Source organism: Methylobacterium sp. J-048 (genome assembly GCF_022829515.1).
Taxonomy (GTDB): domain Bacteria; phylum Pseudomonadota; class Alphaproteobacteria; order Rhizobiales; family Beijerinckiaceae; genus Methylobacterium.
In genome coordinates this window covers 1-51872 of sequence record NZ_JAKSYL010000066.1, presented here as the reverse complement: position 1 = coordinate 51872, position 51872 = coordinate 1, and the positions used below count along the sequence as shown (strand labels likewise).

Below are 51872 nucleotides of genomic sequence, written 5' to 3'. Positions count from 1 at the left end.
ACCGCGTCCGACCGCATTCGTCGCTGGGCTATCGGCCGCCCGCGCCCGTCAGCTACCCGGATCTGGCCTTCCGGCTACCCATGGCTGCCACCATGCAGTAGCCTCTCAATCGGCTCGGTCCAAAATACCGGTCAGGTCAGGTCATCCAAGGAGCCGCGGACGTTCCTCCATAGCGGACATCGCGCGTGCGGATCCGGATGGCCCTGCACCGTGCTGAGGAGACCGGTCAGGCTGTAGGTCAGCGGCTCGACGCGCACGCCGATGTCGTGGAAGCGTTGGATGAAGGGGATCTGGTCCTCGCTGACGAAGGCGTTCTGCCATGGTTGGGCGGAACCCCTTCCACGCCGAGCATGTGAAATTGGCCCCCGTCAGCCCGCTAGCCCCCATGAGTTCGAGCCTCCCGCAGCCACTGGAAGTAAGGACGAGGCTGTCCGAGACGAGAAGGCCGGAATTGATGTGAGATGCGGCCACGAAGCTCTCTGGATTTGGCTGACGGCGATGCGTGAGCGCCCAACCGCGGCAGTCTTGGATGCCCGAACGTATCGCGACGATCCCCCGCGATCAGACGATCTTCACTTGGCGGGCGCACGCCACGGTCACGATGCTGGCTCCGAGAACCATGTCCACCTCGGGTCCGAGCACACGCGTCAGATCTAACCCGTTCGGTCACGGTCGGACGATCGTGCTCGACCACGCCTATGCGTTATGACGATGGAACCGTCGGGCACCAAAGCACCCCGGCGTCGCCATCGCAGGTAGAGCTGCCCGAGGATCAGGATTGCGCAAGCACTTCGCTCTGATGAAGCTCTCGTCAGGGCGTCGCGAGCAATCAGCCTAACTTCGGCCTCTCAAGGAAGGGCCAGGGGTGCGCCTGCTCGTATGCGCGCGCAGCCCGGAGCACGATGTCCTCCCGAAGATAAGGACCAACGATCTGCAGTCCGACGGGCCGGCCATCACTGGTGAACCCGCAGGGTACCGATGCCGCGGGGTGCAGACTGAGGTTGAACGGGTAGGTGTAAGGTGCCCAGTTTAGCCAATCGTCGCCGTATGCCCCGCCCGGCGGTGTGTTATGCCCGGCCGCGAAAGCCGGAACGGCAACGGTTGGGGTGAGCAGCAGATCATACCGCTCGTTGAACCGGGCCATGGCGGCGTGCAGAGATGCTCGCGCACCGAAGGCTGTCGCGTAATCGGCACCGGAGACACCTTGCCCCTTTTTGGCCAGAGCAAGGAGGTTGGGATCGAGTTCGCTCCACTGTGCCTCAGGAATTGGTCGGACTGCCGACCACGCGATCGTCAGCCAGATCGGTTCGAGGATCGGCATCGGATTGGGGAACCCCGGATCCGCGTGCTCCACACTGGCACCAAGCTGCGCAAACGCTTCAGCGGCCCGTCCGACGATGGCCTCGACCTCTGGATCGAGCCGCTCGACGTAACCGAGTCTTGGACTCCACGCGATACGCAGACCTTTGACGCCCCAGTCGAGCGACTCGACCAGATCCGGCATCGGTCCGTGCGACGAAGTCATGTCGCGGGGGTCAGGACCGCTGAGCACCTGCAGCGCGACAGCGGCATCGCGAACCGTGCGGCTCACAGGCCCGAGGTGCAGCGTTGGGGCGGCCGGTACAGCAGGGATCCGGCCGAGGCTGGGCTTGATCCCGAAGACGCCGCAGAACGAGCTCGGGATTCGGATGGAGCCTGCGCCATCGGTGCCGAAATGCACGACGCCGAGGTTGAGCGCCGCCGCAGCGGATCCCCCGGCTGTCGACCCTCCCGTGGTCAGCAGCGTGTTCCACGGATTGCGCGTCAGCCCAGTCAGCGGGCTGTCGCCGACCCCCTTCCAGCCGAATTCCGGCATGCAGGTCTTGCCGATGACAACCGCGCCGGCGCGCAACAGGCGCTCCGCCAAAGGCGAGTTCTGGAGGGTCGCTGCATCCGAGCCGGCCCGGCTACCTTTACGGGTGGGGTGACCAGCCCAGGGGATGTTGTCCTTGAGCGTCACGGGGACGCCGTCCAGCGGGCCCAGCGACTTGCCGTCCCGCCAGCGGGCCGCTGATGCCTCAGCGGCACTGAGGGCTCCCTCCCGATCCAGAACGATGAAAGCGTTGACGGCTGGGTCCAGCGCTTCGGCACGCTTGAAGACCGAGGTCACGACCTCCGTCGGTAAGCAGGACCGATCGCGGTATGCCGCCTGAAGCTTTGCGCCGTCGAGGAGGGAGGGATCACGCCTACTTTCCTCCGCTGAGGCGCTGCGGTGGAAGGGGGCGAGCGCGAGGGCACCTGCGATCGCTCGCCGGGTCAAACCTCCAGAGGCGGCTCCCCAGTCACGGTCTGAAAAGTCCGCCTCGTTGCGCTCACTGTCGGTACTGCCGGTCATCCTCGTGCTCCCCGTGCGTCAGCGTGCCAGGCCCGCATTCGACGACGCGCAGGTTGTCGGTGACGTTGGCATCACCTTCCTCTGCAGAGCCAGGCCGACGCCAGTCAGCGTCAGGACAAAGGCGAGCATCTGTCGAGATCCGATCGTCTCATGGAGTGCGACTGCAGCGGCGACCGTTCCGATGATCGGCACCAACAGCATGCCCGTGGTCGCCATGCCTGTCGGCAGCCGGCGTAGGGCGGCCTGCCAACTGAGATAGCAGAGCGCGAGTGGGCCAATCGCCATGTAGCTGATGCCGGCCAGGCTCGACAGGCTCAGGCCCTTGATTTCGGAGGCCTCGGTGAGAAGGCTGATCAGCGTCATCGCCAGGCAGCCGAGCCCGACCTGCCACGCGGTGAGGGCGATCGGTGGCAAGCCGATCGGCCTTCGCTCAAGGATCGTTCCCAGCGCGAACAGGACGGCAGCGGCCAGAGCGAAGGCGATACCGGGCGCCTTGTGGAGGATCAGACCGGTCCCCGTGCCATCGACGAGAACGCAGATACCCAGGATGCCGAGTGCGAGGGCCGCGAACCCGCGCAGATCCGGACGCTCACCGCGCATTATCCAGGCGAGAAGCACGGCCCAAACTGGCATCGAGTACGCCAGCAGCGCCCCCTCCGGTACGGTGAGCCATCTCAGGGACAGACCGGTGAAACCCATCCAGGCGAAGACGTTGATCGCGGCGGCGAGACCGAGCCGTCCGAAAAGTGCGCGCGGCACCGTCAGGCGCTCACCGCGCCCGTAGGCGAGAAGGCCCAGTCCAGAGGCCGCAATGAGACCGGCGACGCCCCGCGCAAACAGAGGCGGCCAGTCCTGAAGGACCAGCTTGAGCACCGGCCAGTTCAGGCCCCAGCCCGTCGCCGTGGCGAGGAGGAAGAGCCGTCCGGCCTGTGTGCGTGTCAGATGAGGGAGTCGCACGAGGTCCGGGCTCCCTTATTTCTCGACGAAGGCCTTCTCGATCACGTAGTGGGCCGCCTCGCCGTGGTTGCCCTCCTCGTAACCGCGGGAGGTCAGGAGTTCCCGGGTGTCGCGGATCATGTCGGGGCTGCCGCAGAGCATAAACCGGTCGGCCGCGATCGCCATTTCCGGCAGGCCGATATCGGAGAAGAGCTTGCCCAAGACCATCAGGTCGGTGATCCGGCCGCGGTTGCGGAACGGCTCGCGGGTCACGGTTGGGTAGTAGATCAGCTGGTTCGAGATCATCTCGCCCAAGAACTCGTGGCGGGGCAGCGTCTCGGTGATGGTCTCGCCGTAGGCGAGTTCCTGCACCTGCCGGCAGCCATGGACCAGCACGACCTTCTCGAACCGGTCGTAGGTCTCCGGATCCTTGATGATCGACAGGAACGGCGCCAGCCCCGTGCCGGTGCCGAGCAGGTAGAGGTGCCGGCCGGGCAGCAGGTTGTCGAGCACCAGCGTGCCGGTGGGTTTCTTGCCGACGATGATCGGGTCGCCGATCTTGAGGTGCTGGAGCTTGGAGGTCAGCGGCCCGTCCTGGACCTTGATCGAGAAGAACTCCAGCTCCTCCTCGTAGTTGGCTGAGACCACCGAGTAGGCACGCAGCAGTGGCCGGCCCTCGACCTCGAGGCCGATCATGGTGAACTCGCCGTTGCGGAAGCGGAACGCCGGATCCCGGGTCGTGCGGAACGAGAACAGGTTGTCGGTCCAGTGGTGGACCGACAGGACGCGCTCCTCGTGGAACTTGCTCATCGCTCTTTCTTCCTCACTCAGGCGACCGCCGGATCCGCATTTCCGAACGCTTCGAGTAGCTTGCCGTCGCGGCCGTCCCACGCCGCCGCGTCGCCGGCCGGCTCGGTCTTCTCGGAGATGTTGGGCCAGAGGTCGGCGTACTTGGCGTTGAAGGCCTTCCAGCCTGCCGTTCCCGGCTCAGTATCGGCCTTGATGGCATCGGCCGGGCACTCCGGCTCGCACACACCACAGTCGATGCATTCGTCCGGATTGATCACCAGCATGGTGTCACCGACGTAGAAGCAGTCGACCGGACAGACCTCGACGCAGTCGGTGTACTTGCAGCGGATGCAGTTCTCGGTGACGACATAGGTCATGGCTTCACCCGTTGACGCGGAGCTCAGAGTAGCGCGGCGAGATCCTGGCCCTCGACATCGATGGCTAGGCCCTTCATCGCCTCGGCGCTGACCTCCCCGCCCATCGCGCGGATGCTCTCCTCGCGGATCAGCGACATGAGCCCCCGGCGCAGGCCCAGGAACTCGGAGGACAGGGTCAGGGCTGGCTGCCGCGGTCGGGGCAGCGGCACCACGATCTCGGCCTTGATGCTCCCGGGACGGGCGGTCATCACGTAGACGCGGTCGGAGAGGAAGATCGCCTCGTCGATGTCGTGGGTCACGAACAGCACCGAGATCTTCAGGCGCTGCCACATGTTGGTGAGGATTTGCTGCATGATCAGCCGGGTCTGCGCGTCGAGGGCGCCGAACGGCTCGTCGAGCAGGAGGATGCGCGGACCGGTGGCCAGCGCACGCACGATGCCGACACGCTGCTTCATCCCGCCTGACAGCCGGTCTGGGTAGTGGTTCTCGAACGGCGTGAGACCGGCGAGGCCTAGGAGCGTGCGCGCCTGTCGCTCGCGTTCGCCGCGCCGGACTCCCTTCATCTTCAGGCCGAACTCGACGTTTTCGCGCACCGTCTTCCACGGGAAGAGTGAGTACTGCTGGAAGATCATACCGCGGTCTGCGCTCGGCCCCGAGATCGCCTCACCGTCGACGGTCACCCGTCCCGACGATGGTTTGAGAAAACCGGCCAGTGCGTTGAGCAGCGTCGACTTCCCGCAACCGGATGGGCCAATGATCGATACGAACTCGCCGGGCTGCACCGTGAGCGACGTATTCGAGACGGCCTCCACGGCGCCTTCCATCGTCTCGTACCGCAGGCAGAAGTCGCGGACCTCGATCAGGCCCCGGCTCGGCTCGGGCATGGCAGGCTCCTCGATTGATGGGGGGCGGGCATCCGCCGCGTGGGGCGGCGCACCACGGAGGGAGGCGCGGTCGTCGGGCTGGTCGGGTGTCCTACCGGGCGGAGGCCCAGGGCATGACGAGGCGGCCCACGAGCCGGATCGCGAAGCTCGAGCCGAGCCCGAGCAGCCCAATCGTGATCATGCCGAGCGCGATGTCCGGGTACTGAACCAGGGAGTAGGCCTCCCAGGTGAAGTAGCCGATGCCGAACTGGCCGGAGATCATCTCGGCGGCGATCAGCGAGACCCAGGCCACGCCCATGCCGACCGTCAGCCCGGTGAAGATCTGCGGCAACGAGGCTGGCAGGTAGACCTCGCGGAACACAGCTACTTCCCTGGCTCCGAGGCACCGGGCGGCACGCACCAGCACTGGGTCAACCTGCACCATGCCCTGGAGGGTGTTGATTAGGATCGGGAAGAACGAGCCGAGGAAGGTGATGAAGACGATCGAGCCCTCGTTCGTCGGCCAGAGCATGATCGCCATCGGAACCCAGGCGATGGCCGGGATCGGCCGCAGCACCTCGCAGATCGGGAAGGCGATCTCGCGCAGGAGGTGATAGCGGCCCATGAGGAGGCCGAGCGGGACGGCGACACCGCCGGCCAGCAGGAAGCCGAACAGGATCCGGCGGCAGGAGATGAGTACGTGATCGCCGAAGACGGGACTGTGCAGGGCGATCACCGCACGGCCCACGACGTCCATCGGCGTGGGTATGTTCAGGAACCGCACGTAGAGGGTGACGCGGTTGGCAGTCATATACTGCCAGAGGGCGACAAACAGGATGAGTGACGCGAGCCCGATCAGTGCGGCGCGGAACTCACCGCGGTGCAGGCGAAGCCAGCGGCGGGTGCGGCCGGTCGTGGGTTGGGCAGACGCGGGCGGTGGCGCGAGGGTCACCGTTCGCGGCGGCTCGGACTCGGCGGTGGACCGGAGGGCGACAGCTTCCATGAGGGTCTAGCCTCCCGTCACAGCGGCCCTGAGGGCCTCGTCGTAGGGCATCACCTTGCCGCCGCCCTGGGCCGCGGCCTCGGCATCCTGTTTCAGGAGGAAGGGCGCGATGCCGCCCTTGTCGTCGACCACGTAGAAGGCCTCGCGGGCGAACAGCTTGATGCCGCGGGCCGTGTCGAAGACGTAGGCGACGTCGACGGCCTGACCCTTGGTCTTCATCTCGTTCAGCGCGCCGAGCGTGCAGGCGGCGCTGGAATAGGGCTGGATCGCGCCGCCTTTCACCCAGATCTCGCCGGCCTTGCGCGGCTCGGTGATCGGCTTCTTGCAGAACGTGTCCTGACCGCTGACCTCATAGTTGGCGGTGCTCGCGCGCTGCTGGTCGTACTCGAGACCGCGCTCGGCGAAGACCTTGCGAAGATACGCGTCGTCGACCCAAGGGCCGACGTCGAACTCCTTGATCCGGTCGAGCTTCTGCAAGACCTTCACGTCCTCGCGTGCGGCGTCGATCAGTTGCGGCTTGATCGTGGGATCGATGGTCATGATCCCGCCGGGACCGAGGAAGATATAGACCACCTCCTTGTCGGTACCGGTCCACGTCGCAATCTGCTCAGCGGCGCGCTTCGGGTCAGACTTGACCCAGGCGTCTGCGTCGAGCACCGCCTTCACGTAGGCCTCGACGATCTCGGGGTACTGCTTGGCGAAATCGGTGCGCACGACAACGCCGTGCCAGGTCGGCAGCTTGGTCTCGACGCCGTCGAACACCTTGCGGGCGGAGCCGCGGAACGGTAGCAGCTCGGCGAAGGGGACGAAATCGGCGTGCGCGTCGATCTTCTTCTCCTGAAGGTTGGTCGAACCGACCTCCGGGCTCTGGCTAACGAGACGGAAGTAGGTGGCCGGGTAGCCCTTGTCCTGCAACGCCTTCAGGATCATGCCGTGGGCGGCCGAACCGAAGGGCACGCTGACGACCTTTCCCTTCAGGTCCTCGAAGGAGAAGTACTCGGAGTCCTTGTTGACGACGATGCCGTTGCCGGAACCGTAGAGGTTGTACGCCGCGACCGCGATGAGCTTCGATTTGCTCTCGGGATTGTTCTGGAAGGTGGCGCCGTTGACGACCAAGGGGTAATCGCCCATCGCGCCGAACTGGAGCTTGCCGGCCATCATGCCGTTCGTGACCGGCGGTCCGGACGTAAAGTTCTGCCAGTCGAGCTGGATGGTTTTGTCGGCGTACTTGCCGGTCTTGGGCAGGTACTTCTCGAGCAGCTTGAGCTGTCGGATAACCACCCCTACAGTGGCGGTGTTGGTTGTTGTGTCCTGCGTGCCGATGCCGACAGTCAGGGTCTCGGCGCGGGCCGGCGTACCGATCCCGGTGCCGGTAAGTGCGAGAAGCGCGAGAGCGGATACCGATCCGAGCCCGGGGAACCGTCTTGCCATCGCCCGCTCCGTCATGTCGGTCCGATGCCGCAGCGACATCGGAGGCATGATCGGACTTGGCGACGAGTTCGATCAAACATTGAGAGAGCGCGCGGGTCGATTAGTTGCGCAAAAAGGTTGTGTCAGCCCGGATGTGCTGTCGATTTGAGCGGGAAGCTTCGGATTTAGGCGCATTCCTCGCCGCCACGCATCTGCGCTAGGATCTCAGAGCGCAACACAACGATCTGCGTGCGCCGTGTCGCGACGACCCCTTGCTCCGAAAGGCGCTTCAGGCTGATCGTTACCCATTGCCGGGTGGCGCCGACCATGTGGGCGAGGTCGGCGTGGGTAAAGGTCGCCGCGATCACGGTCCCGTCCTCCTCCGGCACGCCGTAGAGATCGCACAGATGCAGGAGGAGGTGGGCGAGTCGCTCGGTGATCGAGCGGGTTCCGAGCATCTGGGCCAGGGTCGAGTAGCAGCGGCCCTTGAAGGTCAAGCCGTCAATGACCCCGATTGCCAGCGCCGGAATCTGCGTCACGAGCTGTCGAAGGGCCTTGCCCGGCAGGTGCAGCACGCTGGAATTGCTCGCCGCCATGCCCGACCACTTGTGAAGGCCGGTGCCAAATACGTCGGGACCGCCGACGAAGTTGCCGGGGTACCAGTAGGCCAGCGTGATCTCGCGACCGGAGGGCGCCGCGTAGAAGACCCGGATGCGGCCGCTTTCGACGATCCAGATCCCGTCGTTCGGCGTCTCCTGCATGAACAGGGTCGCGCCGCGATAGAGTACACGGCGTCGACCCTTCTCCATGACAAGGGCAAGCTCGCGTTCGGTTAATCCGTCGAGCAGCGGGCGCTGGCCGGTGCCGGCCCTTAGTGCAGCCTCGGACAGCAGAAGGGCGTTCGCCTGAGTTTGCAGCCCCGCCGGGGCCTGAGATGGGCGTATCGGCGCCGTGGTCTGCATCGCCATCTCCTGCGTCTTGCAGGGAATGGCGCAGCAAACCCTGTACCAGCTCTAAACTGTCCCTAGTCGCATGTGGCATCCGGCTGCCGGCGAGCCGTCTGTAGACGCGATGCGGCGCCCCACCCGGATGGGAGAGGCGCCGCATCGAACGTCGTCAGTTGGATCAGTCAGGGGCGTCCCTGGCAGCGCCCGATCGCCCATTGGATGAGCTTGCGGACGTCGGGATCCGGATCGTTGGAGGACGCCTCAAGGGCAGCGAGACCGCGCCGGTCGGCGATCTCGCCGAGGGCCGCGGCAGCCTCCTTGCGCAGATTACTCACCTCCGAAGTCAGTGCGTGCCCCAGAACGTCGACGGCGGCCGAGGCTTTGATCCGGCCGAGAGCGTTGGCAGCCTTGATGCGGACCTGCCAGACGGGATCGTCCATTGCCGCGATAAGGGGGGGCGTCGCCTCCGGCAGCCTGATCTTGGCACATGAGACAGCCGTTTCCTCCCGTACCTGCCAGTTGTCGTCAGACAAGCCAGCGATCAACGTGGAGATGCCGGGGCCGCCGGGGCGCAGGAAGACCAGGGCCGCCATCGTCGCGCGCCGGACGGTCGGGTCGGGATCGCCCGCGGTGGCGATCAGCGCGGGCAGCGCCTCCTCAGCCTTGAGATAGCCGATGACGCCGAGGCCCTCGCGGCGAACCTCGGGCGCCGAACTCTGTAGCGCCTTCAATGCGGCCGACAGGGCATCCGGCAGGACGAGCTCGCGCAGCGCCCGCAGGGCGGACGCCTGTACGAAGGGGTCGGCGTGCTCGGCGCGCTCGATCAGCAGCGGGCCGCAGGTCGGCTCCTTCTTCTCGGCGAGGGTGTCGGCGGCGGTGCGCCGCACGGCCTCGTCGGCGTCCTCGAGGGAGCGCACCAGGCCCTCGACGACGTCCGCGCCGTCGTGCTCATCCAGGGCCTTGGCGGCGGCCGCACGAACGGTGGCGTCCGAGTCGCCGAGACCCTTCAGAAGTAGGACCTTCGCCTCGGGGCCGACAGCCTCGGCGAGCTCCATCATCGCGACGCGCCGGACGCCCGCATCGGCGCTGGCGCAGCGCTCGGCTACGTCGTCGAGGTCGTCGTCGAAGGTATCGAATACGGGGCTCATGGTCGGCCTCAGCGCAGCAGGTACGGGATGTTGACCTTGACTGCGTTCGTCGGGCAGTCGACCTCGCACGGCATGCAGTACCAGCACTCGTCGTACTTCATGTAGGCCTTCTGCCGCGTCTCATCGATCGCGAGGATGTCGAGCGGGCAGACGTCGACGCAGACGCGGCAGCCCTTCTCGGCGATGCACTTCTCGTCGTCGATGACGACCGCGGCACTGCTGGCCTGATTGATGATCGGCATGGATCGATCTCCGGTTCGTGGGAGGGCTACTCGGCTGCGGCCGGCGTCTTGATGCGGAGCTGGTGGTAAGCGCTCATCTCCTCGGCGGCGACCGGCACGATGAACGGGTCTACCGCCCGCTTGGCGTGAGCCATCCGGCCCTGGGCGTCCTTGAACAGCATGGTGTGGCAGTTCCAGTTTGCGTCGTCGGTCTCGGGGTGGTCGACGCGCAGGTGGTAGAAGCCCCAGCGGCTCTCGGTGCGGTAGAGCGAGGCAGCGGCAGCCATGTCGGCGCAGTCTAGGATCGTCTGCATCTCCAGGGCGCGCAGCAGCTCGTGCGGGTCGCGGGCGCAGAGCAGGTCGAGGTCCTCGCGGATCTCCGCGAAGCGGCGCTGTCCGAGCTCCATCTTGGCCGTCACCTTCGGCGGCTCCAGATAGTCGTTGACCAGGCGGCGGGTCTTGAACTCCATCTCGTGCGGGGTGAAGCCGTCGTCGCGCCGGGTCGGCGCCAGGACCCGCACACGCTCTGCGGCGATGTCGGCCTCGTCGTGGTCCGCCAGCGCGTTGGCCGAGCAGTAGGCGGCGGCGTCGGCGCCGGCGATGCCACCGTTCACAAAGGCACCGAGCATGTAGTTGTGCGGCACGCTCGCCATGTCGCCGACGGCGTAGAGGCCTGGGACCGTGGTGCGGGCAAACTCGTCGACGAACACGCCCGAGGCCGAGTGGCCGGAGCAGAAGCCGATTTCCGAGATGTGCATCTCGACCGGTCGGCGGCGATAGTTGGTGCCGCGCCGTTCGTGGAAGCGCCCGCGCGAGGGCCGCTCGTTCGAGTGCAGGATGGTCTCGATCTCGGAGATCGTCTCCTCGCGTAGGTGGTCCATCTTGAGGAAGACCGGGCCGTTACCGCCCTGCAGCTCGCGCCAGAACTCCAGCATCATCTGGCCCGACCAGTAATCGCACTCGATGAAGCGCTGGCCCTTGTTATTGGCCGTGTATCCGCCGAACGGGCCGGTGACGTAGGCGCAGGACGGCCCGTTGTAGTCCTTGATCAGCGGGTTGATCTGGTAACATTCAAGGTTCGCGAGCTGCGCGCCGGCGTGATAGGCCATTGCGTAGCCGTCGCCGCAATTGGCCGCGTTCTCGTAGGTGCCGAACAGGTAGCCCGAGGCCGGCAGGCCCAGGCGCCCAGCGGCGCCGCAGGCTAGGATCACCGCCTTGGCCTTCACCACCAGGAACTCGCTGGTGCGGGTGTTGACGCCGATGGCGCCGGAGATACGACCGTCCGCGCCCTTGAGCAGCCGGGTCGCCATGTAGCGGTTGGTGACGCCGACCTGCAGACGGCGGAGCTGCCGATAGAGGACCTTCTTGACGTTGTGCCCCTCGGGCATCGGCAGCACGTAGGTTCCCATATGGTGGACCTTGCGCATATTGTACTCGCCCGACCCGTCCTTCTCGAACTTGACCCCGAGCCGGTCGAGGTACTGGATCATCGGGAAGGAGCCCTGCGCGTAGGCCATCACGGCGCGCTGGTTGACGATGCCGTCGTTGGCGACGGTGATCTCCTTCACGTATTGCTCGGGGGTCGCGTAGCCCGGCACGACGGCGTTGTTCAGCCCGTCCATGCCCATGCTAATCGCGCCCGAGCGCTTCACGTTGGCCTTCTCCATCAGGACGACGCGGAGCTTCGGGTTGGCCTCCTTGGCCTTGATGGCGGCCATCGGGCCGCCGGTGCCGCCGCCGATCACCAGGATGTCGGTCTCAATGATCTCTGTCTTCGTCGTGGATTCGAAGGCGCTCATGGGAAGGTCTCGCGTCAACGGAATGGCGGCGCTCGTGCCGTCATGGGGCGGTCGGATCGGGGGTCAGGCAGCTTTACGCGGCGCAGCTTGGAGCGCGACGGGTGGCGCCTCGGCCGCGAGGGCGCGCAAATACGACCAGGGGAAGATTCCGCGGGCGTGGCCGTCGCTAAAGGCGATATGCACGGCATAGCCGCCCATCGGCTCGACCTTTGTGACGGTGATGCCGCCGAAGGCTTCGGGGAAACGGTTCTCGACGCGGTCGCGAGTGCACCACGCGCAGCGGCAGCGCAGTCGCAGACGCTCGGCAGGCAGCGTCGCGACGAGGCCGTCACTCCATTGCAGGCGCAAGGAAAGTCCGCCGCGCGAAAGTGTGGCGCCCTCGGGGATAGCCCCCGGGTCGAACGGAGGCGGATTCGGAAGCCCGGTCGCGTGGTCGGCCATACGCTCCTCCTCTGATGGCATCGTGAGAGAAGCCGAGGCGCGATCGATCGGACAGCAATTAGTTGCTCGGAATTTCAATCAGGTCCGTCGCCAAGAAACCTCGCCTGATGCGCACGATCTTTTGGCGCCACTGCGGTCGAGGCTGGCCTCAGCGGCGCTGGCGCAGAGCTTCATCGCGGCGGGTGGATCCGATGTGCTGAGCAGCGGGCTCCTTACGAGTCGTACGTGACTAAGCCTGTGACGGTTAGAAATTGTCCGCTTCTCTAACAGTTGGCTTCCAATGCTGACCGGCCGCTTTCGGCCAGACTACGCCATGCCGGATCACAAATGGGCGCAAAACCGACCGTTCGGCTCTGCGCCTATTTCAGACATTCAGTGATTGCACTGCGCTTCTCCGAACCGGAACATCAAGTGGTTCGCGTCGCGGTCCACGTTGCCTCATAAGCCAATTATCGACTTGAATTACCTTCGTTGGCCGAGCGTCCTCTCACGTGCGCCGGCTCAGAGGAACCCGATTGAGAAACAGGGGATCAGGATGATCACAACGAGGTCGACCAGTAAGGCCAGGATGACTTCCGCTGCCCGGGCCCGGAGATAAGATGCGACGGATCCTGGTACATCGGAGGGCGGATAGACCCAGACATGCAGGCTACGGACTCATGCTGGCGTCCGAAATAGCGCTGCTGCTATGATCGCCGACGAATTCGTAAAAAACACAGAAAATCTTGCCCCGCCCTTTCGGAACAAGGGCTAACGCTTTCATTGGTTTTCTGCACATTTTGTGATAGTACTTAGCTCCTGCTCCACTCGTCTGGCGCAAGTAGAATTTAGCGTGGTTTAGTCGAGAGCGCCTGCGCAATATTCGTTCGAGCGAAGGCCAGGCCTACCAGTCGGTTTCGTCCTTGTCGGGCTGCGTCGCCGCAGACGGCTGGAACAGCGACCGGTTCTCCCGCACGATGTCCTGGAGAAACGCGACGATCGCCTTCGCGCGGGCCGGCGCCCGCACGTCGACATGGGTGACGAGCCAGTAGGAACGGGTGAAGCGAATACGCTCCGGTATGACTCGCCGCAGCGCCCTGTGCTGAGCAGCCATGAAGCAAGGCAGGATGCACAGACCGTAGCCGCTAAGCGTAGCGCTGAGCTGAGTGATGATGTTCGAGATCTGTAGGTCCGCCCGCCGCCCCCGAATCAGCTCCGACAGGTAGTCGTGGGCGGGCGTAGGGATCATGTCATGGATGTAGCCGATAAGGCGGACGCCGTCGTAGTCGAGGTCGCCCTTGCCCGTGCCGTGTTCCCGCAAGAACTGCTCACTGCCGTAGAGTCCGTACTCGTAGTTCATAAGCTTCTGGGCCCGGAGCGGCCCCGCATCTGGCCTCTCCATGGTGACGGCAATGTCGGCTTCCCGCCGGGCGAGGCTGACGACGCCTGGATCGGCGATCAGTTCGAGGGTGACCTCCGGGTGGCGCCCAGCCAGGGTCTGCAGGTGTTGGGCGAGGAAGTAGGTGCCGAATCCTTCCGGCGTTGCGACCCGGACCGGCCCGGACATCTGCACCTTGGCTTCCATCAGGTCCGAGGAAATGCGGATAGCGACCGCCTCGATCCGCTCGGCCTCGCCGACGAGGCCACGGCCGGCCTCGGTGAGGACGTAGCCGGTGAGCAGACGGTCGAAGAGCCGGACCTGGAGAGCGTTCTCTAGAGACGTGATCCGGCGGCTCAGTGTCGAGTGGTCGACTCCGAGCTGCTGGGCGGCGACGGTTAGGCGCCCAGCTCGCACCACCGCCAGGAACGAGCGCAGGTCGTTCCAGTCGAAGTCAGGTCCTTTGGAATTCACGCACATCGAGCTTGCTCCAATTCACATTTTCCTGCCGGACGTGCGCCGGTACAACCCCGCAACACGAGACAAAATTCATAGAAGGGGGCCGTTGTCGCCCCTCAACGGAGCAACGCCATGTCCATGTACGCCAAGCTCAAGCGGCGCGCGGCGGAGGGCCGTCCGGCCCGCGTTGGTCTGATCGGCGCCGGGAAGTTCGGCTCAATGTTTCTGTCGCAGGCGTGGCGGACCCCTGGCATTCACCTCGTGGGCGTCTCCGACCTCTCGCCTGTCAATGCCAAGGCGTCGATGCACCGGGTCGGCTGGCCCGACGAGCGCTCCCAGACCGCATCCCTGGAAGAGGCGTCCCGGTCGCAGAAAACCTTCGTGACGGACGACACGGCGGCGATGATCGCCAGCCCCTTCATCGACATCGTCATCGACGCCACCGGCAGCCCCGCCGCCGGCATCCGCCACGTGATCGCTGCGTGCGCGCACCGCAAGCACATCATCATGGTCAACGTCGAGGCGGATGCGCTGGCCGGCCCGCTGCTGGCCCGCCGGGCCGCCGAGGCAGGGATCGTCTACTCCATGGCGTCGGGCGACCAGCCCGCCCTGATTGCCGAGTTGGTGGACTGGGCGCGCTGCGTCGGGCTCGACGTCGTCTGCGCCGGCAAGGGCACCAAGTACCTGCCGGTCTACCACCAGTCGACGCCCGACACGGTGTGGGGGCATTACGGCTTCAGCGAGGAGCAGGTCGCCGGCGGCGATTTCAACCCGCAGATGTTCAATTCCTTCCTCGACGGCACCAAGTCCGCCCTGGAGATGGCGGCGGTGGCCAACGGCTGCGACCTCAGCCCGCCGGACGACGGCCTCGCCTTCCCGGCCTGCGGCGTGGACGACCTGCCGAGCGTGCTCCGGCCGGTCTCGGACGGAGGCATCCTGCCCAAGAAGGGCACCGTGGAGGTGGTCTCGTCCATCGAGCGCGACGGGCGCCCAGTGTTCCGGGACCTGCGCTGGGGCGTCTACGCGGTGTTCGAGGCGCCAACGCAGTACGTGAAGGACTGCTTCAACCAGTACGGCCTGCAGACCGACGAGTCCGGCCGCTACGCCGCGATGTACAAGCCCTACCACCTAATCGGGCTCGAACTGGGCACTTCCGTGGCGAGCATCGCCACGCGGGGCGAGCCCACCGGCTCGACGAACGATTGGCGCGGCGACGTCATTGCCGTCTCCAAGCGGGCCTTAAAGGAGGGCGAGATTCTCGACGGCGAGGGCGGCTACACGGTCTACGGCAAGGTCGTGCCGGCCGAGACGTCCCTGCGGGTCGGCGCCGTACCAATCGGCCTCGCCCACGGCCTCAAGCTGAAGAACTCGGTGGCCGCCGGCCAGCCAGTCCGCTGGTCGAACGTCAGCTACGACGGCGCCAACCAGGCAATCGCCTTCCGGCAGGAGATGGAATCGATCTTCCGCGCGGAGAAGGGCCTTGAGCGCGCGTAAACTTTGCCACCACGACAACAGAGCCACACCGTAGCACGGGTCCAGGTTCCTAGAGGGCGAAAAGCCCCTGGCCCGACTTGCCGCGAGATCAGGCCGCTTTTTGGGAGACACGCCGTATGATCCTTTCGCGACGCATCCTGCTCAAGACGGCCCTCGCCTCGACGGCGGTGGCGAGCCCCTTCGTGACCCGAGCCTGGGCCCAAGCGCCTGAATTTACTTATAAGTTCGCCAACAACGCCCCGGCGACGCACCCGATCAACGTCCGCGCGCAGGAAGCCTCGCAGAAGATCCTGGCCGAGACCAACGGCAGGTTCGAACTTAAGGTCTTCCCGAACAACCAGCTCGGCGGCGACCAGGATGTGCTCGGCCAGCTGCGGTCCGGGGCGGTGGAGTTCTTCGTCCTCTCTCCGCTCATTCTCTCGACCTTGATCCCCAGTGCCTCGATCAGCGGCGTCGGCTTCGCCTTCGCTGACTACCCGGCAGTGTGGCGGGCGATGGACGGGGAACTGGGCGCCTATGTGCGCGCCCAGATTGCCAAGAGTGGCCTGATCGCCATGGACAAGATTTGGGACAACGGCTTTCGTCAGATCACCACTTCGAACCGGCCGATCAACACCCCGGCCGACCTCGGCAACTTCAAGATGCGCGTGCTGGCGAGCGCGATCTCGACCTCGATGTTCAAGGCGCTCGGCGCGTCGCCCACCACCATATCCTTCGCCGAGACTTATTCCGCCCTCCAGACCAAGGTAACGGACGGCCAGGAAAACCCCCTGGCGCTGATCTCCACCGCCAAACTCTACGAGGTGCAGAAGTACTGCTCCCTCACGAGCCACATGTGGGATGGGTACTGGTTCTTGAGCAACCGCCGAGCATGGGAGCGGCTGCCGGCCGACGTTAAGGATATCGTCGCCAAGAACATAAACGCGGCGGGCCTCGCCGAGCGCGCCGACACCGAGGCGCTCAATTCCTCACTCCAGGGGGACCTGACCGCCAAGGGGCTGGTATTCAACAAGCCCGATCAGGCGCCTTTCCGCGACCAGCTGCGCAAGGCCGGCTTCTACGACGAGTGGAAGCGCAAGTTCGGCGACGAGGCCTGGGGCCTCCTGAACAAGGCCTCCGCTGGGGGGCTCGACTGAGCATGGCCCACGCGACGCACCTTGATGCGGGGACGCTCGCCGTCCCCGCCGGCCTCGGTCCTCGGCGCCGGTGGGCGCTCAAAGCCGGCGCCCTCCTCAAGCCGATGGTCGAGATCCCAGCCGCCCTCATCCTCGTGGCCGAGATCATCGTGCTACTGGTCGGCGTCCTCAGCCGCTACGTCTTCGAATCGCCGCTGATCTGGTCCGACGAACTCGCGAGCATCCTGTTCCTATGGCTCGCCATACTCGGCTCTGTCCTCGCCTTCCAGCGGGACGAGCACATGCGCATGACGGCGGTGGTGGCGATGATGTCACCCGGCCTTCGGGCCTTCTTTGACGTCATCGCGATCGTGGCGCCGCTGGCCTTCCTCGTGGTGGTCTGGCACCCAGCCTACGAGTTCGCGGTGGAGGAATCCTTCGTCACGACCCCGGCACTCGAGCTGTCGAACGCGTGGCGGGCGGCCGCCCTGCCGATCGGCCTCGGACTGATGGGGCTCGTAGCCTCCCTGCGGCTCGCCGCCGTGGGGGACCTCCGTCATATCCTCGGGGCGGTCGCGGTGGTGGGGGCGACGATCGCCCTGTTCGTGACCCTGGCCCCGGTGCTCCAGCCGCTTGGCAACCTCAACCTCGTGATCTTTTTCGTTGGCCTGGTCGGGCTGATGGTGCTCGGCGCCGTGCCAATCGCCTTCGCCTTTGGGCTTGCCACCTTTGCTTACATCGTGCTCACGACGAGCACCCCTTCGATGGTGGTGGTGGGGCGCATGGACGAAGGGATGAGCCACCTCATCCTGCTCGCCGTGCCGCTCTTCGTGTTCCTTGGCCTGCTAATTGAGATGACCGGCATGGCCAAGGCCATGGTCGGTTTCCTAGCTAGCCTCTTGGGACATGTGCGCGGCGGCCTGCACTACGTGTTAGTCGGCGCGATGTACCTCGTCTCAGGAATCTCGGGCTCGAAGGCCGCCGACATGGCCGCCGTTGCCCCAGTCCTGTTCCCGGAAATGAAGGCGCGGGGCGTCAAGGAAGGCGACCTCGTGGCCTTGCTCGCCGCCACCGGCGCGCAGACCGAGACGATTCCGCCCTCGATCGTGCTAATCACCATCGGCTCGGTGACGGGCGTGTCGATCACCGCCCTGTTCACCGGCGGTCTCCTGCCGGGTCTGGTCCTCGGCCTCATCCTGTGCGCCCTCGTCTGGTGGCGCTACCGGGGCGAGGACCTCAGCCACATCAAGCGCCCGTCCCGGGCAGTGATCGGCCGGGCCTTCGTCGTGGCAATCCCGGCGCTAGCGCTGCCCTTCGTGATCCGCTTTGCGGTGGTGGAGGGCATCGCCACAGCCACTGAGGTGTCGACCATCGGCATCGCCTACTCTTTCGTAACGGGCCTGTTAATCTACCGACAGTTCGACTGGCGGCGCCTCTACCCAATGCTGGTGACGACAGCGGCCCTATCGGGGGCGATCCTGCTCATTATCGGCGCGGCGACTGGCATGGCGTGGTCGCTGACGCAATCGGGCTTCTCGGCTTCTCTAGCGACCTTCATGACGGGGTTGCCCGGCGGCATCCCGACCTTCCTGGCCGTCACCATCGTCGCCTTCGTGATCCTCGGCAGCGTCCTAGAGGGCATACCGGCCATCGTGCTGTTCGGGCCGCTGCTGTTCCCCATCGCCAAGCTGGTGGGGGTCAACGAGGTCCACTACGCGATGGTGGTGATCCTCTCCATGGGCATCGGCCTGTTCGCCCCGCCCTTCGGCGTCGGCTACTACGCTGCTTGTGCCGTGAGCCGGATTCATCCCGACGCGGGGATGCGGCCCATCGTCGGCTACATGCTCGCCCTCCTGATCGGGACGATCATCATCGCCGCCGTGCCGTGGATCTCGACAGTCTTTCTCTGAAAATCCTGGGTCTCCGAAGGACCGAGGTCTTCGGTGGGGTCCGGGTGCCAAGCCCCTGTGTCGCCCGATTCCCGGAGCGCTGGGCGCTGCCTTGTACTCGCCGGAGGGTTCGGCACTCCGGACACTCATGACCTTCATGTAGTCACCAAGGGATCATTCCATGTCCACCGCCGACATCGCACCAATCGGCTTCGCGCTACGTAACGGCTGCCGGATCACCCACGGCACCGGCGCCAATGTGAAGACCCCATTCAAGACCATCCCGCTGACAATGCACGAGCTCTATCCCGGCGGCGCCCTCGCCACGCCTTCGACACAGCGCGGGCAGCTCGGCTTCATCCCCTTCAACCACGAACTGCGCCTACCTCGGCACGTCCATGTCACAATGGCTGAACGCGACGAGGACCGGCGGCTCCTGGCCGAGCGCATCCTTGTGACCGGCGGCGTCGGCCTCGTGGAGCTGAACGGTGAGGTCTACGTGATCCCACACGGCTGCCTCGTAGATATCCCCGAGGGCGTTCCCCACACTTGGAGCGCCTGCCCCCCCGGCGTCGCGATGCCCGACGGCACCAAGACCACGGGCCAGTTCCTGATGGTCTACGACTACGCAGAGCCCACGAGCTTCTTCCCCGTGGAGGGGACGCACACCCTGAACTCGATGGTCGATTACGTCCGCTACGACGGCAAGCTCGCCGACATCTGCTTCCCAACCCTCACAGCCGAGCAGGTGAAGACCGGGGCTTCGTTCGTCTGGAACGACGGCCTGATCGCTCCTGACCAGGGGCAGCACTGACCCAGCCCCATCCCCCCACGACGCAGGACTGCCATGAATTCACGCGCGACCCGACCCATCGCGGACCGCCTTCACGAGGGGCCCGTCGACTACCGCAACTACATCGACGGCCAGTTCGTCGATGGCGGCGATTACATCGAAGTGACGAACCCCGCCGACGGCCGCCTCCTGGGGCGCGTTCCGGAGAGCGGCGCCGACACCGTGGACGCCGCTGTAATAGCCGCTCGCCGAGCCCAGTCTGCCTGGGAGAAGCGCCCGCCCATCGAGCGCGCCGGCTACCTGCGGCAGATCTCGGCTAAGGTGCGCGAGCACCGGGTGGAACTCGCCGACATCATCGTCCGGGAGCAAGGTAAAGTCCGGCCGCTCGCCGAAGTCGAGATCGACTTCACCGCGAGCTACATCGACTACATGGCCGAGTGGGCCCGCCGGCTCGAAGGCGAGGTCATCACCAGCGACCGGCAGAACGAGACGATCTTCCTGCTGCGCAAGCCGATGGGGGTAGTCGCCGGCATCCTGCCCTGGAACTTCCCATTCTTTCTGATCGCCCGCAAGCTCGCCCCGGCGCTGATCACCGGTAACACCATCGTCATCAAGCCGAGCGAGGAGACGCCGATCAACGCCTTCGTCTTCGCCGAATTGCTGGCCGAGACGGACCTGCCTGCTGGCGTCGTGAACATTATCGGCGGCCGGGGCGCCGCCGCGGGCCAAGCTATGGTCGAGCACCGCAGCGTCGACCTCGTGACCTTCACCGGGAGCGTCGCCACCGGCTCGCGGATCATGCAGACTGCCGGCCGCAACCTCACCCGGGTGAACCTCGAACTTGGGGGCAAGGCTCCGGCGATCGTGCTCGCCAACGCCGACCTCGATCTCGCCGCCAAGGCGATCTACGATTCCCGCGTCATCAACACCGGGCAGGTCTGCAACTGTGCCGAGCGGGTCTACGTCGAGCGTGCGGTCCACGACGCGTTCATCGACAAGCTGAAGGGTCTGTTCGAGGCTACACGCTACGGCGACCCGTCCCACGAGACCGACCTGCACATGGGGCCGCTGGTGAATAAGATTGGCCTCGACAAGGTCGCCCGGGCCGTCGACCTCGCCCGGGAGCAGGGTGGCACGGTCATCACCGGCGGGCGGATCGCCGATCGGTCGTCGGGCTTCCACTACGAGCCGACCCTAATCGCAGGCGTGGGCGCCGACCACGACATCATGCGCAGCGAGACCTTCGGGCCGGTCCTGCCGGTACAGGTGGTGGACGGCCTTGACGAGGCCATCACCCTTGCCAACGACTCCGAGTACGGGCTGACCTCGTCGATCTTCACCAACGATCTCAACGCTGCGCTCCAAGCCAGTCGCGAATTGAAGTTTGGCGAGACCTACATCAATCGCGAGCATTTCGAGGCGATGCAAGGCTTCCACGCCGGCCGTCGCAAGTCCGGCATCGGCGGCGCCGACGGCAAGCATGGCCTCTACGAGTTCACCGAGACCCATGTGGTCTACATTCAGGGCCGGTAAGCTCGTACGACGAGTCCGGCGCCGGCATCACGGGCTTTGCCCCGCGGCGCCGGGCCGACTGGATCTAGTCGCCGGTACCCGGCATATGACGGACCGCCCGGGGCTCCGCTCTGTCGCGCTGCCGCTGCGGAATGACGAAATGCGCGTCCAGAACTGCTTTAATTTCCACGACTTTCGGCGCTTGGCAAAGCGCCGGCTGCCTAGGCCGATCTTCGACTACATCGACGGTGCAGCGGACGACGAAACAACCTACCGGCGCAATACCTCATCCTTCGAAACCTGCGACCTCGTTCCCAACGTGCTGCGAGGCGTGCGCGACATCGACATGTCCGTGACCGTGATGGGCCAGAAGCTGGCAATGCCGGTCTATTGTTCGCCCACCGCCCTGCAGCGGCTGTTCCACCATCAGGGGGAGCGTGCGGTCGCCGCGGCAGCAGCTCGGTACGGAACGATGTTCGGCGTCTCATCGCTGGGTACCGTTAGCCTCGAGGAGGCACGGCGGATCAGCAGTGGCCCGCAGGTTTATCAGTTCTACTTCCACAAGGATCGCGGCCTGAATCGCGAGATGATGGCCCGGGCCAAGGCTGCGGGCGTCGAGGTCATGATGCTGACCGTCGACAGCATCACCGGCGGCAACCGGGAGCGCGACAAGCGCACCGGCTTCGCCATCCCATTCCATCTGACACTGGCCGGAATGGCGCAGTTCGCAATGAAGCCCGCTTGGGCGTTCGATTACATCACTCACGAGTCCTTCAAGCTGCCGCAACTCGACAACCACGTTGACATGGGCGGTGGGGCCCTCTCGATCAGCCGCTACTTCACGGAGATGCTCGATCCGGCCTTGGCCTGGGACGACGTTGCCGAGATGGTGCAGGCTTGGAATGGGCAGTTCTGCCTGAAGGGTGTAATGTCTGTTGAGGACGCGAAGCGCGCCGTTGAGATCGGGTGCACCGGTATCGTCCTATCCAACCATGGCGGCCGGCAACTCGATGGCTCGCGGGCGGCTTTCGACCAGCTTGCGGAGATCGTCGATGCGGTCGGTGACCGGATCGACGTGATCATGGACGGCGGCGTGCAGCGCGGCACCCACGTCCTCAAGGCTCTGGCGCTCGGCGCAAAAGCGGTCGGGGTCGGCCGGTACTACCTTTTTCCGCTAGCCGCCGCCGGCCAAGCCGGCGTGGAACGGGCATTGGAACTGATGAAGATCGAGATCGAGCGCGATATGAGGCTGATGGGATGCACATCAATTGATCAGTTGAGCCGCAATAATTTAAGATTCCGTTGAGCAATTCAATATCGAGCGGTAATGTTTGGAAAAAACCTTTGATTTAATTATGGACTAGCATAAGATCAATAAGGCAAACATAGAAAATTAGAATATTGCTAAATTCCGCAGCTTTGAGCGGGCATCTGTGTATTTATTGGCACTTTTCGTAACTATATACCTTGAGAGCCGTGATCATGAACCACTCGAAAAGTGCAAACGGGCCACAATCGGCTGCCGTGGTTCTGAATACTGCGTTATAAATGCTCAATCCTGCGATCAATTTTGGCATAAGAAGAGCAACGCCCCTCCGCCGAGGGAAACTTCGGAATTAAATTTAATATAATTCTTGGCTCTTTTTCCACTAATGGGCATGGCGTCATAGAATTTGGACGACTAGACGGGGCTGCTACAGGACCATCCGCTTTTCGGGCCGCCTTCTTCGAAGCGGACGGGCAGCTTTCGGCCAATTCCGGCCGGCCGCTTCCCGTCGGGGCATTGTTTCAGATCAAAGCGCAGCCAGATAAATTCGGCAGGTTTGAAGCGTCCTATGCGGGGAGGCTTCATGCGCGATTATCTCATCACCTTCCACAAAATCGTCCTGGACGGCGCCGGACACGATCGATGCATCGTGCAACGCCGCACGCGGCTTCGCGCGCGATCGGACGTCAGCGCGGCCTGGGAGGCCAAAGCGCTCTTCTGCCGAGCCCTCGGCATCTCCGACTGGCGGCTGCGGGCCGATACCTGCGAGGTCATGGAGCTGGCGCATTTTGTTACGTAGGCTCACCGCATCGCTCAGATGCCCGTTCGGGCCGGAGGCGGCCTTCGGCACGGCGCAGCGCGCGATCTGGGTGCATAAGTGCCGTGCGCAGGATGCGGCGGGTTTCCGTGGTACGCGTCGAGAGCGGTTCGGGTAAGCTTGCGTCTCCGCAAGGAAGTCCGGAACCTGGTTGATGTCGAGTGAGACCTGCGGCCCCGAACGGCATACGTGTCCGCACGCACGCACCGAGGTTGGCTGCGCCCACTGCCAAGTTCGCCTCCTGAGCGTGTGCGCTGCACTCACACCTGAGGAACTGAACGAACTCGAGTCGCTCAGCCGGCACGCCGTGCTCGATGCGCGCCAGACGCTGTTCTCGCAGGACGAGGAGACCACGGCCGTCTACAACGTCACCGCGGGAGCCTTACGCCTCTCGCGCCTGCTTCCGGACGGACGCCGCCACGTCATGGGCTTCGCTCTCGTCGGCGACTTCCTTGGCCTCGCGCTGGCGGAGCGACAGACGGTGACCGCCGAGGCCCTGTCGCACGTCACCGTTTGCCGCTTCGATCGGCGGGCGTTCCAGGATCTCATGGTTCGAAAGCCCCACCTCCTGCAGCGCCTGCATGAGCGCGCCGGCTACGAGCTCGGCCTCGCGCAGGAGCTCATGCTGCTGCTCGCCCGTCGTGGGGCCGAGGAGAAGGTCGCGAGCTTCCTGCTCGCCCTGCGCGGACGCTACGCGCGCATCGGCCTGACTTCGGTGACGCTGGAGCTGCCTATGGGCCGACAGGACATCGCCGACCATCTCGGCCTCACCATCGAGACGGTAAGCCGCACGCTGACGCGGCTGGACCGCGAGAAGGTCATCCTGATCGTACCTGGCGGGGTCCGCCTGCTCGACATACCCCGACTTGAACGCCTCGGTGGATGACGCAGCCAATGAGCCTCGGCGCGCGGACGCCCTTACTGTCGGAGCTGTTGCCTTGATCTGAAACAAGGACCCGGCTGCCCGACGGGATCAGTTCAGAGGAACTGGTCACGGAGACGCCGATGGCCGACCTGCAAGCCCAACCGCCCCAGCCATGCCCGCATAAGCCCGGCTTGTCGTAGGCGGCGCCGAGCACTGCAAGTCAGCTGCCCACTTCGTTGGCCATGTCGACCCGCCCTGGGACGCGGCTGCAAGCTCGTGGCCGATGCTCCATGCATCTCATCTCACGCAGGTCCCGGCCAACACGCCTGACTGCTGTCGCCTTCAAGGATTGGACCGGTGCCGACCGAGATCTGCGTGGACTGCCCCGTACGCGAACACGCGCTGTGCAGCAGCCTCAACGACGAGGGTGTGATCGCTTTCACCGGTCTGTGCCAGCGCCGTTGCGTCACGGCGGGCGAGACCGTGATGTGGGCGGGCGACGAGAGCCGGATCTGTGCCAATCTGGTGTCGGGCGTCCTGAAGATGGTCGCCGCCACGGCCGACGGACGAGAGCAGATCGTAGGCTTGTTCTACCCGGCCGATTTCGTCGGTGAACCCTACGCAGAAGAGCACGCCTTCACCGTCACGGCTCTGACCAACGCGGAACTGTGCACGGTCCAGAGACGACCCTTCGAGCACTTCCTGGAGGAGCACGCGCGGATGGAGAACCTCCTGCTCCAGCGTACCTTACGAGCGCTGAAGGAGGCGCGCGGCCGCATGCTGAGCTTGGCGCGTCTCTCGGCCGGTGAGAAGGTGGCCGGACTCCTCATCGACATGGCTGCACGAGCAGAGCGCTGTGTCCGCCGACCGGGATCGGACCACCCGGTGACCTTCGATCTGCCGATGACCCGCGGTCATATGGCAGATGTGCTCGGGATGACGATCGAGACGGTGAGCCGACAACTCACGAAGCTGAAGGGCGCCGGCGTGCTCGCCCTCTCGGGCAATCGGACGGTGACGATCAAAGATGCACATGCGCTTCGTGCTTGGGCGGCGGCCCGATAAGGCGTCAACTCGCCCGCCGGCAGAGGCTGCTGAGGAGCAGCGACTCGCCGCTAACTGTCAGGTGATCGCGGCCGAGCGCCAGGACCGCAAACTCCTCCAAAACCATCGATTGGCGGCCCGCTGCGAAGAAGCAGCGGAGCATGTACCCGAACGTCTCGGCCGAGATCCTGCCGTTCGGTACCGGCCCCGCTTGCAGCGCGGCGATCAGGTCCTCAGCGTGCACGAGGTCATCGGTGTGGCGGGCATCGACGTGGCGTATCAAGGGCGCCGCCAACGGATCCTGCAACCCGCACCTAAAGATCTTGGTGAGGGACGCATCGCCTTCCCGCTCTCCCTCGACGAACGCGCCGAGCGCCAGGCGCAGCTGTTCAGCCTGTGTGTCTTTCGGCCAGATGGGCAAGCTGTCGGCACAGGCTTCCAACAGATCGCATAGGCACGCCAGCTGCTCGTGACGTGTCACCATGCGATCCAGGTCTGCTTCCTGAATGATGCACGACCGTCCCGAGGCGTGTATCGGGCTGTCGGCGGACGTGTCTGACGCCATCATTGATTTCTCCTGACGCACACTCGTGTGGTCATGTCGGCAGGTTCATGCACGATGAGCCGAGCGCAGCTCGGCCGCTATTGGAAGTCCCCCATCACAACCGCGACCGACCAGCTCAGCGCATCGTCGAGGGGGCGCTATCCGGCATCGGCATCATGTTCGTGTTGAGGTGGTACATCACCCAGACTGAGCCGCCGATCGTCAGCACCACGATCACCGCCGTGAACAGGAAGGCGAGCAACGTCCAACCGCCCTCGGACTGCGTATCGAGGTGCAGGAAGCTGACGACGTGCACGACGATCTGGACGAGTGCCAGCGCGAAGATGATCGCCGCCGTGACCGCCGCATTGGGCAGCGCCCCGGACATGACAAGCCAGAACGGGATGACCGTAAGCAGGATCGCGAGCGCGACGCCGATCCGGTAGCCGCGGCGGCTGCCATGCTCGCGAGCGGTCCCATGATCCTCGGGTGCGAGATGGACGGGACGGGTGCTCAACGGATCACTCCATACAGGTAGACGAAGTTGAAGACGCCGATCCAGATGATGTCCAGGAAGTGCCAGAACATCGACAGGCACACGACCCGGCGCCTGATCTCGCCCGTCAGCCCGTGCTGACCGATCTGGACGAGCATCGTCACTACCCAGATCAGGCCGACGGTGACGTGCGCGCCGTGCGTCCCGACCAAGGTGAAGAAGGCCGACAGGAACGCGCTGCGCTGCGGACCGGCCCCTTCGGCGATCAGGTGCGAGAACTCGTAGAGTTCGACGCCGACGAAGGCGGCGCCCAGCACACCCGTCACCGCGAGCCAGAGGCGCGTCGGGCCGATCCGACCCGCCTCCATGTGCGGCATGGCCTGCCCGAAGGTGATGGACGAGGCGAGCAGGAGCGCCGTGTTGAGGGCGACCAGCGGCAAATCGAAGATCTGCCGCGGGACGGGACCGCCGGCGTAGCTGGTGCTCACCACACCGAACATCGCGAACAGCGAGGCGAAGATGAGCGCGTCGCTCATCAGGTAGATCCAAAAGCCCAGGACCGTGGCGCCGCCGCCGTGATCGTGATCGTGATCGTCGGCGTCAAGGTGGTGCCAGGTGATGGCGGCCCCGGGGGCGTCGGTTGTGCGATGGGTCATGTCACGCCCCCACGGCCAGCGGCTGCCGCGCGTTCTCCGTCGCCGCGACCTCGGCGGCCGGGATGAAGGTGTCGCGCTTGAAGTTGAAGGTGTGTCCGACCGCCACGGCGAGCAGGCCGATGAAGCTCAGGGCGGCGAGCCACCACATGTACCAGACCATGCCGAACCCGAGGGCGAGCGACAGGCCGGCGAGGATCACGCCCGTGCCGGTGTTCCGCGGCATGTGGATGGGGCGAAACTCGCCCGCCGGCCGCTGATAGCCGCGCGCCTTCATGTCGTACCACGCGTCCAAGTCGTGCACGACGGGCAGGAAGGCGAAGTTGTAGGCCGGCGGCGGCGAAGAGGTGGACCATTCGAGCGTGCGGCCATCCCACGGGTCGCCTGTCGTGTCGCGCAGCTCCTCGCGCTTCACGAAGCCCATTACGATGCTCATCACGAAGCCAAGGATGCCGACCAGGATAATGAGCGCGCCGATCGCGGCGACGACGAAGTACGGCTGGATGCTCGGGTCGTCGAAGTGGTGGACGCGGCGGGTGGTGCCCATCAGGCCGACCACGTAGATCGGGGTCCAGGCCACCCAGTAGCCCACGACCCAGCCCCAGAACGCGACCTTGCCCCAGAACGGGTCGAGCTTGAACCCAAACGCCTTGGGGAACCAATAGACCATGGCGGCGAACAGGCCGAACACGACGCCGCCGATGATGGTGTTGTGGAAGTGCGCTACGAGGAACAGCGAGTTGTGGAGCACGAAGTCGGCGGGCGGGATCGCGAGCAGCACGCCGGTCATGCCGCCGACCACGAAGGTCAGCATGAAGGCCACCACCCACATCATCGGCAGCTCGAACCGGATGTCGCCGCGATACATCGTGAACAGCCAGTTGAAGACCTTGGCCCCCGTGGGGATCGAGATCACCATCGTGGCGATGCCGAAGAAGCTGTTGACGGCTGGGCCTGCGCCCATCGTGAAGAAGTGGTGCAGCCAGACCAGGTAGGACAGGATGGTGATGACAACCGTCGCGTAGACCATCGACGTGTAGCCGAACAGGCGCTTGCCGGCGAAGGTCGAGGTAATCTCCGAGTAGATGCCGAACGCGGGCAGGACGAGCACGTAGACCTCAGGGTGCCCCCAGATCCAGACCATGTTCCAGTACATCATCGGCGCACCGCCGAGCTCGTTGGTGAAGAAATTGGTCCCGACGTAGCGGTCGAGCATCAGCAGGAAGAAGGCGACCGTGAGCGCCGGGAAGATAGCGATCGCCAGCACGTTCGAGCACAGCGCGGTCCAACAGAAGACCGGCAGCTTCATCATGGTCATGCCAGGCGCCCGCATCTTGATGATGGTCGCGACCATGTTGATCGCCGACAGCGTCGTCCCGACACCCGCGATCTGCAGCGACCACAGGTAGTAGTCGACGCCAGTATCCGGGCTGTATGCCAGGCCCGCCAGGGGCGCGTAGGAGAGCCAGCCTGTGCGTGCGAACTCGCCGATGAACAGCGAGGTCATCGTCAGCACCGCGCCGGCGGCGGTAAGCCAGAAGCTCAGGTTGTTCAGGAACGGAAAGGCGACGTCGCGCGCGCCGATCTGGAGCGGCATCACGAAGTTGATCAAGCCGACCACCAGCGGGATCGCCACGAAGAAGATCATGATCGTCCCGTGGGCGGTGAAGATCTGATCGTAGTGATGGGCGGGCAGGTAACCCTCGTTAGCCCCGAAGGCGATCGCCTGCTGAGCCCGCATCATCAGCGCGTCGGCGAAGCCCCGCAGCAACATGATGATGCCGAGGATGACGTACATGATGCCGATCTTCTTGTGATCGACGCTCGTGAACCACTCCTTCCAGAGATAGCCCCAGAGCCGGAACCACGTCACCGCGCCGACGATGGCGAGGCCGAGCAGCGCGACGACGACAAAGGTGCCGAACAGGATCGGCTCGTGGATTGGGAACGACTCCCAGCCTAGGCGGCCGAAGATCGTCTTGAGTGTCGTCTCGGTCATGATGGTCCCGTGGCGAGGGATTAGGCCCGCTCCGCGTGCCGGGAGCGGCAAAGGGCTCGATCTCGGGCTACTGGAGGTCGCGGTTCTGCGCGTCGCCCGGTTTGAGCTGGCCGGGGGAGTCGGGGCCGACTGGCTTGGTGACGTTCGGGCCCGTGCCCTTCTCGTTGGGTGCCTTCTCGAGCGCGGGCTTCGGCTTGTCGCCGATCAGCGGCCCCGCCTCGCGGCCCGGCGGCATGGCGGGAGCCGGGTGCGAGTGGTGCGGATGTCCGCCGCTCGCCTGCATGTCCTGCCGCATGACGTCGACCATGCACGGCTTGCCGGGCTCGATGCAGCGGTTGACCGCGCGGTCGAACAAGCCATCCTGGACGGAGGCGAAGCGCATCACCGGCACCTTCTCGCTCGGCTTGATCAGCTCGACGAGGGTGGACAGCTCCAGGCCGCTTCCTGCCGCCTTCACGTCCGCCACCCAGCGGTCGAAATCGGCCCCCTCGACGCCGCGCAACTTGAAGCGCATGTCGGAGTACCCACGGCCCGTGTAGTTGCCCGAGTACCCCCAGCTCTCACCGGGCTTGTTGAGCACAGCGTTCAGTTCCGAACGCATGGTCGGCATGGCGTAGATCATGCCGGCGAGTGTCGGTGCGTAGAAGGTGTTGAATTGGTCCGTCGAGGTGATCGAGAAGCGCACCGGCACGTTCACCGGCAGCGCCAGCTCGTTCACGGTCGCGATCCCGAGGTCGGGATAGATGAACAGCCACTTCCAATCGAGCGCCACGACCTGGACGTTCAGCGGCTTGGCGTCGGCCGGGACCGGAACGCCCGGTGCGACGCGTTCCAGCGGCCGGAATGGGTCGAGCAGGTGGGTGCTCGTCCAGGTCACCGCGCTCAGCGCGATGATGATGAGCAGCGGGCAGGACCAGATCACCAGTTCGAGCGTGGTCGAATGGTCGAAGCTGGGATCGTAGGTCTTGTTCGGGTTGCCGTGCCGGTATCGGTAGGCGAACAGCACGGTCAGCACCATCACCGGCACGATGATGAGCAGCATGACCCCGACCGAGAACAGGATCAGATTGCGCTGCTGATAGGCGACATCGCCGGTCGGGTTCATCACCACCATGTCGCAGCCGCCGAGCAGGAGCGGCAGGACGAGGAGCGGGAGGCCGGCGGCCCGTCTCATGAGGCTGGAATCTGGGCTGGGCATGGCCTTTCGGATAGCCGCCAAGCTTCCGGTCGACTTTGACCGCGGTCAAACCACCCCGGATTTTCTGCCGCTATGGTCGGCCGCCGGCCCGGATGCCGCGCAAGTGCACGGAGCGAGGCCCCGCGGCGGGGTGGAGGAGAGGATCGAACGAATGGCAGCCACGACCGCCAGTGCCGCGAGCTCGACGCCGCTGGAGCGCGACGCCCGCCTCGTCAACGCGCGGGAGCATCGGATCCGGCCCGGCGAGATCGCGGTGGGCGTCATCATCGGGCGGTCGTCGGAGTTCTTCGACTTCTTCGTCTACGCGATCGCCTCGGTACTGGTGTTCCCGTCGCTGATCTTCCCCTACGCCGACGCGCTCACCGGCACGCTTTACTCCTTCGCGATCTTCTCGTCGGCATTCGTCGCTCGGCCCTTCGGCGCGCTCGCGTTCATGTGGGTCGACCGCAGGCACGGGAGGGGGGTCAAGCTGACTGTCGCGCTCTTCCTACTTGGGGGATCGACCGCCGCCATGGCGTTCTTGCCCGGCTACGCACAGGTCGGAGGTGTCGCAGCGGTTATTCTGGCCGTGTTGCGGATCGGGCAGGGCTTCGCCCAGGGCGGCACCTGGGACGGGTTGCCTGCACTCCTGTCGCTTAGCGCACCGCCGGAGCGGCGCGGCTGGTTCCGAATGGTCCCGCAGCTCGGCGCGCCCATCGGGATGTTCGTGGCCAGCGCCCTGTTCGCGTTTCTGCTTCTCACGCTGAGACCGGCGGACTTCCTCGACTGGGGCTGGCGGTACCCGTTCTTCGTCGCCTTCGTGATCAACGTCGTGGCGCTGTTCGCCAGGCTGCGGCTGATCTCGACCCCCGAATTCGAGCGCCTGTACGACAGCCGCGAGTTGCAGCCGTCGCCTGTGGCCGGGCTGTTCCGCGAGGAGTGGCGGACTGTGATCCTCGGCGCGTTTGCTCCCCTGGCGAGCTTCGCGCTGTTCCATCTCGTCACCGTGTTTCCGCTGTCGTGGGTTGTCCTCACGTCGAGCGATGCACCGCTGCACTTCTTGGTGATTGAGCTTGTTGGGGCAGTCGTCGGGTTGCTGGCCGTCGCCCTATCGGGGATTATCGCCGATCGGATCGGCGGCCGAACGGTGCTCGGGTTGTCCGCCGTGCTGATCGGTGCCTACAGCGGCTTCGCGCCCCAGCTGCTCGACAGGGGCGTAGCGGGTGAATGGACCTACGTGCTGCTCGGCTTCGGGCTTCTGGGGCTGGCCTTCGGTCAGTCCTCGGGCGCGTTGAACGGCAGCTTCTCGTCTAAGCATCGCTACACGGGCGCGGGCACGACGGCGACGGCCGCGTGGTTCATCGGCGCCGGCTTCGCGCCGCTCGTCGCCCTGCTGCTGGCGAGCAAGTTCGGGCTGATCTCAGTGGGGGCCTACCTCCTCTCCGGGGCGGTCTGCACGCTGCTGGCGCTGGCCCTCAACCGGGAGGGAGGCCATGCATCGTAGTGGCTCGAAACTCCCGCTGCGTGACAGCAACATCTTGGCGCCGCAACGCCGGGAGCGGGAGCGATCCATCCCGTCTGCTCCACGCCACAGATTGCTAAAAACCGGACAGACAGCTTTCGGCCATAACCGGTCATTCGGCACCGCACCGCCTGCCATCAAAAACTTTCGCGGTGATCGCCTGCCAGAATTCGATTCAAGTTTCCGATCGGCCATTGCGCCGGCCGAAATGACTATAAATTAGAAGTTGTTTGACAGTCTTATTGCGGCAATTGATAAAGTTGCCAGCATGAAGCTAATTTATAGCGATGCAAATCAATCTAGCGCAGATCCATGGGATCATCTTTATCGCGTGGTTAAACCTGCGCTTGCCCTCGCTCCGGCTACGTTTCTAAACCACCTAGAGGACCATCAAACAGCAAACGGCGTTTCGCAAGCGGTCGCGACTTACGACAGCGCTCCGATCTTCGACTGGATGATGAGCCTCGTGCCGCTTCAGGGTATCTCCGATCAGATCGCATCGCGCTACGCCGAGCAGCATGGCGGGGTGACAAACGCCGAAATCCAGGCGGCCTTGTCGGTACCTCAGAGGTGCACACGCCTTACGAGCTACTGGCATTTTGAGGCGTGCGGGTATCGCAGGGTCGACCGGACCTGCGCCGAACCGGCTCACATCGACGCCTGCACCTTACCCCTCCCGAGGCTGAGGAAAGGATCGCTGAACCAGGCCGCCTACAGCCTCGCCCTCTTCATTCGCGATGTCTGCGACGACGACTTCGTCGGCTGGATCGATAAACGGCTCGCCGAGGCCGATCCCGGCTCTGGGGCACCCGAGCGTGGTCCGCGCATGCGGGAGGCCGTTCTCAGTCCCCTCTGCGAAATCTACGGCATCGGACCGAAGCTCTGGGCGATGATGCTGGCTGACCTTCTGCTCGGCGCCGACCAGAACCGGGAACGCTGGGTCACAGCTGGATCGTGGATGATCGCCGTCGACTCCCTCGTCCATAATTTCCTGCGTCGGACCGGCACCTTGGCGCGCTTCAACGCCGAACACGCCTTCGGGCCGGCCTGTACGGCGCCTGGCGGCTGCGCGGAGATCATCGAAGGCTTGGCCTGCAGGATCGATGCCCGGGCCTACAACCCAGATTTCCCAGCGACCTTCCCGCGTTTTGTTCAAGCGGCGCTGTGGGGCTTTTGCGCGGAGGCTGGCTGGGACATCTGCAACGGCAATCGCATCGACGATCGGCTCGGCTGTCATCAGCGCGGGTGCCCAGCTTTCGAGGTCTGCGACCGTCGCTAGAACTGTCGCGCGAGAGCGCGCCTCTGCCAAACAGGTTGACAATAAGAATATATACCTATATAAATGATGGCGGGCGATGCGAAGCTGCCCAAACCCAAGGCCATGATGATTCGACCGCAGCCCACACGAAAGCGACCACATCGCCAACAGAGGCCACGGCCTGCCTTGAGCCTCACCTACCCATCCACAACGAGCAAGGGGTCCAATCCGGGGCCCCTTTCGCATTTCAGGAGCTTGCCATGATCGCGATTGTCACTAAGGCCGAAGAGCAGTCGACGAATCCCGACCCAGCGAGGGGCCCCGACATTGACGCTCAGGCGGAAACCCCGGCTGCCAAACCCGCGCCAGCGCTGATCGTATTTGGCACCGATAAGGACGGGAAACCGCACGCCTCCTGGTTCGCCGAGCCCGACGCTGCCCTCGCAATGAAGGCCGCGGGGATGATGAACATGCGGACCCTGCCGCTCAGTACCGAGGCGCACCGAACTCTTGCGGCGGAGTTGCCGTCTGGCCGCGTGTTCGCCTCTGGTCGGGCCTTCGTGCCGTTCGTCAAAAAGGGCGTGTACGATCGCCTTAGCGCCTTGGCTGGGCAGGTCGGGGCTAAGGCAACCGCGGCAGGCGAAACGGTCGCGCACGGGACTGCTACGGCGACGGGCGATGTAGGCGACCAAACCTCCAAAGCGACCGCAACCGGCGAAGCCCGATATCCGCGGAGCTGGGCCGGCGTCGCAACCGGCAGCCTCGTGCTGATCTCGGAAGGGGAGCAGGACGGCTGGTACGAGGCCGAGGTGATCGAGGCGAAGACCGGCGGGATCTACACCCTACGCTGGCGCGACTGGCCGGACCTGCCCCTCCTCGTGCGCCGGCGCGAGCACATGGCCCTGCTGCACCCCAACACCGCCGCTATCGAAGCGGCCTGAGGGGGATCGGTTATGAACACCCGGATCCATAACGCTGGGTCGAACCCCGCGGCGGCTGACCCCGTCGCGCGGGTGCGGGCCCTGAACGATGCATTCCGGCGCAGCTTCGCCGGGGGGCAGGTCGTTGAAACCCCGGGGGTGGTCGATCTGCGCGAGGCCGACCGCATCGCCCTGTTGCTGGCCGTGCGCCGCTTCGATCGCTTCGACGCCGAAAACGATCCTCACGGCGAGCACGACTTCGGCGCGGTCAAGGTCGGGGGCGAGCGGTTCTTCTGGAAGATCGACGCCTACGACCGGGCGCTGCTCGGTCATTCGCCGGACCCAATCGACCCCGCGGTGACGACCCGCGTGCTGACCATCATGCGCGCCGATGAGTACTGACGTGGCCCCCTCTGCAAGGTGCCGCGGGTGACCCGAAGCGATCTGCCTCATGCCAGTGACGCCATACGCCCGCAGCCGCGGGGCAGAGTAACAGGGCCCCGCTGCCAGACGATGACCCCAGTGCCTCGGCTGGCCTGCACGCTCGTCGGCGGCAGCCTCTTCACGGTCCATCCCGAGCGTTGGGTAATGCGGACGCTCATCCATCGACAGGGACCGTGTCCCGCCACGCCCGCTCAAACGGTAAGCGCCACGCGAAAGGCGCCACGAGCTGGTGGATCGACTTCGGCCCCCACGAACCCGGCTCGTACAGCCGTACAGGCGGCGGAGCTTCAAGGAGTGGGACCGAGACCTCCCACAGGCGCTCGATACCCTCCGCAGTGGTGAACAGCGTGCGATCACCGCGCATTGCATCGAGGATCAAGCGCTCGTAGGCCTCCAAGACATCGCCGGCCAATCCGGTGTCGCGCATCGAGAACTGCAGGCTCTGCTTGTCGAGCCGCATCCCTGGTCCCGGCCGCTTGCCGTAGAACGACAGGGACATCTTCGCGGCGTCGGCGAGGTCGAAGGTGAGGTGATCCGGCCCCTGCGCCCCGACGCCGGAGTTTGCCGGGAACATGCTCTTAGGCGGCTCGCGGAAGGCGATCGAGATGATCCGCTGACCCTCCGCCATCCGCTTACCAGTGCGCAGGTAGAACGGCACGCCGGCCCACCGCCAGTTGTCGATCTGGCACTTGAGGGCAATCAAGGTTTCGGTGTCGGACTCCGGATCGACGCCGGGCTCCGAGCGGTAGCCGCTGTACTGGCCCCGGACCACGTCACGCGGGTCCAGGGGCAGCATCGAGCGGAAAACCTTATTCTTTTCCTCGGAGATTGGTGCTGGCTCAAGGGACGTCGGAGCTTCCATGGCCATGAAGCCCAAGATCTGGAACAGGTGGGTCACCACCATGTCACGGTAAGCTCCGGTGGCCTCGTAGAAGGCCGAGCGGTTGCCCAGGCCCAGCGTCTCCGGCACGTCGATCTGTACGTGGTCGATGAAGTTGCGGTTCCAGATCGGTTCGAACAGGCCATTGGCGAAGCGAAACGCCAAGATGTTCTGGGCCGGCTCCTTGCCGAGGAAGTGGTCGATCCGGAAGATCTGGGCCTCGTCGAACACCGCGTGCAGGCGTGCGTTCAGATTGACAGCGCTCTCCAAATCGACCCCGAACGGCTTCTCCATCACGACCCGCGAGCCTTCAGCGAGATCGGCGTCCGAGAGCATCTTGACCGCCGAGAGGGCTGCGGCCGGCGGCACGCTGAGATAGTGCAGGAGGCGGGTCTCGACCCCAAGCGTATCCCGCGCCCGATCCACCGCCTCGCGCAGCGCCGCTGGCCCCGCCGAGATCGGCACGTAATCAAGGATCTCTGAGAATGCCGTCCAAGCCTCGTCACCGACGCGGCGCGTGGCAAACCGATTCAGAGCTCCGCGTGCCGCGGTCCGGAAGCCGTCGGCATCAAGGTCGTCCAGGGAGACACCGATGATACGACAGGCCGGAATGAAGCCTGCGCTGACCAGATGAAACAGCCCGGGCAGGAGCTTGCGTTGAGCGAGGTCCCCGGTGGCGCCGAACAGGACGACGGCCTGCGGGTGCTTTGGCCCGACGTCGGGAGGTAGCTTCTTCACAGCACTGCTCCGCGAGGCACGTCAAGATCCTTGCGACAGGCCGTCAGCAACAGGAGTGCCAATCACCAGATTGCCTGGGCATGCAGGCGGCAGGCGCAGAACGCTGGGTGCAGTAGAAGGCAGCCTGCGCACGGACGCGGGAGCGGGCCGGATGATCGAACGGCGAAGAGCATCAAGGTCGGAAGGGGACGGGCTATCGCGCCACATCCTGCCGAACGCGGGCACGATGGTCGGCGTGTGCACCACGCTGATCGGCCTGGTGAAACTCCTCGAAGCCCGGATCGGACCGAGCCACGTCGACGAGTATGCCGCCCTGACCGCAATCCTGTTCCTGGTCAGTGCGGTTACTTCCTACCTGTCGATCCGCCTGACGGCTGAGAACGAGCTGGCAGTCCGTCTGGAGCGATGTGCCGACATCTGCTTCGTCCTTGGGTTGGCCAGCCTGTCGATGATCGCGATCCTGTTCGCCTACGAGACGATCTGAATGCGGGCTGGGGTTTACTGGGAAGGCTCGGAGGATCAATCGCACCATAGGTGTCCCGGAACACGTCAGGCCGGAAATCTTGGGCATACATCGGGATCACACGGCGACGACAGTCGCGAACCCGATGGAGCCGACGATGACCTGGACGAACCGCATCACCATAGCTGCCACGCTGATCGGCGGAGCTTTCGCGCTGATGAGCTACGCTCAGGCGCTGAGCCTGCCTTCACACTTCGCGTGAGGGATCGGACCGGCGTCCTACCTGTTTGATAGAGGCCAGGCGCCAAGGGCTAAACTGGCTGGTGTAGGCCGGTCACGACGGGCGCCCTCCGACCCCGTGCCAAGCCATCTCAAGAACCATTGGCCGCCAGCCCGCGTGTGTCGGGTCCATTTCCGCGATCTCGACGGACAGGGCGACGAAGTCCTCGCCCGGGTTGGCGGCGTGCAGGGCGTGGCCGATGCGGCGCAGTTCGGCCCGGCAAGCGGTGCCGATTGGATCCGCAGCGAGGCCGGCGACGTCGAGGGTATCCGCGGCCGCCGGAGCCCTGGTGTCAATCCACGGCTTGCCCTTGGCCCAGCTGGAGTTGGCAGCGGCGCTGCGCTCCCGCTCGCCCGTAACGACGATGCGCAACAGGGCGTCGGCGGCCGCCTCAATGGGGGTGGCGGGCATGGGTTGCCTCACTGAAGTAGCCGATCAGATCGGCGTTGAACCGATCAGGATCTGTGGCTGAATGGGCGTGCCCGCCTTCGGCAGCGAGCGCCAAGCGCGAGGCCGGGATGGCGCGAGCGAGATCTTCCGAGCGCGTGTACGGGACCAGCACATCGTCGCGCGAAGCAGCGACCAGCGTCGGCACCTGAATTTCGCCCAGTCGCCCCTCGGCATCGAACGCGAGGAGTGCCCCGAGGCGGGCATGCAGATTGTGGCTCCCCTGGAAATGCCGGATGCCTTCGACTTCCTCCCGTGCCACCCGCTCTGCATGCCGCGAGAGCCACGGGGCGGGGTACAGGAAGATCGGCTGGGCCCGCAGGTAAGCTTCGGGACCTCCGTGTTTCAGCAACGCAGTACGGACATCGAAGCAACGCCGGGTGTGGGTGTCGACCTTCGCCCAGGCGTTGACGAGGACCAAGCTCGACAGGCGTTCCGCTGCACGCAGAGCGAGATCAATGCCGACCAGGCCGCCGAGCGCGTGGCCAACGAAGTGGCAACGTTGCACGCCTGCTCGATCCAGGACGTCGAGCACGTCATCAGCCATATCCGCAATCGTATATTCGGAAGGCAGCTCTTCCCAGTTCCTGCCAGTTCCGCGGTGATCGTAGACCACGACACGGTACTGTTCGCCGAGAGCGTCAAGTTGAGGCTTCCAGTAGATGCCCAAGCCGCCGAGCCCGGCCGACAGCAAGATAGTCGGAGCGGTTTCTTCGGATCGCCCATGAATGATGTAGTGCATGGCTTGAACCTCGGCTGATCGGCTTTGAAGGGTGGCAAATGTCCTGCCACCGCACTTCGTCTGAGTGGCTGGGATGGGGCTACGGTCGGGGTCGGATATCAGCAGGCCTCCGGGCGGGCGGCGAATTCGGTCTCAGCCAATTCAGCGGCACGCAGGACCGCCGGGCCGGTGAAGTCGGCAACGGCGCGGCCCTTGTCGTCGTCCGGCAGGGTGGCGACGATCTCCAGCCCGATGGCGGCTCCCATCATGACGACGTGGATCAGCCCTTCCTGCGTGTCGGAGCGGCGGGCGAGACCGAGCGCGCGTCGCCTGGAACCTGCGGCGGCTGCGGGTTGAGCGCGGCATCACCCAGGAAAGTCTGGCGGTCGATGCCGGCGTAGACCGCACCTACGTGAGCGGTATCGAGCGGCGCGAATTCAACCCGACCGTGGATCTGCTCGACCGCTTGGCGACGGCTTTGGCGGTGGACATCCTCGACCTGCTGGCGGTGCCGGCGAGCGATGAGGCCGAGCCGTCACCCCTGCCGGCGGGACGAAAGCGGCGTTGATCGGCCCTGCACGGGATGCACGCGATACACAGGCTTTTGCGAGGGTGGGTAGGGGGTTCAGGCGTCGGCGCCCAGGTGCAGTTGCCCAAAACCTTCAACCAGCCCCTCGATGCCCTCAAACCCGCTTCCGTTCGGCTCAACCGGGTCGAAGACGCTGCCTGTAAGGTTTTTTCGTTGCCTGCCATATAGTCTCATCGCGATCGATGTGACGCGTATGGCCAAGCTCGGCTGGGCGAGGCTATAGGGTAGGTGCTGGGGCCGGAGGAACCTCAGCCTTAACTCCATCGATCGGTTCCTCGACGCCTTCGAACCCATCCTTTATGCCGTTTCCCACTGGGATGGGACGGAGTTGGGTCTTGCGGTTCAACCACGTCGCCAACCGGGTCAACCCGGCTCATTTCCAGACCGTCGTGGACATGTTCGTCCAGCAGCTGGGGTTTGTGGAGCTGCGGCGCACCGAACGCGCCGTGTGGTTGCGGCAACCCGGGGCCAACGTCGACCTTCAGCTCAGTTGCAGTGACACCGGGCACCGGGATGTCGACCGGGATCGCTCACAGATCTCGTTCCTCAGCGCCACCCCGGAAGCCGACCTCGCCCGGCTGGCCTCGTGGTTCACAGCACGGGGGCTGCCAGCTCATGTCGGTGCCTATTCCGATCGCGAGTTCTACCTCGACGTGCCAGCGGCATTCGCGGATTTCGTGATCGAGGCGATGCTGCCCGAGCTCGCCGCTTACGACGTCGAGGTATGACCATTTGCAGAAACCGGGAACGTCCGTTTGCAGGCCCCCTGGTGAGGCAGAGACCTACGACTGGGATGGGTGGTTTTCTGCCCGTCCGCTTTCGGGCGACAATGTAGGGAAGCAGACGTAGCGGCCGGGCCTGTTTCCGATCCTTTGCAGAACCCTCGCAAGTCGGATCCGCGGCAGCATGGTATACTGTGCTTGACGACTGAGCGCGTGGTGTCGGGTCGGTACACTGTGAGCGGCAATGGATCGAAGCAGACCACTCAGACCCGCCGTAAAGGGCGACATCGAGACAACGCGCATGGACTTCGTGTTCGCCTTTTCGACGCCCTAACCCCGAACAACCAACGTCAAATTGAAATGTAACCAAATGTAAAGTACCGCGACCCTACTCTACGTTCATGCGTAAGCGGACTTAAAGCTTGATTGTAGCGGCGACCGCCGCAGCAGCAATTGTCTCGGAAATCAATAGATTTTTGCCGCCGCGGTTCGGACTACGAGACGAAGCTCTGTTATTCGGAGGCATCTCGTTTATATTCATGATTATGAAAATATTCAATCTCGATAATATTCGAGAAATTATCCAAAGAAATATTGTAAGCAGATTTTTAATGTTGTCTACGGCGCTTCTATTTGGCTGGAGCGCAACTATAAGCTTAAGCTATAGCATTCAAATATTTTCTCTTCCGTTGATTGACGATACACTGCTGGCGGCAGATAAATTTATCGGTTGCGATTATATCAAGCTGATGTCCTGGATCAAAGATCACCCTAAAATAGCCGATGCCCTCGGAGAGATATACAATCTGTTCCCCGCGCTTATTGTTCTTTTGACTTTGAGCGATTTGGCACTTAAAAACCGATCAAATATCGGGGAACGCTTCTTTACTTCTGCTTTAATAGCATTCTTACTCGCATTTATGATCTGTGCGCTGCTACCGGCAGCAGGTGCAGCCTCGCTGCTGGACTCTGAGACTGCTGCTCTAGCGACAGGGGCAACGCCGCTGGACTGCTTGTATGCATTGCGCTCGGGTGACATGCCTCAATTCAGCCGCGCCGCATCGGGAGGTCTCGTATCTTTTCCATCCATGCATGTGGCGATTGCGGTGCTAGCGTTGCATGCGACGAAAGCCGTGCGATGTCTATTCCTCTGCGTGCTGCCCATTTGCGCAGGGTTCTGCATCACCGCCCTTACTCATGGTGGTCACTATCTTGTCGACTGCTTCGCTGGCGCTGCAGTGGCGGCGGCGGCTATCAGGCTCAACATTACCTTTCACAACTTTAGCGTTCCACATCTCCAGGTCGGATGGCTGTCTTTCCAGAGAGATTTGACCTGCGATGTTGGTGGAGCTGCCTAGCGTCGCACTTCCCAAAGCGATCACAAGTTCCTCAATCGAACACCGCGATGAACAGTCCGTTTTCCACCCCGACCGGCCCCTGTATGGCGACAGGCATATGACCGCTTTTGGGAAGCTCTGACGCCGCTCCGCACGCCCGACATGGGTCGAACGCGGAACGTCTGCTTCCGGGCGGGCGGCCAACTTCAGCTCATGGCGCATAGTGGCAGTTGGTCGATTCGATGCCGCTCAGCCGAAGGCTCGGTCATCTCAGCTAAGCTTTGTGCGCGGATCTCGCTTCCAGCCCCTTCAAGCGCCGTCGTAGCCCCACAATCTCATCCCCCAACAGGCCGGTAATCACGTAGCGCCGTTGAGCCTTCCGAGATCCGTCCGGCCGCCGTGTCGTGATCGTCACCTCGTGGAACAGTACGCGCTGCTGCGCTTCGGCCTTCGCTTGTCGAGCAGCTGCGATGGCCCCCGGCGGGGATGACGACACCCGCTTCGCTACCGCGTGCTCACGCGCCCAAGCGTGCAGACCCTGGCCTGGGGTGGCCGCCAGCGCCTGCACTCCGCTCGGCAGGACCTTGGCCGCTTCGAGGTGCTGGATCGCCCTCACATCCCGACTGATCAGCTTGCGCGCCGCGAGTCGCTCGGCCGCGGTTTCGCCGCCGTAGGAGACGAACCGCTCGACGATGAGGTGCAGGTCGTGGGTCGTGCGCGAGCGCTTGCGCCCGCTCAAGGTCTCAAGCTCGGCCATGATCGCGGACTTCAGCGGGCTGGTGCTGATTCGGATGTAGGTTGCATAGGCCAGCGCGATGGCTTCAAGGTGCTGAGCGTCCGACGCCTTGCGGATGTTCAAACCGGCCCTTTGTAGCCAACCCGAGCTGCCGAGCGGCTGAGACCCATTACCCTTGGCTTGGTGCAGGAAGCGTTCGGCGTCGGCGGCCACGGCGTCGCGGCTGCCGGCCTCAGCGTTGGTTCGAAGCGACGCGGCCGGCTTGCTTGCAGGCTTTGCGGCATTCGGCTCGGTATACGCCCTCAACGGCTCGTGGCGGTGAAGCGGCTGAGTTGCGGGGGAGGGGAGACGGGGTCGGTTAAACCGAAAGGTTGGGACCGTGTCGTTGAGCATAGCCTAGATCCATTCCGAGCAAATGGTCACGCTTTCGGTGAGCGCGACACCTAATCGGTATGAATTGGCGACGTGCTGATGGCCGACCAAAACCAGCGTCGTCCAAGGTTGTCCGGCCCGCTCGACGGGACACAAACTGGACACCGAGTGCAACGACTTGAGCTAAGTGCTTGTTTTTGTTGGCGCGCCCTACGGGAATCGAACCCGTGTTTTCGCCGTGAAAGAGACGCTCCGATGTCTATGGGCGTCTATCATCGTACAGCATTTCCGTTTGTGGTCAGATACATAGCTCGTAGCGGCCTAGGCTTGTCTATGAACGTGTAGGGACGCATATTGGACATCTGTTGGACATCGCCTGCAGAGGAGCCCAACCGTGGCCCGCAGTGTTCGTGACGCCAACCTTGATACCCGCACCGCACGCCAACGGCTGCTGCCGCGCGGGAAGCCGTACTATCGCACTCTGGAGCCTGGCCTGCACCTCGGCTACCGCCGGCCGCTGAAGGGTGCCGGCAAGTGGGTCGCCCGCCACTACATCGGCGACAAGGACTACGAGGTCGAGACCCTCGCAGTCGCCGACGATTTCTCCGATCCTGATGGCGTCGCCGTGCTGAGCTTCCGACAGGCACAGGATTTGGCGCGCTCTAGGATGGTCCAGCGAGCCCACAGCGCTGCCGGGAAGACAGGGCCGCTCACCGTCCGCGATGCGGTGAACGCCTACGTTGATTTTCTCGACGCCAACCGGAAGACCGGCGTCGACGCTCGCAAGAGGGCAGGGGCTCATATCCTACCAACCCTCGGAGACATTGAGGTCGAGGCGCTCACCACCAAACAGCTCGAGAAGTGGCTCGCCGATATGGCAAAGGCCGCGCCGCGGATCCGGACCAAGGTCGGCAACGAGCAGCGCTACGGCGAGATGGCGATCGATGACGAGACGAAGCGCAAGCGCCGCTCGTCGGCCAACCGCACCCTGACGATCCTGAAGGGCGCGCTGAACCGGGCCTGGAGGGGAGGGGGCATCTCCTCGGACCTAGCCTGGCGTCGCGTCGAGCCATTCGAGAACGTCGATGCAGCTCGCGTCCGGTACCTCACGATCGCCGAGGCCAAGCGCCTGATCAACGCCGCTGAGCCTGGCTTCCGAGCCATGGTGCAGGCTGGCCTAGAGACAGGCGCCCGCTACGGCGAGCTCTGCGCCCTGGAAGTCCGGGACTTCAATCCGGACTCAGGCACGGTCGCGATCCGCACCTCGAAGTCGGGTAAGCCCAGGCACATCGTGCTGACCGACGACGGCGCCGCCTTCTTCGCCCGCCACGTGGCTGGTCGCCCCGGTACGGAGCGCATGTTCGTGAAGTCTAATGGCGAGCCGTGGGCGGCGTCGCATCAGCTTCGACCTATGGCAGACGCCTGCGCCAACGGCAGGATCACGCCAGTAATCGGCTTCCACGGGCTGCGGCACACTTGGGCGTCGCTGTCCGTCATGGCCGGCGTGCCGCTGATGGTGGTGTCCCGCAACCTCGGTCACGCCGACACGCGGATGGTCGAGAAGCATTACGGCCACCTTGCGCCGAGCTACGTCGCTGACGCGATCCGGGCCGGCGCGCCGCGGTTTGGCGGAGCTGCAGACAACGTCGAGCTGATGCAAATCGCAAAATGACAAACACGCCCGCGTTCCTGCCACCGCATATCGTGAGCTTGTCCGACTTGGTCCAAGAGATTGAGGCGGACGGACTTGGCAGTCTGTTCGCGGGTGGTGAGGTTGCCGCCTATTATTATATGAACGACTGGTTCCAGATCATACCAACAAGTGTCTGGATGGGATCTCATGGCAAAGAAATATTTGATACCGGCATAATAAACGACCAAGTTTGCTCTAATGAGCTATCAATGTGGACTAATGGCGAAAATCTTACGGTCTATGTCGATAGAAGAAGTGTCGATCGGTACTTGCACCCTGTAGATCAGCCGCCCCCGCCAATGGACGACGTACCTACTAAGGGACAGGGAGGCAGGCCAACCTTGCCCTGGGATGATTTCTTTGTCGAAGTCATTCGACTTGCCAACCTTCCTGACGGACTGCCCGACGAGCAGGCCAGATTGGAAGAGATCATGATGGACTGGTGCGAGCAGAACTGGCGCGGCAAGGGTTCGATCAGCTCAATCAGGCCGCGATTGGCCAAGGTCTATGCAGCTCTTGGGACGAGGACAAAAACCTAACGCCAGGGGTTTTTGGAGTTTTCTGGAGGTTTTCGTCCGACAGCTCGGGGCGAAGATGAAACAAGTGTGCACCGCCAACAACAAAGGCAGGTGCAGAGATGCAGTCCCTTACAATTCCCGAGTGGTGCGCTCGCCATAAGCTTTCGCGAGCATCGTTCTACAACCTCGCGCGGGTCGGCAAAGCACCGCGCATCATGAAGGTCGGGCGCTCGGTCCGGATCAGCGAAACCGCTGACGCCGAATGGCTGCGTGCGCGCGAACTCGAAGCTTCTCTTGAGAAGGAGGCCGCGTAGCACGATGGCCTATAAAACAGTTGAGGGACGGAGCGCCGGCCAGCGCTCACGTCCCTCGGATAGTGTCTCTCGCCAGAGCGACCACTCCGATATAGCACCCCACCGGCACCTCGCCAACAACCGGCCCTTTGTTTTCGATAGCCGGGGATGCTTCCTCGGCTTCGTGACCGGCCCGGCCGAAGCGCGCACCCTCCTGAGGGGAGGCGCGCTGTGATCGCCCGCCCCCTCCTCCAGCACGACGACTTCCTCTGGTGGCTCGACAACAGCCGTCGGCACTACCGCGTGCGCCCGACCCGGCTCGGGGATCTGACCTTCCGGTTCGGGGAAACCTACCCCGGCTTCATCACCGTCGTGAACATGGATGGTGAGCACCGCGTGGTGATGAAAGCTCAGTGTGAGCTCTTCCCGGGCGATTGGAAGGATACCGACCGGTACGCCTCCGCCCGCCTCAACGTCATCGCCATGGGCGCCCGTGCCCGCCAGCGGGGGGGCGTCCGATGAGCGCCGATGTCCTGGCCTTCCCCCGCAATCGCGTGCGCCGGATCGAGGCCGACGCCGTGCGGCTCAGCTACGACTTCAACCAGTGGTGCGCCGAGCAGTACCGCGGCGAGCGGTTCCTCCGGCGGATCCACTTCGAGCGGCTCCTCGACGCCCGCGCCGAGGTCGAGCGGCTGCAGGCCAACGGCCTGCGGCGTCTGCCCGATGCCCGGCCGGACTGGAGCTCGGTCGCCTATGGCGAGCTGAGCGATGGATCCCTGATCGACGACGAGTGGAGCGCCTGATGACGGACCATTTTCGTCTATCCCCGACCGAACTGCGCCTCGCACTCCGCGAGAATGGGTACGACCCCGTGCCGGTGTCCGGCATCAACATGAATGTCAAATCGGCCGGCAAGCGGCCGGTGATGTCGAGCTGGCAGACCCGCTGTTTCGAGCCGACCTTGGATGAAATTTGCAGCTGGGGCGACAAGTACTCGGACAGCTCCAACACGGGCCTGCTGTGCGGCAGACTTGTCGGGGTCGACATTGATATTCTGAACCCACTGGTAGCTGCGGTCGTTGAGGAGCACATTCTCACGCGATTGGGCCAAACACCGTTGTTGCGGATTGGCCGGGATCCGAAGGCGTTGCTCTGCTACCGGCTCAGCGCAGCAATCGACAAGATCCAGACCGCCCCGCTCCACTTTACCGATGATCCGAAGGAGAAGCCGACCAAGGTCGAGGTGCTGGCTCGTGGGCAGCATTTCGTGGGGTTCGGCCTGCATCCCGAGACGAGGCAGCCTTATCGTTGGCATGACGCCACGCCGCTGACGATTGCATTCAAGGATCTCCCCGAGACGACACATGAGAAGCTTGTGCAGGTCGTTGCCGAGGCTGAGGAGATCTTGCGGAAGAACGGCGGTGCGACGCCGCGGGAGCGTAAGCAGGAGGGCAAGAGGCGCGAAGACGTAGGCCGGCGCGCCGCTGGTTTCCGGAACCACGAGAAGCCCGATCGCGAGACCATCGCCGACGCGCTGCGCAGCATCCCGAACGACTTCGACTATGACGGGTGGATCCGGATCGGCTTTGCTCTCTACGACGCCTTGGGTGAGGGCGGTCGCGACCTCTGGGAGGATTGGTCTGCCACCTCCCCAAACAACGATGCGGCCTTCACGTCCCAGAAGTGGCCGAGCTTCGCGGGCGGGCGCTCAGTGACGATCGCCACGCTGTTCTATCATGCGGTGGAGAATGGTTGGCGCCGGCAGGGCGCCTCCCGGTCCGGTGCCCCCAAGCAAGATCGCGCCGAGCGCCGCGCCAACGCGGATCCCGAGGCCGAGGCTCAGGACGATGACGCGCGCCCCATCGTGCGGTTCGTCTACGGCAAGGTGCCAGAGGCGGTCGACCGTATGGAGACGTTGCTGTTGGGAGCCGGTGTCGAGATCTACGCCCGCGCCGGGTCGCTGGTGCGGCCCGTGCTGGATACCGTGCCGGCCGCCAAGGGCCGCATGACGACGGTCGCCAGGATGTGCCCGTTCACCACGGTGAGCTTGGCCGATGTGACCGCGCGGACGATGCGGGTTCACAGGTTCGACCGCCGCGCCGATGACTGGCTCGACATCAACCCGCCCCACGAGATGACGGCGACGCTCCTGGCTCGGGAAGGACTCTGGCGCTGCCCGCAGGTTGCCGGGATTATCACGACCCCGACGCTGCGCCCCGATGGCTCGCTGCTGACGGCAGCGGGGTACGATCCCGCCACGCGGCTGTACCTCGCCCACGATCCGGACTTCGTGCTGCCGGCATTGACCGAGCGGCCGACGAAGGAGGAGGCGCATGCGGCCCTGCAGTTCATCGATAAGCTGTTGGACGGCTTCCCGTTCGTCGGCCCGATCGACCGCGCCGTGGCGTTGTCCGGCATCTTCACTGCCATCGTGCGCGGCGTGCTGCCCACCGCTCCGCTGCACGCCATCCGCGCGCACACGCCTGGTACCGGCAAGTCGTTCCTCGTGGACCTGGCCAGCACCATCGCCACGGGTCGGCGCTGCCCGGTGATCGCAGCGGGCAAGACTGAGGAAGAGACCGAGAAGCGCCTCGGGGCCCTGCTGCGGGATGCCGTGCCAGTCGTGTCGATCGACAACGTCAACGGCGAGCTCGGAGGCGATATGCTCTGTCAGCTCACCGAGCGGCCACTCGTACGGGTCCGGATCCTCGGCAAGAGTGAAGCCCCCGAGCTGGAGTGTCGGTCGACGGTGTTCGCCACCGGCAACAACCTCGTCCTCCTGGGCGACATGACCCGGCGCGCCCTGGTCTGCTCGCTCGATGCAGAGGTGGACAGGCCGGAGTTGCGGACCTTCGGCTTCGATCCGGTCTTCCGAGTGCTGGCAGACCGCGGGGCCTACGTCGCGGCGGCCTTGACTGTGATCCGAGCCTACGGGGTCGCGGGCCGTCCGACTGTGTGCGGGCCCCTCGGGTCCTATGACGAATGGTCTGAGATGGTTCGCGCTCCACTGATCTGGCTCGGTCAGGCTGATCCGGCCGAAAGCATGGAGACGGCGCGCGAGGAAGATCCGGAGTTGTCCGCCATCCGCGAGCTGTTCGGGCATTGGCGCGACCACCTGACGATTGCCGATGGCTACACGACGAACGCGATCACAAAGGCCGCCTGTGCGAAGGCGCCGACCAGAAGCTTCGACTTCAGTCAGCAGGGGTTCCTGCTTCCGGAGTTTCGCGACCTGCTGCTGCGGCAGGCCGGGGAGGGCGGTGTCGTGAACAGCCGGCGGCTGGGTAGGTGGCTGGCTCGCATCAAGGGGCGCGTCGTCGACGGGTATCGGATCGAGATGAAGGTCGACAGCAGCAACGGGAACCGATTTTCGCTCTGCCAGATCGGCGCTGCGTCTTCCGGGTTGGTGGCATCGGAGTTCTGATGCGCCGGGTGAGGTTAGGGGTTTCAGGGGTTTTAGGGGTTTTTTTCATCCCAAAGCGGCTAACTGTCAGATCAACTTCTATTCGTATTTTTCGGGGACGGGGAGTACGTCCACGCCGAGCGTGTTGGCGAGCGCATCAGCGATGCTGACAGTTTGAGCGCAGCGGCCAAAAGAAACCCCTAAAACCCCCAAAACCCCTAATCCTTGCGCGATGGAAGCTATGGCGATCACCAGTAAGCTCACAATTAAGCCCGGCAAACTCGACCCCTTCGCTCGCGCCGTCATGCGCGAGTTAGAGAAGCGCGTGCTGATCGGCATTCCCGGCGACAGCATGCACCCCGCAGAGAAGGGCGAAGCGCCGATCAACAATGCCGTGTTGGGCTACCTGTTCGAGAACGGCCAGCCGGAACACAACCTGCCGGCTCGGCCGCATCTCGTGCCGGGCGTCGAGAGCATCCGAGAGCAGGTGGCCGAGCGGCTGAAGGTGGCGGCTGCCAAGGCCTTCCTCGGCGACCTCGACGCCCCGGAGAAGGCCCTACACACCATTGGGCTCCTGGGCGTGTCTGCCGTCCAGCAGCAGATCACAGATGGCGCCTTCGCGCCCTTGGCTGAACGCACGATCAAAGCTCGGATCTACCGCGGCCGCACCGGCACCAAGCCCCTGATCGATACAGGCGCATATCGCCGGTCGTTCACCTACGTCGTCACCAGCCGCAACGTCTCACATGGGGGTTAGCAGCTCTCAGGAAGCGATAAGGCAAAGCTTACCGCAGTAGACATTGAAAAATCTGGCGGCAGCATCCTAGGGGCCGAATTTCAGCGTTGCCGCTTTAGCAAGGCGATAGATTGAACAGCGGCACACACAGATAAACAAACACGTACAATGACTTAGCGCACCGCCTAGACTATCTTTGTCCAACAGATGTCCGATAAGGCTGTTGGATCGGTGGCAGATAGCCCCAGCATAGACGCCCAGAAGCGAGCCCATAGGAGCCGCGTCACGAACGGCAGCGCGTTGCTGCAGAACGTGGACGGTCGCTCGGGCTGGGCTCGTCGCATGCGGGACCTCATGGCTCTGCACCTGTCGGACCTTGGTGGCGAGGCCGCGGTGTCCGAAGCCGAGAAATCGCTGATCCGCCGGGCGGCAACGCTGACCGTCGAGCTCGAGCGGATGGAGGAGCGGTTCGCCACTGATGGCGAGGCCGATGCCGAGGGCTTGGACCTCTATTCCCGCACCGCCGGCAACCTGCGACGCCTGCTTGAGGCAACCGGCCTGCAGCGCCGCCACCGCGACGTGACGCCTGACCTGCGCCACTACATTGAGGGCACGGCGGCATGAACCTGCTTCAGGCCATGTCCGACCCAAAGCTGTTCGGCCCCTGGTTCAAGGATGCCGACACCTGGGCTGCCTGGAGGGGCTTCGTAGGTGCCCTGTTCGGGCTGCCGCTGTCCGAGGCTGAGGCGACCACCTACCGGGCCTGTACGGGTCGCCAGACGATGCCCGAGGCTGCCAGCACCGAGGCCTGGCTCATCTGCGGGCGTCGTGCCGGCAAGAGCTTCGTGCTGGCCCTGATCGCGGTCTACCTGGCCTGCTTCCGAGACTACCGCCAGTACCTCGCCCCAGGCGAGCGGGCGACCATCCTGATCATCGCCACGGACCGCCGGCAGGCTCGGACCATCTTCCGGTACATTCGCGGTCTACTCACCGAGGTGCCGATGCTGGCCCGCATGATCGAGCGGGAGACGGCCGACGAGTTCGACCTCAAGAACCGGGTGACGATTGAGGTCGGCACCAGTTCATACCGCGCCGTCCGCGGCCGCACCCTGGCAGCCGCCTTGTGCGACGAGTTGGCGTTCTGGCCCTCCGACACCTCGGCCAGCCCGGACTACGAGATCCTGGACGCCCTGCGGCCGGCGATGGCGACGATCCCGAACGGAATGATGCTGTGCGCCAGCAGCCCCTACGCGCGGCGTGGCGCGCTCTACGATGCCTTCCAGCGCTACCACGGCCGGGACGATGCGCCCGCGCTGGTCTGGCGTGCCGCGACCCGCACCATGAACCCGAGCGTCCCGCAGAGGGTAATCGACGAGGCGATGGAGCGCGACCCCGCGAGCGCCTCGGCTGAGTACGGCGCGCAGTTCCGAACCGACGTGGAGACGTTCGTCTCGCGGGAGGTGGTCGAAGCCGCGATCCCGCGTGGCGTGATGGAGCGGCCCCCCGTTTCGGATCTGTCCTACCACGCCTTCACCGACCCATCGGGCGGTGCGTCAGACTCGATGACGCTTGCGATCAGCCACCAAGAAGAAGGCCGTGCTGTTCTCGATGCGGTGCGCGAGCGCAAGGCGCCGTTCAGCCCAGAGGCTGTGGTCTCGGAGTTCGCCGATCTGCTGAAACGCTATCGGCTAACCGCAGTGACTGGCGACAGGTACGGCGGCGAATGGCCTGCCGAGAGCTTCAAGCGTCACGGTATCACCTACGAAGAGTCCAAGAAGTACAAGAGCGCGATCTACACCGACATCCTGCCTCGGCTGAATTCGGGCGAGGTCGAATTACTCGATGTGCCAGTGCTCTCGACGCAGCTCATCACCCTAGAGCGCCGCACTGCTCGCGGCGGGCGCGATAGCATTGATCACGCCCCCGGTGCTCACGACGACGTGGCGAACGCCGTAGCCGGAGCGCTGCTGCTCTCGTCGAAGCCGTCGATCATCGAACTCTACACCCGATTGGCCGGATAGGAGGTCACCACCATGACGACCGACCGAAACGCTGTGAAGCGTCTCATCCTGAAGGAAGGCCCGGCGGCGGCCCGGCACCGGTTCGGCGACGCCATCGTGTCGGACGTGATCGTCCGCGGCGCCGGCACCGTCACCCACGATTGCGGTGACGCCCCGTGCTCCTGCGGTGGCCACGGCCATGTGCATCCCGCCCACGCCAACGACCGTGAAGCCCGGCAGGCGGCTCGCCGCGCGGCTTTCGCGGACGCAGCCCGCGCCGGTGTGGCGGACGCCAGGCTGAAGGTCGAGCAGGCCACCCGGTTGCGCGCCTTCCTCCAGTCCGGCCGGAGGGCTCGCTGATGGCTTACCTCGACCGCATGGGCCGCGAAGGCGTCCGCACCCTGTCGGATGATGGCGAGTTCGCCACGCCTGACCAGCTTGCCGAGCGCCGCGCGCGCATCGCAGAACGGCAGCAGCGGGAACAGCCGATCCGAGCCTTGCCGGCGCCGGAGAGTGATATCGGAGGCGAGGTCGAGCTTCGCGACCGTCTGCGGCTCGCCATTGCCGAGCGCACCTTGCGCGACGCCGACCATGCCCGCGCAATCGAAGCCGCCGAGCGCGGGCGCGAGCTGCACCGGCAGGCCACGAAAGCAGTTGCGGAAGCCGCGGCCGAGGTGAGCCGGATCGGCGACGACCTGGCGGAACGGATTGCCCGCTGGGCCGAGGGTGGCCTCACCGATCCGCACCCGGCCAATACCGACAGCGCCGAGGCGCACGGCCGGCACGTCGCTGCGCAGTCCCGTGCCGCCTCGGCCGAACAGGCGTGTCAGGCCCTGACGACCACCGCCCTGGCCCGGCAGCAGTTGGCGGCCGACGCCGGCTTGCGGGTGCAGCAGGCGGTCTACCGCGTCGTCACCCGGGACGCGGAAGCCATTGCCCGGCGCGTCGAGGCAATGCGTGCCGAAGCGGACGCCCTGGCCAGCGGAATCGGTCAGATCGGCGCGCACTTCGGCCCGAACGCCTCGTTGGGCGCCCCCTACCAGTCCGCGACCACCCGACTCTCCGGCGGCGCAGTCATCAAGGTTCAGGCGGCCAACGTCGAGACGGCGGTCAACCGGCGGATGCGTGAGGCGTGGGGCACCTACGTGGCGGCGCTGACGATCGACGCGGACGCTCGTCTCGCCCTGCCGGAATAGAGATCCGGGCGGATGCCGGGGCGCCCTTCTACGGGTCGGGCCACTGGTGTCGTTCGGTAGCGCGGGCTCGTCACCTGCGCGGCGCCAAGTCGTCGAGTGGCGCTGATAAGTAACCGCGACAGAGAAACGGGGGTACTCCATCCCCAGGGTTCTCGCGACGAAGCCTCCGGCGCGCATGACGTGCCGGGGGCGCCTATTCGGGAGCGGCCATGACCGACCAATACCTGCGCAACATGTCCGTCGAGATCGAGGGCGGCGCGACCTGGACCTACCGCGGCGACGAGAACGGCGGGCAGGGCCTGCGCATGACGTTCGAGATCACCATGAAGGACACCAGCACACCGAACGTGGCGCGCATTGGCGTCTACAATTTGAAGGACAGCAGCACGCAGCCGGCCTTCTTGGTCGGCAAGCGAGTGAAGGTCAGCGCCGGATACGTGACCGGGCAGTCCTATGTGCTGTTTGACGGCGAGATCATCCAGGCCCGCAATCTGCGCGCCGACGTGACCGACAAAGTTCTGGCGATCCTAGCTACTGACAAAGGTACCGCGCGCAATTACGCAGTCGTCAGCAAAACCCTATCGGCTGGTCACACGCACAACGACCGCGTGATGGCCTGTTTCGAGCCGATGAAGGCGCTCGACGTGGCTCTCGGCTACATCGACACCGAGGCACTATCCAAGAACAAGTTCCCTCGCGGCGCTGCGCTGTTCGGCAACGTGAAGGACCACCTACGCCAGATCTGCGCGGCCACCCGGACCTCATGGTCAATTCAGAAGGGTAAGCTTCAAGTTCTCGGGAATGACAAGGCGTTG

52 protein-coding genes are annotated in these 51872 nt (G+C 64.6%); 29 read left to right on the top strand and 23 right to left on the bottom strand.

What is annotated here, in order from left to right:
• Nucleotides 1–829: 829 nt before the first annotated feature.
• The 13 genes from MKL09_RS03890 to MKL09_RS03830 form a co-directional block, all read right to left on the bottom strand.
• Nucleotides 830–2374: an amidase gene (locus tag MKL09_RS03890; protein WP_244018131.1), complete on the bottom strand. Its 1545-nt coding sequence runs from the start codon at nucleotides 2372–2374 to the stop codon at nucleotides 830–832.
• Nucleotides 2375–2392: 18 nt separating this feature from the next.
• Nucleotides 2393–3331, bottom strand: coding sequence for a DMT family transporter (locus tag MKL09_RS03885; protein ID WP_244018129.1), 939 nt, complete (start codon nucleotides 3329–3331; stop codon nucleotides 2393–2395).
• 15 nt (nucleotides 3332–3346) lie between these two features.
• A complete protein-coding gene (locus MKL09_RS03880) occupies nucleotides 3347–4120 on the bottom strand; it encodes a ferredoxin--NADP reductase (RefSeq protein WP_244018127.1) in 774 nt (257 codons plus the stop codon).
• A 17-nt stretch (nucleotides 4121–4137) separates the two neighbouring features.
• Nucleotides 4138–4476, bottom strand: coding sequence for a ferredoxin FdxA (gene fdxA, locus MKL09_RS03875; RefSeq protein WP_244018125.1), 339 nt, complete (start codon nucleotides 4474–4476; stop codon nucleotides 4138–4140).
• 23 nt (nucleotides 4477–4499) lie between these two features.
• The gene (locus MKL09_RS03870; protein WP_244018123.1) at nucleotides 4500–5360 is read right to left on the bottom strand and encodes an ABC transporter ATP-binding protein; all 861 of its coding nucleotides are present in this window, start codon (nucleotides 5358–5360) and stop codon (nucleotides 4500–4502) included.
• A gap of 91 nt (nucleotides 5361–5451) precedes the next feature.
• A complete protein-coding gene (locus MKL09_RS03865; protein WP_244018122.1) occupies nucleotides 5452–6342 on the bottom strand; it encodes an ABC transporter permease in 891 nt (296 codons plus the stop codon).
• Nucleotides 6343–6348: 6 nt separating this feature from the next.
• A complete protein-coding gene (locus tag MKL09_RS03860) occupies nucleotides 6349–7773 on the bottom strand; it encodes an ABC transporter substrate-binding protein (protein ID WP_244018120.1) in 1425 nt (474 codons plus the stop codon).
• Nucleotides 7774–7937: 164 nt separating this feature from the next.
• Nucleotides 7938–8714 carry a Crp/Fnr family transcriptional regulator gene (locus MKL09_RS03855; RefSeq protein WP_244018118.1) on the bottom strand — a complete coding sequence of 259 codons (777 nt, stop codon included), beginning with the start codon at nucleotides 8712–8714 and terminating at the stop codon, nucleotides 7938–7940.
• A 167-nt stretch (nucleotides 8715–8881) separates the two neighbouring features.
• A complete protein-coding gene (locus tag MKL09_RS03850) occupies nucleotides 8882–9847 on the bottom strand; it encodes a HEAT repeat domain-containing protein (protein WP_244018137.1) in 966 nt (321 codons plus the stop codon).
• 8 nt (nucleotides 9848–9855) lie between these two features.
• The gene (locus MKL09_RS03845) at nucleotides 9856–10089 is read right to left on the bottom strand and encodes a ferredoxin family protein (protein WP_149312599.1); all 234 of its coding nucleotides are present in this window, start codon (nucleotides 10087–10089) and stop codon (nucleotides 9856–9858) included.
• Between the two features lie 26 nt (nucleotides 10090–10115).
• Nucleotides 10116–11867 carry a fumarate reductase/succinate dehydrogenase flavoprotein subunit gene (locus MKL09_RS03840; protein WP_244018116.1) on the bottom strand — a complete coding sequence of 584 codons (1752 nt, stop codon included), beginning with the start codon at nucleotides 11865–11867 and terminating at the stop codon, nucleotides 10116–10118.
• A 63-nt stretch (nucleotides 11868–11930) separates the two neighbouring features.
• A complete protein-coding gene (locus tag MKL09_RS03835; RefSeq protein ID WP_244018114.1) occupies nucleotides 11931–12308 on the bottom strand; it encodes a DUF971 domain-containing protein in 378 nt (125 codons plus the stop codon).
• Between the two features lie 883 nt (nucleotides 12309–13191).
• A complete protein-coding gene (locus MKL09_RS03830; protein ID WP_244018112.1) occupies nucleotides 13192–14145 on the bottom strand; it encodes a LysR family transcriptional regulator in 954 nt (317 codons plus the stop codon).
• Between the two features lie 111 nt (nucleotides 14146–14256).
• On the opposite strand from MKL09_RS03830, the gene MKL09_RS03825 reads away from it, so the two are divergent.
• From MKL09_RS03825 to MKL09_RS03785, 9 genes are all read left to right on the top strand, one after another.
• Entirely contained in the window at nucleotides 14257–15618 is a 1362-nt protein-coding gene (locus tag MKL09_RS03825; RefSeq protein ID WP_244018110.1) for an NAD(P)H-dependent oxidoreductase, read from the top strand.
• Between the two features lie 116 nt (nucleotides 15619–15734).
• On the top strand, nucleotides 15735–16754 hold the full coding sequence (locus MKL09_RS03820; RefSeq protein WP_244018108.1) for a TRAP transporter substrate-binding protein: 1020 nt from the start codon (nucleotides 15735–15737) through the stop codon (nucleotides 16752–16754).
• 2 nt (nucleotides 16755–16756) lie between these two features.
• Nucleotides 16757–18643, top strand: a complete 1887-nt coding sequence (locus tag MKL09_RS03815; protein WP_409566897.1) for a TRAP transporter large permease subunit — start codon at nucleotides 16757–16759, stop codon at nucleotides 18641–18643.
• Nucleotides 18644–18803: 160 nt separating this feature from the next.
• Nucleotides 18804–19436 (top strand): hypothetical protein, encoded by a 633-nt coding sequence (locus tag MKL09_RS03810; protein ID WP_243940834.1) that lies wholly within the window; start codon nucleotides 18804–18806, stop codon nucleotides 19434–19436.
• Between the two features lie 33 nt (nucleotides 19437–19469).
• On the top strand, nucleotides 19470–20948 hold the full coding sequence (aldA, locus tag MKL09_RS03805; protein ID WP_243959487.1) for an aldehyde dehydrogenase: 1479 nt from the start codon (nucleotides 19470–19472) through the stop codon (nucleotides 20946–20948).
• Nucleotides 20949–21087: 139 nt separating this feature from the next.
• Nucleotides 21088–22233, top strand: a complete 1146-nt coding sequence (locus MKL09_RS03800; RefSeq protein ID WP_244018106.1) for an alpha-hydroxy acid oxidase — start codon at nucleotides 21088–21090, stop codon at nucleotides 22231–22233.
• Between the two features lie 544 nt (nucleotides 22234–22777).
• The gene (locus tag MKL09_RS03795; RefSeq protein WP_244018104.1) at nucleotides 22778–22993 is read left to right on the top strand and encodes a hypothetical protein; all 216 of its coding nucleotides are present in this window, start codon (nucleotides 22778–22780) and stop codon (nucleotides 22991–22993) included.
• 172 nt (nucleotides 22994–23165) lie between these two features.
• Nucleotides 23166–23897 carry a Crp/Fnr family transcriptional regulator gene (locus MKL09_RS03790; protein WP_244018102.1) on the top strand — a complete coding sequence of 244 codons (732 nt, stop codon included), beginning with the start codon at nucleotides 23166–23168 and terminating at the stop codon, nucleotides 23895–23897.
• A gap of 336 nt (nucleotides 23898–24233) precedes the next feature.
• Complete coding sequence (locus MKL09_RS03785; RefSeq protein ID WP_244018100.1) at nucleotides 24234–24941, top strand: Crp/Fnr family transcriptional regulator; 708 nt, start codon at nucleotides 24234–24236, stop codon at nucleotides 24939–24941.
• A gap of 4 nt (nucleotides 24942–24945) precedes the next feature.
• Here the strand turns inward: MKL09_RS03785 and MKL09_RS03780 are convergent, their stop codons facing one another.
• From MKL09_RS03780 to cyoA, 5 genes are all read right to left on the bottom strand, one after another.
• Nucleotides 24946–25488, bottom strand: coding sequence for a hypothetical protein (locus tag MKL09_RS03780; RefSeq protein ID WP_244018099.1), 543 nt, complete (start codon nucleotides 25486–25488; stop codon nucleotides 24946–24948).
• A 112-nt stretch (nucleotides 25489–25600) separates the two neighbouring features.
• Entirely contained in the window at nucleotides 25601–25981 is a 381-nt protein-coding gene (gene cyoD, locus MKL09_RS03775) for a cytochrome o ubiquinol oxidase subunit IV (protein WP_244018097.1), read from the bottom strand.
• Entirely contained in the window at nucleotides 25978–26616 is a 639-nt protein-coding gene (cyoC, locus tag MKL09_RS03770; RefSeq protein WP_244018095.1) for a cytochrome o ubiquinol oxidase subunit III, read from the bottom strand. The genes cyoD and cyoC overlap by 4 nt, the downstream gene beginning before the upstream one ends.
• Nucleotide 26617: 1 nt before the next feature.
• Nucleotides 26618–28612, bottom strand: a complete 1995-nt coding sequence (gene cyoB, locus MKL09_RS03765; protein WP_244002471.1) for a cytochrome o ubiquinol oxidase subunit I — start codon at nucleotides 28610–28612, stop codon at nucleotides 26618–26620.
• Between the two features lie 67 nt (nucleotides 28613–28679).
• Entirely contained in the window at nucleotides 28680–29786 is a 1107-nt protein-coding gene (cyoA, locus tag MKL09_RS03760) for a ubiquinol oxidase subunit II (protein ID WP_244018093.1), read from the bottom strand.
• Between the two features lie 175 nt (nucleotides 29787–29961).
• Between cyoA and MKL09_RS03755 the strand changes: the two genes are divergently transcribed.
• The 4 genes from MKL09_RS03755 to MKL09_RS03740 all read left to right on the top strand — a co-directional run bounded on the left by MKL09_RS03755 (nucleotide 29962) and on the right by MKL09_RS03740 (nucleotide 33891).
• The gene (locus MKL09_RS03755; protein ID WP_244018091.1) at nucleotides 29962–31293 is read left to right on the top strand and encodes an MFS transporter; all 1332 of its coding nucleotides are present in this window, start codon (nucleotides 29962–29964) and stop codon (nucleotides 31291–31293) included.
• A gap of 244 nt (nucleotides 31294–31537) precedes the next feature.
• Nucleotides 31538–32590, top strand: a complete 1053-nt coding sequence (locus MKL09_RS03750) for a hypothetical protein (protein ID WP_244018089.1) — start codon at nucleotides 31538–31540, stop codon at nucleotides 32588–32590.
• A gap of 239 nt (nucleotides 32591–32829) precedes the next feature.
• Nucleotides 32830–33510, top strand: a complete 681-nt coding sequence (locus tag MKL09_RS03745) for a hypothetical protein (RefSeq protein WP_244018087.1) — start codon at nucleotides 32830–32832, stop codon at nucleotides 33508–33510.
• Between the two features lie 12 nt (nucleotides 33511–33522).
• Nucleotides 33523–33891 carry a DUF3768 domain-containing protein gene (locus MKL09_RS03740; RefSeq protein WP_244018085.1) on the top strand — a complete coding sequence of 123 codons (369 nt, stop codon included), beginning with the start codon at nucleotides 33523–33525 and terminating at the stop codon, nucleotides 33889–33891.
• A 196-nt stretch (nucleotides 33892–34087) separates the two neighbouring features.
• On the opposite strand, the gene zwf is transcribed toward MKL09_RS03740, so the two are convergent.
• Nucleotides 34088–35551: a glucose-6-phosphate dehydrogenase gene (zwf, locus tag MKL09_RS03735; RefSeq protein WP_244018083.1), complete on the bottom strand. Its 1464-nt coding sequence runs from the start codon at nucleotides 35549–35551 to the stop codon at nucleotides 34088–34090.
• A gap of 151 nt (nucleotides 35552–35702) precedes the next feature.
• Here zwf and MKL09_RS03730 point away from each other — a divergent pair, with 151 nt between their 5' ends.
• Nucleotides 35703–36035 carry a hypothetical protein gene (locus MKL09_RS03730; protein ID WP_243940810.1) on the top strand — a complete coding sequence of 111 codons (333 nt, stop codon included), beginning with the start codon at nucleotides 35703–35705 and terminating at the stop codon, nucleotides 36033–36035.
• 313 nt (nucleotides 36036–36348) lie between these two features.
• Here MKL09_RS03730 and MKL09_RS03725 read toward each other — a convergent pair whose 3' ends face one another.
• The 3 genes from MKL09_RS03725 to MKL09_RS03715 all read right to left on the bottom strand — a co-directional run bounded on the left by MKL09_RS03725 (nucleotide 36349) and on the right by MKL09_RS03715 (nucleotide 37731).
• Nucleotides 36349–36705 (bottom strand): hypothetical protein, encoded by a 357-nt coding sequence (locus MKL09_RS03725; RefSeq protein WP_244018081.1) that lies wholly within the window; start codon nucleotides 36703–36705, stop codon nucleotides 36349–36351.
• Nucleotides 36686–37483, bottom strand: a complete 798-nt coding sequence (gene rutD, locus MKL09_RS03720) for a pyrimidine utilization protein D (protein WP_244018079.1) — start codon at nucleotides 37481–37483, stop codon at nucleotides 36686–36688. Before rutD ends, MKL09_RS03725 begins: the two co-directional genes overlap by 20 nt.
• 98 nt (nucleotides 37484–37581) lie before the next feature.
• On the bottom strand, nucleotides 37582–37731 hold the full coding sequence (locus tag MKL09_RS03715) for a hypothetical protein (RefSeq protein WP_244018077.1): 150 nt from the start codon (nucleotides 37729–37731) through the stop codon (nucleotides 37582–37584).
• A 68-nt stretch (nucleotides 37732–37799) separates the two neighbouring features.
• On the opposite strand from MKL09_RS03715, the gene MKL09_RS03710 reads away from it, so the two are divergent.
• The 3 genes from MKL09_RS03710 (at nucleotide 37800) to MKL09_RS03700 (ending at nucleotide 40131) form a co-directional block, all read left to right on the top strand.
• On the top strand, nucleotides 37800–38030 hold the full coding sequence (locus tag MKL09_RS03710) for a helix-turn-helix domain-containing protein (RefSeq protein ID WP_244018133.1): 231 nt from the start codon (nucleotides 37800–37802) through the stop codon (nucleotides 38028–38030).
• Between the two features lie 356 nt (nucleotides 38031–38386).
• Nucleotides 38387–38779: a hypothetical protein gene (locus MKL09_RS03705; RefSeq protein ID WP_244018075.1), complete on the top strand. Its 393-nt coding sequence runs from the start codon at nucleotides 38387–38389 to the stop codon at nucleotides 38777–38779.
• A gap of 416 nt (nucleotides 38780–39195) precedes the next feature.
• Nucleotides 39196–40131: a phosphatase PAP2 family protein gene (locus tag MKL09_RS03700; protein ID WP_244018073.1), complete on the top strand. Its 936-nt coding sequence runs from the start codon at nucleotides 39196–39198 to the stop codon at nucleotides 40129–40131.
• Between the two features lie 253 nt (nucleotides 40132–40384).
• Here the strand turns inward: MKL09_RS03700 and MKL09_RS03695 are convergent, their stop codons facing one another.
• Nucleotides 40385–41152, bottom strand: a complete 768-nt coding sequence (locus MKL09_RS03695) for a hypothetical protein (protein WP_244018071.1) — start codon at nucleotides 41150–41152, stop codon at nucleotides 40385–40387.
• 460 nt (nucleotides 41153–41612) lie between these two features.
• Here MKL09_RS03695 and MKL09_RS03690 point away from each other — a divergent pair, with 460 nt between their 5' ends.
• The 12 genes from MKL09_RS03690 to MKL09_RS03635 all read left to right on the top strand — a co-directional run.
• The gene (locus MKL09_RS03690; RefSeq protein WP_244018069.1) at nucleotides 41613–42890 is read left to right on the top strand and encodes a tyrosine-type recombinase/integrase; all 1278 of its coding nucleotides are present in this window, start codon (nucleotides 41613–41615) and stop codon (nucleotides 42888–42890) included.
• Nucleotides 42891–42928: 38 nt separating this feature from the next.
• Nucleotides 42929–43450 carry a hypothetical protein gene (locus tag MKL09_RS03685; RefSeq protein ID WP_244018067.1) on the top strand — a complete coding sequence of 174 codons (522 nt, stop codon included), beginning with the start codon at nucleotides 42929–42931 and terminating at the stop codon, nucleotides 43448–43450.
• A 98-nt stretch (nucleotides 43451–43548) separates the two neighbouring features.
• Nucleotides 43549–43743, top strand: coding sequence for a helix-turn-helix transcriptional regulator (locus MKL09_RS03680; RefSeq protein WP_244018065.1), 195 nt, complete (start codon nucleotides 43549–43551; stop codon nucleotides 43741–43743).
• Between the two features lie 210 nt (nucleotides 43744–43953).
• Nucleotides 43954–44244, top strand: coding sequence for a hypothetical protein (locus MKL09_RS03675; protein WP_244018063.1), 291 nt, complete (start codon nucleotides 43954–43956; stop codon nucleotides 44242–44244).
• On the top strand, nucleotides 44241–44525 hold the full coding sequence (locus tag MKL09_RS03670; RefSeq protein ID WP_244018060.1) for a hypothetical protein: 285 nt from the start codon (nucleotides 44241–44243) through the stop codon (nucleotides 44523–44525). Before MKL09_RS03675 ends, MKL09_RS03670 begins: the two co-directional genes overlap by 4 nt.
• Nucleotides 44525–47146: a PriCT-2 domain-containing protein gene (locus tag MKL09_RS03665; protein ID WP_244018058.1), complete on the top strand. Its 2622-nt coding sequence runs from the start codon at nucleotides 44525–44527 to the stop codon at nucleotides 47144–47146. Before MKL09_RS03670 ends, MKL09_RS03665 begins: the two co-directional genes overlap by 1 nt.
• Nucleotides 47147–47357: 211 nt before the next feature.
• Entirely contained in the window at nucleotides 47358–47882 is a 525-nt protein-coding gene (locus MKL09_RS03660) for a hypothetical protein (RefSeq protein ID WP_244018056.1), read from the top strand.
• 321 nt (nucleotides 47883–48203) lie between these two features.
• Nucleotides 48204–48485: a hypothetical protein gene (locus MKL09_RS03655; RefSeq protein WP_244018054.1), complete on the top strand. Its 282-nt coding sequence runs from the start codon at nucleotides 48204–48206 to the stop codon at nucleotides 48483–48485.
• On the top strand, nucleotides 48482–49882 hold the full coding sequence (locus tag MKL09_RS03650; protein WP_244018052.1) for a terminase large subunit domain-containing protein: 1401 nt from the start codon (nucleotides 48482–48484) through the stop codon (nucleotides 49880–49882). The genes MKL09_RS03655 and MKL09_RS03650 overlap by 4 nt, the downstream gene beginning before the upstream one ends.
• Nucleotides 49883–49894: 12 nt before the next feature.
• The gene (locus MKL09_RS03645) at nucleotides 49895–50221 is read left to right on the top strand and encodes a hypothetical protein (RefSeq protein ID WP_244018050.1); all 327 of its coding nucleotides are present in this window, start codon (nucleotides 49895–49897) and stop codon (nucleotides 50219–50221) included.
• Nucleotides 50221–51057, top strand: coding sequence for a hypothetical protein (locus MKL09_RS03640; protein ID WP_244018048.1), 837 nt, complete (start codon nucleotides 50221–50223; stop codon nucleotides 51055–51057). The genes MKL09_RS03645 and MKL09_RS03640 overlap by 1 nt, the downstream gene beginning before the upstream one ends.
• 209 nt (nucleotides 51058–51266) lie before the next feature.
• Nucleotides 51267–51872, top strand: a 606-nt coding sequence (locus tag MKL09_RS03635) for a hypothetical protein (protein ID WP_244018046.1), incomplete at its 3' end; no start/stop codon positions are given.

Bases quoted from the DNA above. Each gene is read 5' to 3' on its own strand.
- MKL09_RS03780 (WP_244018099.1), bottom strand. From the start codon at position 25,488: ATGATGGCGTCAGACACGTCCGCCGACAGCCCGATACACGCCTCGGGA.
- MKL09_RS03715 (WP_244018077.1), bottom strand. From the start codon at position 37,731: ATGATGGGAGCCGCCATCGGGCTGGAGATCGTCGCCACCCTGCCGGAC.
- MKL09_RS03755 (WP_244018091.1), top strand. From the start codon at position 29,962: ATGGCAGCCACGACCGCCAGTGCCGCGAGCTCGACGCCGCTGGAGCGC.
- MKL09_RS03845 (WP_149312599.1), bottom strand. From the start codon at position 10,089: ATGCCGATCATCAATCAGGCCAGCAGTGCCGCGGTCGTCATCGACGAC.
- fdxA (WP_244018125.1), bottom strand. From the start codon at position 4,476: ATGACCTATGTCGTCACCGAGAACTGCATCCGCTGCAAGTACACCGAC.
- cyoA (WP_244018093.1), bottom strand. From the start codon at position 29,786: ATGAGACGGGCCGCCGGCCTCCCGCTCCTCGTCCTGCCGCTCCTGCTC.
- MKL09_RS03820 (WP_244018108.1), top strand. From the start codon at position 15,735: ATGATCCTTTCGCGACGCATCCTGCTCAAGACGGCCCTCGCCTCGACG.
- cyoC (WP_244018095.1), bottom strand. From the start codon at position 26,616: ATGACCCATCGCACAACCGACGCCCCCGGGGCCGCCATCACCTGGCAC.
- MKL09_RS03740 (WP_244018085.1), top strand. From the start codon at position 33,523: ATGAACACCCGGATCCATAACGCTGGGTCGAACCCCGCGGCGGCTGAC.
- MKL09_RS03640 (WP_244018048.1), top strand. From the start codon at position 50,221: ATGGCTTACCTCGACCGCATGGGCCGCGAAGGCGTCCGCACCCTGTCG.
- MKL09_RS03835 (WP_244018114.1), bottom strand. From the start codon at position 12,308: ATGGCCGACCACGCGACCGGGCTTCCGAATCCGCCTCCGTTCGACCCG.
- MKL09_RS03890 (WP_244018131.1), bottom strand. From the start codon at position 2,374: ATGACCGGCAGTACCGACAGTGAGCGCAACGAGGCGGACTTTTCAGAC.
- MKL09_RS03670 (WP_244018060.1), top strand. From the start codon at position 44,241: ATGAGCGCCGATGTCCTGGCCTTCCCCCGCAATCGCGTGCGCCGGATC.
- MKL09_RS03880 (WP_244018127.1), bottom strand. From the start codon at position 4,120: ATGAGCAAGTTCCACGAGGAGCGCGTCCTGTCGGTCCACCACTGGACC.
- MKL09_RS03855 (WP_244018118.1), bottom strand. From the start codon at position 8,714: ATGCAGACCACGGCGCCGATACGCCCATCTCAGGCCCCGGCGGGGCTG.
- MKL09_RS03790 (WP_244018102.1), top strand. From the start codon at position 23,166: ATGTCGAGTGAGACCTGCGGCCCCGAACGGCATACGTGTCCGCACGCA.
- MKL09_RS03645 (WP_244018050.1), top strand. From the start codon at position 49,895: ATGACGACCGACCGAAACGCTGTGAAGCGTCTCATCCTGAAGGAAGGC.
- MKL09_RS03655 (WP_244018054.1), top strand. From the start codon at position 48,204: ATGCGGGACCTCATGGCTCTGCACCTGTCGGACCTTGGTGGCGAGGCC.
- MKL09_RS03870 (WP_244018123.1), bottom strand. From the start codon at position 5,360: ATGCCCGAGCCGAGCCGGGGCCTGATCGAGGTCCGCGACTTCTGCCTG.
- MKL09_RS03730 (WP_243940810.1), top strand. From the start codon at position 35,703: ATGATCGAACGGCGAAGAGCATCAAGGTCGGAAGGGGACGGGCTATCG.
- MKL09_RS03830 (WP_244018112.1), bottom strand. From the start codon at position 14,145: ATGTGCGTGAATTCCAAAGGACCTGACTTCGACTGGAACGACCTGCGC.
- MKL09_RS03840 (WP_244018116.1), bottom strand. From the start codon at position 11,867: ATGAGCGCCTTCGAATCCACGACGAAGACAGAGATCATTGAGACCGAC.
- MKL09_RS03660 (WP_244018056.1), top strand. From the start codon at position 47,358: ATGGAAGCTATGGCGATCACCAGTAAGCTCACAATTAAGCCCGGCAAA.
- aldA (WP_243959487.1), top strand. From the start codon at position 19,470: ATGAATTCACGCGCGACCCGACCCATCGCGGACCGCCTTCACGAGGGG.
- rutD (WP_244018079.1), bottom strand. From the start codon at position 37,483: ATGCACTACATCATTCATGGGCGATCCGAAGAAACCGCTCCGACTATC.
- MKL09_RS03650 (WP_244018052.1), top strand. From the start codon at position 48,482: ATGAACCTGCTTCAGGCCATGTCCGACCCAAAGCTGTTCGGCCCCTGG.
- MKL09_RS03665 (WP_244018058.1), top strand. From the start codon at position 44,525: ATGACGGACCATTTTCGTCTATCCCCGACCGAACTGCGCCTCGCACTC.
- MKL09_RS03680 (WP_244018065.1), top strand. From the start codon at position 43,549: ATGCAGTCCCTTACAATTCCCGAGTGGTGCGCTCGCCATAAGCTTTCG.
- cyoB (WP_244002471.1), bottom strand. From the start codon at position 28,612: ATGACCGAGACGACACTCAAGACGATCTTCGGCCGCCTAGGCTGGGAG.
- MKL09_RS03800 (WP_244018106.1), top strand. From the start codon at position 21,088: ATGCGCGTCCAGAACTGCTTTAATTTCCACGACTTTCGGCGCTTGGCA.
- MKL09_RS03810 (WP_243940834.1), top strand. From the start codon at position 18,804: ATGTCCACCGCCGACATCGCACCAATCGGCTTCGCGCTACGTAACGGC.
- MKL09_RS03860 (WP_244018120.1), bottom strand. From the start codon at position 7,773: ATGGCAAGACGGTTCCCCGGGCTCGGATCGGTATCCGCTCTCGCGCTT.
- MKL09_RS03745 (WP_244018087.1), top strand. From the start codon at position 32,830: ATGATCGCGATTGTCACTAAGGCCGAAGAGCAGTCGACGAATCCCGAC.
- MKL09_RS03825 (WP_244018110.1), top strand. From the start codon at position 14,257: ATGTCCATGTACGCCAAGCTCAAGCGGCGCGCGGCGGAGGGCCGTCCG.
- MKL09_RS03725 (WP_244018081.1), bottom strand. From the start codon at position 36,705: ATGCCCGCCACCCCCATTGAGGCGGCCGCCGACGCCCTGTTGCGCATC.
- MKL09_RS03795 (WP_244018104.1), top strand. From the start codon at position 22,778: ATGCGCGATTATCTCATCACCTTCCACAAAATCGTCCTGGACGGCGCC.
- MKL09_RS03850 (WP_244018137.1), bottom strand. From the start codon at position 9,847: ATGAGCCCCGTATTCGATACCTTCGACGACGACCTCGACGACGTAGCC.
- MKL09_RS03815 (WP_409566897.1), top strand. From the start codon at position 16,757: ATGGCCCACGCGACGCACCTTGATGCGGGGACGCTCGCCGTCCCCGCC.
- MKL09_RS03865 (WP_244018122.1), bottom strand. From the start codon at position 6,342: ATGGAAGCTGTCGCCCTCCGGTCCACCGCCGAGTCCGAGCCGCCGCGA.